The 57671-nt window shown below is 45.6% G+C and carries 54 protein-coding genes and 2 pseudogenes (1 of these 56 running past the window's edge); 35 read left to right on the top strand and 21 right to left on the bottom strand.

Annotation, left to right across the window (positions count from 1 at the left end; all coding sequences use genetic code 11):
- On the top strand, nucleotides 1-191 hold the 3' portion of the coding sequence (locus tag DK423_RS02270) for a threonine/serine exporter family protein (RefSeq protein WP_109043860.1). Its footprint begins 274 nt before the window's first position; the window shows 191 of its 465 coding nt (coding positions 275-465); its start codon lies beyond the left edge, outside the window; the stop codon is at nucleotides 189-191.
- 39 nt (nucleotides 192-230) lie between these two features.
- Nucleotides 231-716, top strand: a complete 486-nt coding sequence (gene folA, locus DK423_RS02265) for a type 3 dihydrofolate reductase (protein ID WP_005558437.1) — start codon at nucleotides 231-233, stop codon at nucleotides 714-716.
- A 120-nt stretch (nucleotides 717-836) separates the two neighbouring features.
- Here folA and paeA read toward each other — a convergent pair whose 3' ends face one another.
- The 8 genes from paeA to DK423_RS02225 all read right to left on the bottom strand — a co-directional run bounded on the left by paeA (nucleotide 837) and on the right by DK423_RS02225 (nucleotide 7549).
- Complete coding sequence (gene paeA, locus DK423_RS02260) at nucleotides 837-2147, bottom strand: polyamine export protein PaeA (RefSeq protein WP_109043859.1); 1311 nt, start codon at nucleotides 2145-2147, stop codon at nucleotides 837-839.
- 90 nt (nucleotides 2148-2237) lie between these two features.
- Nucleotides 2238-2762, bottom strand: a complete 525-nt coding sequence (locus tag DK423_RS02255; RefSeq protein ID WP_005558431.1) for a DUF1523 family protein — start codon at nucleotides 2760-2762, stop codon at nucleotides 2238-2240.
- Nucleotides 2763-2793: 31 nt separating this feature from the next.
- Entirely contained in the window at nucleotides 2794-3576 is a 783-nt protein-coding gene (locus DK423_RS02250; RefSeq protein WP_005558430.1) for a TatD family hydrolase, read from the bottom strand.
- 3 nt (nucleotides 3577-3579) lie between these two features.
- Nucleotides 3580-4563: a DNA polymerase III subunit delta' gene (locus DK423_RS02245; RefSeq protein ID WP_005558428.1), complete on the bottom strand. Its 984-nt coding sequence runs from the start codon at nucleotides 4561-4563 to the stop codon at nucleotides 3580-3582.
- A complete protein-coding gene (gene tmk, locus DK423_RS02240) occupies nucleotides 4560-5192 on the bottom strand; it encodes a dTMP kinase (RefSeq protein ID WP_005558425.1) in 633 nt (210 codons plus the stop codon). Before tmk ends, DK423_RS02245 begins: the two co-directional genes overlap by 4 nt.
- Before the next feature lies 1 nt (nucleotide 5193).
- A complete protein-coding gene (gene mltG / locus DK423_RS02235; protein ID WP_005558423.1) occupies nucleotides 5194-6237 on the bottom strand; it encodes an endolytic transglycosylase MltG in 1044 nt (347 codons plus the stop codon).
- A 138-nt stretch (nucleotides 6238-6375) separates the two neighbouring features.
- Entirely contained in the window at nucleotides 6376-6714 is a 339-nt protein-coding gene (gene glnB, locus DK423_RS02230) for a nitrogen regulatory protein P-II (protein WP_005558421.1), read from the bottom strand.
- Between the two features lie 76 nt (nucleotides 6715-6790).
- Nucleotides 6791-7549, bottom strand: coding sequence for a DeoR/GlpR family DNA-binding transcription regulator (locus DK423_RS02225; protein WP_061886831.1), 759 nt, complete (start codon nucleotides 7547-7549; stop codon nucleotides 6791-6793).
- Between the two features lie 191 nt (nucleotides 7550-7740).
- On the opposite strand from DK423_RS02225, the gene ltnD reads away from it, so the two are divergent.
- The 9 genes from ltnD to DK423_RS02180 all read left to right on the top strand — a co-directional run bounded on the left by ltnD (nucleotide 7741) and on the right by DK423_RS02180 (nucleotide 17677).
- Nucleotides 7741-8646, top strand: coding sequence for an L-threonate dehydrogenase (ltnD, locus tag DK423_RS02220; protein ID WP_032996807.1), 906 nt, complete (start codon nucleotides 7741-7743; stop codon nucleotides 8644-8646).
- A gap of 2 nt (nucleotides 8647-8648) precedes the next feature.
- Nucleotides 8649-9893, top strand: coding sequence for a 3-oxo-tetronate kinase (gene otnK / locus DK423_RS02215; RefSeq protein ID WP_032996806.1), 1245 nt, complete (start codon nucleotides 8649-8651; stop codon nucleotides 9891-9893).
- Nucleotides 9890-10522 carry a 3-oxo-tetronate 4-phosphate decarboxylase gene (gene otnC / locus DK423_RS02210; RefSeq protein ID WP_005558412.1) on the top strand — a complete coding sequence of 211 codons (633 nt, stop codon included), beginning with the start codon at nucleotides 9890-9892 and terminating at the stop codon, nucleotides 10520-10522. Before otnK ends, otnC begins: the two co-directional genes overlap by 4 nt.
- 2 nt (nucleotides 10523-10524) lie before the next feature.
- Entirely contained in the window at nucleotides 10525-11301 is a 777-nt protein-coding gene (gene otnI, locus DK423_RS02205; RefSeq protein ID WP_005558411.1) for a 2-oxo-tetronate isomerase, read from the top strand.
- An 88-nt stretch (nucleotides 11302-11389) separates the two neighbouring features.
- Complete coding sequence (locus tag DK423_RS02200) at nucleotides 11390-12742, top strand: GntT/GntP/DsdX family permease (protein ID WP_005558409.1); 1353 nt, start codon at nucleotides 11390-11392, stop codon at nucleotides 12740-12742.
- Nucleotides 12743-12766: 24 nt separating this feature from the next.
- Complete coding sequence (locus tag DK423_RS02195; protein ID WP_005558407.1) at nucleotides 12767-14107, top strand: phospholipase; 1341 nt, start codon at nucleotides 12767-12769, stop codon at nucleotides 14105-14107.
- Between the two features lie 17 nt (nucleotides 14108-14124).
- Nucleotides 14125-14817, top strand: a complete 693-nt coding sequence (locus tag DK423_RS02190; RefSeq protein WP_005558405.1) for a cyclase family protein — start codon at nucleotides 14125-14127, stop codon at nucleotides 14815-14817.
- 47 nt (nucleotides 14818-14864) lie between these two features.
- Nucleotides 14865-16661 (top strand): alpha/beta hydrolase, encoded by a 1797-nt coding sequence (locus tag DK423_RS02185; RefSeq protein WP_061886830.1) that lies wholly within the window; start codon nucleotides 14865-14867, stop codon nucleotides 16659-16661.
- 197 nt (nucleotides 16662-16858) lie between these two features.
- Nucleotides 16859-17677 (top strand): pyridoxal phosphatase, encoded by an 819-nt coding sequence (locus DK423_RS02180; RefSeq protein WP_005558399.1) that lies wholly within the window; start codon nucleotides 16859-16861, stop codon nucleotides 17675-17677.
- Nucleotides 17678-17881: 204 nt separating this feature from the next.
- Here DK423_RS02180 and mutS read toward each other — a convergent pair whose 3' ends face one another.
- The 8 genes from mutS to DK423_RS02145 form a co-directional block, all read right to left on the bottom strand.
- Entirely contained in the window at nucleotides 17882-20482 is a 2601-nt protein-coding gene (mutS, locus tag DK423_RS02175; protein ID WP_005558397.1) for a DNA mismatch repair protein MutS, read from the bottom strand.
- A gap of 228 nt (nucleotides 20483-20710) precedes the next feature.
- Entirely contained in the window at nucleotides 20711-21745 is a 1035-nt protein-coding gene (locus tag DK423_RS02170) for a DUF4123 domain-containing protein (RefSeq protein ID WP_233428318.1), read from the bottom strand.
- A gap of 42 nt (nucleotides 21746-21787) precedes the next feature.
- On the bottom strand, nucleotides 21788-22138 hold the full coding sequence (locus tag DK423_RS11245) for a hypothetical protein (protein ID WP_233428317.1): 351 nt from the start codon (nucleotides 22136-22138) through the stop codon (nucleotides 21788-21790).
- Nucleotides 22139-22229: 91 nt separating this feature from the next.
- Nucleotides 22230-22988 (bottom strand): class I SAM-dependent methyltransferase, encoded by a 759-nt coding sequence (locus DK423_RS02165; RefSeq protein ID WP_109043858.1) that lies wholly within the window; start codon nucleotides 22986-22988, stop codon nucleotides 22230-22232.
- A gap of 1 nt (nucleotide 22989) precedes the next feature.
- A complete protein-coding gene (trmA, locus tag DK423_RS02160) occupies nucleotides 22990-24087 on the bottom strand; it encodes a tRNA (uridine(54)-C5)-methyltransferase TrmA (RefSeq protein ID WP_005558391.1) in 1098 nt (365 codons plus the stop codon).
- Nucleotides 24088-24156: 69 nt separating this feature from the next.
- Complete coding sequence (locus DK423_RS02155) at nucleotides 24157-24486, bottom strand: MaoP family protein (protein ID WP_005538181.1); 330 nt, start codon at nucleotides 24484-24486, stop codon at nucleotides 24157-24159.
- Between the two features lie 59 nt (nucleotides 24487-24545).
- Nucleotides 24546-25163 (bottom strand): thiol:disulfide interchange protein DsbA, encoded by a 618-nt coding sequence (gene dsbA, locus DK423_RS02150; RefSeq protein WP_061886478.1) that lies wholly within the window; start codon nucleotides 25161-25163, stop codon nucleotides 24546-24548.
- Nucleotides 25164-25181: 18 nt separating this feature from the next.
- Entirely contained in the window at nucleotides 25182-25448 is a 267-nt protein-coding gene (locus DK423_RS02145; protein ID WP_005558387.1) for a YihD family protein, read from the bottom strand.
- 83 nt (nucleotides 25449-25531) lie between these two features.
- On the opposite strand from DK423_RS02145, the gene mobA reads away from it, so the two are divergent.
- The 6 genes from mobA (at nucleotide 25532) to DK423_RS02115 (ending at nucleotide 31307) form a co-directional block, all read left to right on the top strand.
- Nucleotides 25532-26116 (top strand): molybdenum cofactor guanylyltransferase MobA, encoded by a 585-nt coding sequence (gene mobA, locus DK423_RS02140; RefSeq protein WP_005558384.1) that lies wholly within the window; start codon nucleotides 25532-25534, stop codon nucleotides 26114-26116.
- A 98-nt stretch (nucleotides 26117-26214) separates the two neighbouring features.
- Nucleotides 26215-26754, top strand: a complete 540-nt coding sequence (locus DK423_RS02135; RefSeq protein ID WP_061885758.1) for a hypothetical protein — start codon at nucleotides 26215-26217, stop codon at nucleotides 26752-26754.
- Nucleotides 26755-26864: 110 nt separating this feature from the next.
- Complete coding sequence (gene fruB / locus DK423_RS02130) at nucleotides 26865-28394, top strand: fused PTS fructose transporter subunit IIA/HPr protein (protein ID WP_005558380.1); 1530 nt, start codon at nucleotides 26865-26867, stop codon at nucleotides 28392-28394.
- Nucleotides 28395-28396: 2 nt separating this feature from the next.
- Nucleotides 28397-29338, top strand: coding sequence for a 1-phosphofructokinase (gene fruK / locus DK423_RS02125; RefSeq protein ID WP_061885760.1), 942 nt, complete (start codon nucleotides 28397-28399; stop codon nucleotides 29336-29338).
- Between the two features lie 4 nt (nucleotides 29339-29342).
- Complete coding sequence (locus tag DK423_RS02120) at nucleotides 29343-31007, top strand: fructose-specific PTS transporter subunit EIIC (RefSeq protein ID WP_005558375.1); 1665 nt, start codon at nucleotides 29343-29345, stop codon at nucleotides 31005-31007.
- 63 nt (nucleotides 31008-31070) lie between these two features.
- Nucleotides 31071-31307 carry a hypothetical protein gene (locus DK423_RS02115; protein WP_005558373.1) on the top strand — a complete coding sequence of 79 codons (237 nt, stop codon included), beginning with the start codon at nucleotides 31071-31073 and terminating at the stop codon, nucleotides 31305-31307.
- A gap of 161 nt (nucleotides 31308-31468) precedes the next feature.
- Here the strand turns inward: DK423_RS02115 and DK423_RS02110 are convergent, their stop codons facing one another.
- Nucleotides 31469-32386 (bottom strand): LysR substrate-binding domain-containing protein, encoded by a 918-nt coding sequence (locus DK423_RS02110; protein WP_005558371.1) that lies wholly within the window; start codon nucleotides 32384-32386, stop codon nucleotides 31469-31471.
- Between the two features lie 109 nt (nucleotides 32387-32495).
- Between DK423_RS02110 and DK423_RS02105 the strand changes: the two genes are divergently transcribed.
- The 11 genes and pseudogenes from DK423_RS02105 to rpoC all read left to right on the top strand — a co-directional run bounded on the left by DK423_RS02105 (nucleotide 32496) and on the right by rpoC (nucleotide 47130).
- Nucleotides 32496-33053, top strand: a complete 558-nt coding sequence (locus DK423_RS02105) for an NAD(P)H-dependent oxidoreductase (RefSeq protein WP_005558369.1) — start codon at nucleotides 32496-32498, stop codon at nucleotides 33051-33053.
- A gap of 260 nt (nucleotides 33054-33313) precedes the next feature.
- Nucleotides 33314-33644: pseudogene (locus DK423_RS02100) on the top strand (YciI family protein).
- Nucleotides 33645-33790: 146 nt separating this feature from the next.
- Nucleotides 33791-34495, top strand: coding sequence for a putative quinol monooxygenase (locus DK423_RS02095; protein ID WP_005558362.1), 705 nt, complete (start codon nucleotides 33791-33793; stop codon nucleotides 34493-34495).
- Nucleotides 34496-34947: 452 nt separating this feature from the next.
- On the top strand, nucleotides 34948-35358 hold the full coding sequence (secE, locus tag DK423_RS02090) for a preprotein translocase subunit SecE (protein ID WP_005558360.1): 411 nt from the start codon (nucleotides 34948-34950) through the stop codon (nucleotides 35356-35358).
- 1 nt (nucleotide 35359) lies between these two features.
- Complete coding sequence (gene nusG / locus DK423_RS02085) at nucleotides 35360-35911, top strand: transcription termination/antitermination protein NusG (protein ID WP_005558359.1); 552 nt, start codon at nucleotides 35360-35362, stop codon at nucleotides 35909-35911.
- 156 nt (nucleotides 35912-36067) lie between these two features.
- On the top strand, nucleotides 36068-36496 hold the full coding sequence (rplK, locus tag DK423_RS02080) for a 50S ribosomal protein L11 (protein WP_005542594.1): 429 nt from the start codon (nucleotides 36068-36070) through the stop codon (nucleotides 36494-36496).
- A 4-nt stretch (nucleotides 36497-36500) separates the two neighbouring features.
- The gene (rplA, locus tag DK423_RS02075; protein ID WP_005558357.1) at nucleotides 36501-37190 is read left to right on the top strand and encodes a 50S ribosomal protein L1; all 690 of its coding nucleotides are present in this window, start codon (nucleotides 36501-36503) and stop codon (nucleotides 37188-37190) included.
- A gap of 355 nt (nucleotides 37191-37545) precedes the next feature.
- Nucleotides 37546-38037: a 50S ribosomal protein L10 gene (gene rplJ / locus DK423_RS02070; RefSeq protein WP_005558355.1), complete on the top strand. Its 492-nt coding sequence runs from the start codon at nucleotides 37546-37548 to the stop codon at nucleotides 38035-38037.
- Nucleotides 38038-38088: 51 nt separating this feature from the next.
- Nucleotides 38089-38460, top strand: a complete 372-nt coding sequence (gene rplL / locus DK423_RS02065) for a 50S ribosomal protein L7/L12 (protein ID WP_005558353.1) — start codon at nucleotides 38089-38091, stop codon at nucleotides 38458-38460.
- 270 nt (nucleotides 38461-38730) lie between these two features.
- Nucleotides 38731-42759, top strand: a complete 4029-nt coding sequence (gene rpoB, locus DK423_RS02060) for a DNA-directed RNA polymerase subunit beta (RefSeq protein WP_109043857.1) — start codon at nucleotides 38731-38733, stop codon at nucleotides 42757-42759.
- A 102-nt stretch (nucleotides 42760-42861) separates the two neighbouring features.
- Nucleotides 42862-47130: a DNA-directed RNA polymerase subunit beta' gene (rpoC, locus tag DK423_RS02055; protein WP_005558347.1), complete on the top strand. Its 4269-nt coding sequence runs from the start codon at nucleotides 42862-42864 to the stop codon at nucleotides 47128-47130.
- A gap of 100 nt (nucleotides 47131-47230) precedes the next feature.
- Here rpoC and pssA read toward each other — a convergent pair whose 3' ends face one another.
- On the bottom strand, nucleotides 47231-48598 hold the full coding sequence (pssA, locus tag DK423_RS02050) for a CDP-diacylglycerol--serine O-phosphatidyltransferase (RefSeq protein WP_005558345.1): 1368 nt from the start codon (nucleotides 48596-48598) through the stop codon (nucleotides 47231-47233).
- A gap of 185 nt (nucleotides 48599-48783) precedes the next feature.
- Between pssA and DK423_RS02045 the strand changes: the two genes are divergently transcribed.
- Nucleotides 48784-49863: a tRNA/rRNA methyltransferase gene (locus DK423_RS02045; RefSeq protein WP_005558343.1), complete on the top strand. Its 1080-nt coding sequence runs from the start codon at nucleotides 48784-48786 to the stop codon at nucleotides 49861-49863.
- A 62-nt stretch (nucleotides 49864-49925) separates the two neighbouring features.
- Here the strand turns inward: DK423_RS02045 and DK423_RS02040 are convergent, their stop codons facing one another.
- Nucleotides 49926-50186 (bottom strand): YfhL family 4Fe-4S dicluster ferredoxin, encoded by a 261-nt coding sequence (locus DK423_RS02040; protein ID WP_005577046.1) that lies wholly within the window; start codon nucleotides 50184-50186, stop codon nucleotides 49926-49928.
- Between the two features lie 67 nt (nucleotides 50187-50253).
- On the opposite strand from DK423_RS02040, the gene DK423_RS02035 reads away from it, so the two are divergent.
- The 5 genes from DK423_RS02035 (at nucleotide 50254) to DK423_RS02010 (ending at nucleotide 55643) form a co-directional block, all read left to right on the top strand.
- Nucleotides 50254-50949, top strand: a complete 696-nt coding sequence (locus DK423_RS02035) for a ribonuclease T2 family protein (protein WP_061886343.1) — start codon at nucleotides 50254-50256, stop codon at nucleotides 50947-50949.
- 116 nt (nucleotides 50950-51065) lie between these two features.
- Nucleotides 51066-52229, top strand: a complete 1164-nt coding sequence (gene pgk, locus DK423_RS02030; protein ID WP_005558339.1) for a phosphoglycerate kinase — start codon at nucleotides 51066-51068, stop codon at nucleotides 52227-52229.
- A gap of 65 nt (nucleotides 52230-52294) precedes the next feature.
- Nucleotides 52295-53374 carry a class II fructose-bisphosphate aldolase gene (fbaA, locus tag DK423_RS02025; RefSeq protein ID WP_005558337.1) on the top strand — a complete coding sequence of 360 codons (1080 nt, stop codon included), beginning with the start codon at nucleotides 52295-52297 and terminating at the stop codon, nucleotides 53372-53374.
- Nucleotides 53375-53581: 207 nt separating this feature from the next.
- Nucleotides 53582-54727: an O-antigen ligase family protein gene (locus DK423_RS02015; protein ID WP_061886036.1), complete on the top strand. Its 1146-nt coding sequence runs from the start codon at nucleotides 53582-53584 to the stop codon at nucleotides 54725-54727.
- Nucleotides 54720-55643: an alpha/beta fold hydrolase gene (locus tag DK423_RS02010; RefSeq protein ID WP_109043856.1), complete on the top strand. Its 924-nt coding sequence runs from the start codon at nucleotides 54720-54722 to the stop codon at nucleotides 55641-55643. Before DK423_RS02015 ends, DK423_RS02010 begins: the two co-directional genes overlap by 8 nt.
- Here the strand turns inward: DK423_RS02010 and crcB are convergent.
- Complete coding sequence (gene crcB, locus DK423_RS02005) at nucleotides 55621-56004, bottom strand: fluoride efflux transporter CrcB (RefSeq protein WP_032996802.1); 384 nt, start codon at nucleotides 56002-56004, stop codon at nucleotides 55621-55623. The genes DK423_RS02010 and crcB overlap by 23 nt on opposite strands.
- On the bottom strand, nucleotides 56004-56822 hold the full coding sequence (locus DK423_RS02000; protein WP_005558326.1) for a Cof-type HAD-IIB family hydrolase: 819 nt from the start codon (nucleotides 56820-56822) through the stop codon (nucleotides 56004-56006). The genes crcB and DK423_RS02000 overlap by 1 nt, the downstream gene beginning before the upstream one ends.
- A gap of 155 nt (nucleotides 56823-56977) precedes the next feature.
- Here DK423_RS02000 and DK423_RS01995 point away from each other — a divergent pair.
- Nucleotides 56978-57595, top strand: a pseudogene (locus tag DK423_RS01995) (thiamine pyrophosphate-binding protein); the annotation flags it as partial.
- Nucleotides 57596-57671 lie beyond the last annotated feature (76 nt).

The raw sequence follows: 57671 nt of genomic DNA, 5'->3' as shown, positions 1-57671 counted from the left end.
CGATGATTCCCGGCGTGCAGGCATATGAGGCGATGATCGCCATCGTACAAATTCACCATTATGGCTTCTCCGACGCCTTATTTGAGCAAATGATCGCCTCCTTCATCAGCACCACATTCATTCTCGGTGCCTTGGTTTTCGGCTTGGCATTACCGGGCTTACTATTCTATCGGGAAAAACCTGTGGTATAGTAACCGCACTTTAACCCGTTAAATACATTAGGAAACGCAATGCGTTTAAGTCTGATTGTCGCCATGACTCAAAACCATGTCATCGGCAAAGATAACCAAATGCCGTGGCACTTGCCCGCCGATCTCGCCTGGTTTCGCCAAAACACCACCGGCAAGCCCGTCATCATGGGACGAAAAACCTTTGAAAGCATCGGTCGCCCATTACCGAAACGCACCAATATCGTGCTTTCCCGCCAACCTTTCGTGCACGACGGTGTCATTTGGAAAGACAGTCTGGAAAGTGCGGTGAATTTTGTCAGCGATTCCGACGAAATCATGCTCATCGGTGGTGGGCAGCTGTTCAAGCAATATTTACCGCAGGCAACCCGCCTGTATCTCACCGAAATCCAAACGGAGCTAGACGGCGACACCTTCTTCCCGCCTATTGATTGGAACCGTTGGCACATCGAATTCGAACAATACCGCCCCGCCGACGAACAAAATCCTTACGATTGCCGTTTTTTGATTTTGGTACGGAAGGGATAATTTTGACGTAAAAGTGCGGTGGATTTTCGTGGCGTTTTTACAAAGGAATGCGGGGAGAATCCCCGGACTGTCATTTAAAATCCAAACAATTCGGGCGGGTACAACACCCGCCCGACAAACTCAATCCTTATGATTACTCTCTTCCAAATCCCTCCTAAAGGACACCATCAGTTGATCGATTTTAAAATTCTCGGTGTCGATGATTTCAAATTTGTAGCGGTCGTACAGTACAAAATCGGTTTTTTTCGGGATTTTGCGTAGCATATACATCATAAAACCGGCGATGGTTTCGTAATTTTCATCGTGCGGGAAGGCTTCGATATCCAAGGCGCGTTTCACATCTTCCAGCGGCGTGGCGCCATCCACCAGCCAGGAATCCTCATCGCGACGAATAATCTGTTCTTCTTCGCTGGATACCAACTCGCCCATGACGATACTCATCACATCGTTTAAGGTGACAATGCCCACTACCAGCGCATATTCGTTGACGATAACGGCAAAATCTTCGCCGGTGGATTTAAACAATTCGAGCACTTCATACAAAGATAACGTATCCGGCACGAACAGCGGTTTGCGCAATAAACGGTTGTCGGTGAGCTGCACCTGTTCCTCTTTCAGGAACAGCGTCAGCAAACTGTGCGATTCCACATAACCTAAAATATGATCCAAACCCTGATCGCAAATCAGCAGCTTGGAATGGGAATTCTTCGTGAGCGTATCCAGCACTTGCTGGCGGGTAAAAGTGCGGTCTAAAAAAATCACGTTTTCACGGGTGGTCATGGTAGAAGTGACCGTGCGTTGCTGCATATCAAAAATATTTTCGATGAGATAATGCTCCTGCGCTTTTAACACGCCCGCTTCTGCGCCGGCATCCACCACCGCCACGATGTCTTCGGAGGTCATGCTTTCTTCACGCACGGTAGATACTTTAAAAATACGAAAAATGAAATTGGCGACGGAATCGAACACCCACACAATAGGTTTCAATAGGAAAATGCAGATTTGCATAATCCGCACCGTGCGCAATGCCACCACTTCGGGATTGGTCATTGCCAGGCGTTTCGGCATGAGGTCAGCCAGCAAAATAAAGGAAGCCGTCACGATAAAAAACGCCATCCAGGAAGCGGCGCTTTCCACCCACACCGCATCGGTATATTGATGAATAAAGTGTTGCAAGTGCACCCGAATGGTCGCTTCGCCGATCACCCCGCCCAACACGGCAACCATGTTCAAGCCGATTTGCACCACGGTAATAAAGCGCCCCGGTTGCTCCTGCAACTTAAGCACCATGGCGGCTTTCGTGTTGCCTTCGTTGACCATGTTTTGCAATTTAATCCGACGCGCCCCCGCCAGGGAAATTTCGGCGGAAGACACAACGGCACTGATGATAATTAATAAAATTAAAACTAAAATCGCGGTAAATAAACTCATAAGATTTCAATTCATTGATGTAAATAAAGATAAAGTGCGGTCGATTTTTAAAACGTTTTTCAACCGCACCGAAGAAAGGAGAAAAGAACGTTAGTTTTCGCTGTCGAACCAACCGCGCACGAACTGCACGGAGAAGAATAAAGTGAACAGCAAAATCACATAGAAAATATAGGCGAAAATCGGATGGCTTGGCGATTCGCCTTCTTCCAGTGCTCTTACCGACAAGGCATTCGGGAATTCGTTAAATATCGTAATACGCCAGCCGTAGTATTTCATTTGTACGGTTTTCTGTTCGTTACCCAATGCCTGTGCCTCCGCCTGCAAATTCGCGGAACCGAATTTAAAATAGAACGGGAAACCCCAGCCGGTATCTTCGTTACGATACACCCGCACTTTGCCGTCCGAATGTTGGGTGTTGATAAAATACACGTCGCGGGTCGGGCCGTCCGCCGGGTTGGTTTTGGTGATTAACCCGTCTTTATCCATCCGTTTCACTTCCACGCCGGTGACCTGCGTCACATCATAGCGCGGGAACACGTAGTGCACGGTGGCGAACAAAAACAGATGAAAAACCAAAATCACCGTAATGAAAAAATATTTAAAAAATTTACGCATTATTCCGTCCTTTTTCCGACTCGTTTGAGCCTCATTGTATCTGAATTTTAAATAAACGCTCGAAGTTTTGCGTGGTGATTTGCGCCATTTCCTGCGCCGAAACGCCTTTCAGTGCCGCCACATATTCGCACACTTCACGGGTGTAAGCCGGCTGATTTTGTTTGCCGCGATAAGGCACCGGCGCCAAATACGGCGAATCGGTTTCCACCAACAAACGATCTAACGGCAGCTTACGCACCACATCGCGAATCTCCTCGGCATTTTTAAAGGTAATGATGCCGGAAATAGAAATATAAAAACCCAAATCCAAGGCTTGTTTTGCCATGTCGTAATTTTCCGTAAAACAATGCAAAACGCCACCGCACTTTTCCGCGTGATTGTCGCGCAACAGGCGCATGGTGTCCTCACGGGCTTCGCGGGTATGAATAATCACCGGTTTATTTAACTGATTGGCGACCTCAATCTGACTGGCGAACACCGCCTGTTGCTGCGCCTTGTTTTCTGCGCTGTAGTAATAATCCAAACCGATTTCACCGATGGCGACCACTTTCGGATCCTGCGCCAAACGTAGCAAACGGGCGGCGTCGTAAGGTTCTTCCTCAAAATCCAAGGGGTGCACGCCGCACGCCAAAGAAACATTATCAAACCGCGCCAGTTCGGGATAAGCTTTCTCGAAACGGCTCAACGTGACGCCGATTGCCAATAAATGTTTCACATCGCGCGCATTGGCTTTTGCCACCACATCGGCAATATTTTCATGTAATTTTTCGTAATCCAACGCATCCAAATGGCAATGGGAATCCACAATAAACATATTTTATCCTTCAAACACTTCGGTAATTAAACGGGTCAGCCCGTCCAATAAAATTAATTCCTGGTTTAACGCATTATTCGTCGCCAAATCCGACCGCACTTTACCGACGATTTGCGTCGCTTTTAACAGCGCCGGTGCGGACAATCCTTGGCTGAATTGAATCACGCCGCGCTCAATATCCCGGCAGATCCAATTTTCGCGAATGTTCAATTTATTTTTCAGACTGTCGGTCAAAAATGCCGACAGCCAATCCAGTTGTTGCAACAGAATCTCTTTATTAAAAAACGGCAACAATTCCAACGGCGAACGGCGACGATAAAACAACCAGAATTGGCGTAAAAATTCGCGCCGTTGTTCTGGCAGATGTTGCTCTAACATGGCGAGAGCCAACAGCGGGCGACCGTAATTCACGAAAAGTGCGGTCAAAATTTCCGGCGTTTCGACAGAGGTCTGTGCCTGTAACCAGTACACGGCGGTATTCGTCTCCGGCGGCAGAATATTCCACACCTGACAACGGCTGTAAATGGTCGGCAACAACGCCTTTTGCATATCGCTGTGCAAAATGAAATAGGTGTTCGGGCGGGGTTCTTCCAGTGTTTTCAAAATGGCGTTGGCAGCGGCTTCCGTGAGGCGGTGCGCCTGTTCGATATAAATCACTTTATTGCCGTTTTGTTGCGCGTGCTGATTCGCCTGTTCGTTCATGGCACGAATTTGATCCACACCGATGTCTTTATTTTCAATGGGCGCGATGGGCTGGAAATCCGGGTGACTGTTCGCCTGCATCAAATGACAGGCGTGGCATTCGCCGCAAGGTTCCGCCCCTTTGGGCGTTAAACACATCAAACGCCGCGCCAAAAGGGTGCAAAGCTGCTCAGCCCCCAAGCCTTCATCGGCACGAATCAGCAACGCATGGTGCCCCAGGGCTTCCTCAAAAGCCTGCGTGATTTTCTGATAAACGGGCGTAAGCCAAGGGTATAAGGCAATCATCTTGAAAGAGAAACCCACCAATTTTTGACCGCACTTTTAATGTCCGCCCGCACCTGCGCAACAGGCTGCGCCGCATCGATGATCACCGCCTTCGGATTGTCATTCACCAATTCCAAATAACGGGTGCGGGTGCGATGGAAAAAATCCAAATTTTGCTGTTCGATACGATCCAGTTCGCCCCGTCCGCGCGCGCGCGCCAAGCCGACCGCCGGGTCAATATCCAAATAAAGGGTTAAGTCCGGTTCAAAATCACCCAGTACGGTTTGTTTTAAGGTGTTTAAAAGATCCTTTCCCAACTGGCGACCGCCGCCCTGATAAGCCTGTGAGGACAGATCATGTCTGTCGCCCACCACCCACTTGCCTTGTGCCAAAGCGGGCTTGATCACATTTTCCACCAGCTGCACGCGTGCCGCATAAAGCATGAGTAGCTCCGCTTTATCGGTCACCGATTCTTCGGTTTCATATTTAATGAGGTGGCGTAACTTTTCCGCCAGCGGCGTACCGCCCGGTTCGCGGGTGAACATTACGTCCTGCACACCCAACTCATGTAACATATCCACAACACATTGGTGCGCGGTGCTTTTGCCCGCCCCTTCCAAGCCTTCAATGACAATAAATTTGCCTGTCATATTATTTTCCGTTTTGTTCGCGGTACCAGCGCAAATACTCCTGCACCGCTTTGTTATGTTCATTTAAATTCCGGCTGAATTTATGACCGCCCGTGCCGTCCGCCACGAAATAATAAAAATCCGTTTGTGCCGGATGTGCCACCGCCTGCAATGCCTCTTCACTCGGCATCGCAATCGGCGTCGGCGGCAAGCCGTCAATCACATAGGTATTATAAGGCGTTGGCGCTTCCAAATCTTTTTTGCGAATATTGCCGTTGTAATCGTCGCCCATGCCGTAAATGACGGTCGGATCGGTTTGCAGTTTCATTTTGGCTCTTAACCGATTAATGAACACCGACGCCACCTGCGGGCGTTCCGCCGCGATGCCGGTTTCTTTTTCTACGATGGACGCGAGGATCAGCATTTCGTAAGGATTCGCCAACGGCAGATCTTTATCACGTTCCCGCCATGCCTTATCCAAGGCTTTTTTCATGCGTTCGGCGGAACGTTGCAGAAGCTCTAAATCGGTGGAATTCGGCGTGTAATTATAGGTGTCGGGATACAACCAGCCTTCAATTTTCAGCCATTCGTACACCTCTTGCGCCACATCGGGAATCGCCAATAAGTGAAAAATTTCCTGCTCGGATTTATCCTTTAAGGTTTGCTTTAAGTGCGGTGCGTTTTCCAAACGTTTTCGCCAGGTTTTAAAGGTGTTGCCTTCAATAAATTGCACGTTAAATTGCGCTTCTTTACCGGAATTGAGAAGTTTCAGCAAATCTTCCACGGTTTTGACGTTATCCAAGGCGTAAGTGCCCGCTTTCACCTTGCTAAATTCCGGATGAATTTTCAATACCCAAGGCAGGAGGGCGGCATTTTCTAACAGATGTTCGTTTTGTAGCAAAGTCACCAGTTTGTTACCCGTGGTGCCGCGTTCCACCGTGAATAGCCGGTCTTTTTGCACATTCACCGGTTGCTGCACAAATTGTTGTAGCTGTCGATATCCCCAAAATCCTGCGCCGGCAAGAAGGATAAGTAAAAACAAAAGAAATAAACAAAATTTTTTCATAAGCGTTATCGTAAGATGATGAAATTCTCTATGGAAATTATGCCAAAAAGTGACCAGATTATAGCATAAGACCGTGCTTTAAAGAAAACGCGCCTTGTGGAAACAAGGCGCGGTGTTATCGGTATTATTTCCCATGGATTAAATGGCATCCTCATTTTCTTCGCCGGTGCGGATACGAATCACTCGTTGCACCTCATACACAAAAATCTTGCCGTCACCGATTTTGCCCGTTTGTGCCGTATCAATAATGGCGTCCAGGCATCGGTCTAACAAATCATTGGGCACCACAATTTCCATTTTCACTTTCGGTAGAAAATCCACCATATATTCGGCACCGCGATACAATTCCGTATGCCCTTTCTGCCGCCCGAAACCGCGCACTTCAGTCACCGTCATGCCGGTAATGCCAATATCCGACAAGGCTTCACGCACATCGTCCAATTTAAACGGTTTTATAATCGCTTCGATTTTTTTCATGATGATCGCTCCTTAAAAAAATACTCCAAAAAACAACCGCACTTGTAAGTTATACCAACTTAGCCCCGACATTTTGTTATACCGGCAACAATTCAATATCCATATCATGGATTGCTTCTTTTATATTAGGCAATAAATTTTTATCACAAATAATCGTATTGAAAACGCTTAATGCTGCAATTTTGAAGGTGGCAACTTTACCGTATTTTGAAGAATCTGAGACTAAAATCCGCTTATTGCTTGACTCAATTATCGTTTTTTTCACCGGTAGCTTCATTTCATCCGGCGTGGTTAAGCCCGTCAATGTCCAAGAAGAGGTAGAGATAAAAGCAATGTCAACCGACAGCTGACGCAAAAACTGCCCTGCCAGTTCCCCTACCGACGAGTGATTGAGTTTATTCACCGAACCGCCGATATGGATTAATTGGCATTTGCCGCTGGTCATTAAAAAATGTGTAATGGAGAAATCGTTGGTTATGACTAATAAATCATCGCGTTCAATAATGCGATAGGCAATTTCCAACGTCGTCGTACCGGCATCCAAATAAATCGTAGTATTAGATGGAATCAACTTTGCCGCCTGCTCGCCGATTTTTTCTTTCTGATCGTGAAATAATAACGATTTGTCCTGATGTGTAGGCTCAAAAGACAAATGTTCATGTATTTTCACACCACCGGATACTGAGACAACCTTCCCCATCTCTTCTAATTTTTGAATATCACGACGAATTGTCATGTGTGAAACATTGAGCGATTCCATTAATTTTGAAATGCTCACAATACCTTTTTGGTTAATTAAATTGAGTAATAACTTTTGTCGCTCCGCAGGAATCATAACCCCTCCAAAAATTTTCGTCATTATATCTCTTTTTGTCTATTTTGTTGTTATTTCATTCATTTTTCACATTAAATAACAAAAATAAATAATAATGTTAAATTTTGTGACATTGCTCACGTTTTTTTATTTTAAGATCCAGCAGAATGAATACCGTTAGATCAACAAACTTTATTATTTGGAGAAATACCATGACAAACAAATCATATTCTGTCGCTATCGTTGGACTGGGTGCAATGGGCATGGGGGCGGCTCAGTCTTGTATAAGAGCCGGATTGACGACCTATGGTGTAGATCTTAACCCAACAGCACTTGAAAAATTAAAAACTGATGGCGCACACGCAACCAGCCAAAGTGCGGTCGATTTTGCGGATAAATTAGATGCAGTTTTGTTGCTTGTAGTAAATGCTGTGCAAGTCAATTCGGTACTATTTGGTGAAAATGGTTTAGCGGCTAAGTTAAATAAAGGAGCCGCTGTCATGGTTTCTTCAACCATTTCTGCTCAAGATGCGAAAGCAATTTCACAAAAATTAACAGGCTTTGGGTTAATTATGCTGGATGCGCCGGTTTCCGGTGGTGCGGCAAAAGCAGCATTGGGTGAGATGACGGTAATGGCAGCAGGTTCTGCACAAGCTTTTGCAAAATTACAACCGGTGTTAGATGCCGTTGCGGGTAAAGTGTATAACATCGGTGAAGAAATCGGTTTAGGCGCAACCGTGAAAATCATCCACCAACTGCTTGCCGGTGTGCATATTGCCGCAGGTGCAGAAGCGATGGCGCTTGCAGCCAAAGCAGGGATTCCACTTAATCTGATGTACGACGTGGTGACTAACGCGGCAGGTAATTCATGGATGTTTGAAAATCGTATGAAACACGTGGTGGAAGGGGATTATTCTCCGCTCTCTATGGTGGATATTTTTGTGAAAGATTTAGGTCTCGTAAACGATACGGCGAAATCTTTGCACTTCCCACTTCACCTCGCGAGTACCGCCTATTCAATGTTTACTGAAGCGAGTAATGCAGGCTATGGCAAAGAAGATGACAGCGCTGTGATTAAAATTTTCAGTGGTATCGAATTACCGAAAAAAGGAGCGTAATGATGTTAGGTGTAATTGCTGATGATTTCACCGGCGCAAGCGATATTGCCAGTTTCTTAGTTGAAAATGGCTTGCATACAGTACAAATGAATGGCGTACCAAACACGCCATTAACAGAAAAAGTGGATGCCATTGTCATCAGTTTAAAATCTCGCTCCAACCCGGTAAATGAAGCTATTGAACAATCATTGCAGGCGCTGCATTGGCTACAAAAGAGCGGTTGTTCTCAGTTCTATTTTAAATATTGTTCCACCTTTGATAGCACAGAAAAAGGCAATATTGGCCCCGTAACGGATGCCTTGTTAGAAGCACTTGATGATGATTTTACCGTGATCACGCCGGCGTTGCCTGTTAACGGTAGAACGATCTTTAACGGTTATTTATTCGTCGGTAATGTGTTGCTGAATGAATCCGGCATGCGCGATCACCCGATTACGCCGATGAAAGATGCCAATCTTATGCGTTTAATGGATGCGCAAGCAAAAGGCAAAACCGGTTTAGTGAGTTATGCCGATGTGATTCAAGGTGCTGAGCACGTGAAAGCTTGTTTTACCCAGTTGAAGCAAGCCGGCTTCCGCTACGCTGTTGTGGATGCCGTGGATAATAGTCAACTTGCTGTTTTGGCAGAAGCCGTCAGTGCATTGAAATTAGTCACAGGTGGTTCCGGTTTAGGGGCTTATATGGCAGCAAGATTAAGTGGCGGCAAAAAAGCGACAGATGCTTTTGTACCGAAAAAAGGACGAAGCGTGATTCTTTCCGGTTCTTGTTCTGTGATGACGAATAAACAAGTGAATGCCTACAAAGAAAAAGCCACCGCAATTTATTTAGATGTGGAAAAAGCTATTACAGAATCTAATTATGCGGAAACGTTGTTTGATCAAGTGCAATCTCATCTTGCTGAACCGCTTGCACCAATGGTTTATGCCACCGTGCCACCGGATCAACTGAAACAAATTCAAAGCCGATTTGGTGGTGAACGGGCAAGCCATGCTATTGAGAAAACCTTTGCAAACTTAGCGCAGTTACTAAAAGAAAAAGCCAAGGTGGAAAACTTTATTACTGCGGGTGGAGAAACTTCAAGCATTGTGGTGCAACAACTTGGCTTCACCGGTTTTCAAATTGGCAAACAAATTGCGCCGGGCGTGCCTTGGTTAAAAGTATTGGGAGAATCGACCGCACTTGCACTGAAATCAGGCAACTTCGGCAAAGAAACCTTCTTCACTGATGCACAAGGAATGATGTTATGAGTGATCGTGAATTAAAAAAAATCATGGTGCGGCTTGGACATTCTTTTTATGAGCGTGGCTATACCGTCGGTGGCGCAGGAAATCTCTCTACCCGACTGGATGAGAATCGAATTTTAGTCACACCTACCGGTTCTTCACTTGGGCGTTTAGAGGAAGCGCGACTTTCCATATTAGATATGGAGGGCAACCTGTTAGAAGGTGATAAGCCATCAAAAGAATCCGTCTTTCATTTGGCCATGTATCACAAAAATCCGGAGTGCAAAGCCATTGTTCACCTTCATTCCACTTACTTAACTGCGCTTTCTTGTTTAGAAAACCTTGATCCACAAAATGCTATAAAAGCCTTTACGCCTTATTACGTAATGCGAGTCGGAAGCTTGCCGGTGATTCCCTATTACCGCCCAGGTTCACCGCGCATAGCGGAAGAATTAGAGGCACGCGCGTTGTCAGGTAAAGCCTTTTTATTGGCAAATCATGGCGTAGTGGTCACGGGTAAGGATTTACTTGATGCTGCCGACAACACGGAAGAATTGGAAGAAGCCGCGAAACTGTTCTTCTTATTGCAAGGGCAACCGATTCGTTATCTCAATGATGATGAAGTGAATGAATTAAAAAACAGGGGGAAATAATTATGCCAAAATTTGCTGCTAATTTAACCATGATGTTTAACGAAGCGCCATTTATTGATCGTTTTGAAGCGGCGGCGAAAGCCGGCTTTAAGTATGTTGAGTTTCTCTGGCCTTATGATTACAGCGTTGAAACCATCAGGCAAGAACTGGATAAACATGGTTTAAAGGTCGTTTTATTTAATACACCGGCAGGCGATGTTTCCAAAGGGGAATGGGGCGTTTCTGCTATTCCCGGGCGCGAGGAACAAAGCCATCAACACATTGATATGGCATTGGAATACGCGCGAGGTCTTGGTTGCACGAATGTCCATATTATGGCAGCTGTGGTACCGGAAGGAGCGGATAAGTCAGAATATCAACAAATCTTTATTCAGAATATTCGTTATGCATCAGAAAAATTTAAACCGCATGGTGTGAATATTTTACTTGAAGCATTAAGTCCGCAAGTGAAACCAAATTATTTGCTAAAAAGCCAATATGACACCTTAGACATTGTAGAGCGTGTTGGGCGTGATAACGTGTTTGTTCAATTAGATTACTTCCATGCTCAAAATGTAGACGGCAATTTATCCCGTTTGACCGACAAATTAAATGGCAAATTTGCCCATGTACAAATTGCTTCCGTACCGGATCGTCATGAACCGGATGAAGGCGAAATCAATTATGAATATCTCTTTAATAAATTAGATGAGATCGGTTATCAAGGTTTCGTGGGTTGTGAATACAAACCACGAGGTGAAACCTCAAGCGGTCTAGGTTGGTTTGAACAGTATAAATAAGTGATGAAGTGCGGTTGTTTTTTTGAGAGGTTTTAAAACGTTATGAAAAATGACCGCCCTTTTTATATCCATAGCTAAGGAGTTTTGTATGTCTAATGAAATACTTATTCTAATTGGCATAACGAGCGTTGCAGCACTGTTAACCATTATGATTAAAGGGAAAGTACATCCTTTTATGGCTCTTGGGCTTGTTAGTATTGCCGTTGCATTAAGTGCCGGTATTCCAATGAATAAAGTCATCCCAACCTTAGTAAGCGGCATGGGAGGAACATTGGGAAATGTTGCTTTAATCGTTGGGTTGGGAGCAATGCTTGGAAAGATTATTGAAAAATCGAATGGGGCCGATGTTCTCGCTGCCTGGCTATTGGATAAATTTGGTGAAAAACATGCCGCCTTTGCTTTAGGTGCAACAGGATTCATTTTCGGGATTCCGGTGTTTGTTGATGTTGGTTTTATCGTATTACTACCGATCATTTTCAGTGTGGCACGAAGACTTGGCGGAAATATGCTTGTTTATGCTTTACCTATTGGTCTTTCCATGTTGATGGTACATGTGATGTTACCACCGCATCCGGGGGTTGTCGCCGGTGCTCAAGTATTAAATGCCGATATAGGTTTTGTTCTTGGTATTGGTTTATGCGCTGCATTACCTGCTTATTTACTCGGGCAATTGTTTATTCCCTTTTTCACAAATCGCACATTTATTCATATACCAACTTCAGCAGATTTAATTCAATATCAAAAACAGCTATCTCATGATGCTTCCGGACTACCTAAATTCGGCACGGTTTTGAGCATGATTGTGTTTCCGCTCGTATTAATTATGTTAGGCACGATCACGGCAGTAACTTTACCAAAAGAACATATAATCCGTGAAGTTTTTAGTATGGTCGGAAGCTCGCCGTTCGCCTTATTACTGGCTGTTTGTGTTTCTTCTTATGTATTAGGCTTACGTCGTGGCTGGAATAAAGAAAAGTTAGAAGAAATTCTTAACTCATCTTTGTCACCCATTGCCGGGATTATCTTAATTACAGGTGCCGGCGGGATGTTTGGTAAAGTTTTAGATGCAAGTGGTGTAGGAAAGGCATTAGCTGAGGTACTATCCGGCACCGGATTACATGTTCTTACATTAGGTTTTGTGCTGGCAGCATTATTACGCGCAGCACAAGGTTCTGCGACAGTGTCAATTATTACTACTGCAACAATTCTATCGCCTATTATTACTACTGGCGGATATAGCGGAGTACGAATTGCATTAATTACAGCAGCTATGGGGGCCGGTTCTATGACATTGTCCCATGTGAACGACAGCCTATTCTGGGTATGGACAAAGTTCTTTGGGATCTCTGTCGCTGACGGATTAAAAACCTGGACTATTCTTACCACGATATACGGAAGTATTGTATTTTTAATTATCAGTTTGGTGTGGTTCTTTATTTAACATTTAAAAGTAAGGAAACATTTTATGTTAAGAAAAATAGTAATTGCATTTTTATTATTAATTACGGCTCTTGGTATTTTGGCGCAGGATGATACTCCTAAAGAAGGAAAACCAATCAATATAACATTACTTGCTGAAGTGACTTCTTCAGGGCAAAAAATTACCGGTTTGGCTTTAGAGTACGAGGATTATGTTTTATCAAGTAGTGATTTAAGAAATACATACCAAGTTTTTACGTTGTTAGAACAGCAAGAACAACCTCGTACCATAATTCGTGCATATGTCAATAATTTACCGGAGAAAACTCCGCAGGCTAAATCAGGGAAGTTTGTCATTATTGAATTCGATGATAGAGATACTAACGCTAATTTATACTCACTTATTATTGATAATAAGAACCCTATGAAGTTTAGAGCAAAAGATCAATCAGGTCATATCATTGAAATCGAAAAAGTTCAGCCAACAAAAATCCCACAATATTATGATGAAAAATTAGTTTATAAAATTAAACAAATAGGATATGTGAAACTTTCTAACGGAAAGACTATTGATCGAAATGAAGTTATTCAAAATGCAGAAAGAAAGAACGTTAGGACTTTATTTATTGATGATTTTTCTGAACAGGTTGTTGCGCTAAATGAAAATAACCTTTTGAAATATCGTTTCTATCGTCCTCATTTAACTGAGCATAAAAAATATCCTCTCACTATTTTCTTACATGGTTCAGGCCAGGTTGGCAGTGACAATATAGCCCATATCATTTCCAATAAAGGTGCTATATCAACGCTTCAATATGAACCCGGTTTTGTTCTTGCTCCACAATATAACACTATTTTTGATCCTTTTGATGATAAAAATCATGGGCAAAAAGGCGGTATTCATTGGCAAACTAAAAATCGCGCTAACTTAGTATTAAAAATGATAGATGAAACAGTACAACAAAATCCTGCTATTGATGAAAAACGTATCTATTTAATTGGTTTATCCCGTGGTTCAGAGGGAGTATTAAATCTTTTATTAATGCGACCAAATTTTTTCGCCGGTGCATTATTAGCCAGCGGAAGAGAAGCGCACACAATAGAATGGTTGGATGGAAATGCCAATAGCATAAATTTGGCACCCATTAAAAATGTGCCTATGTGGTTTTTCCATAGCAAGGAAGATCAAATTTCTCCGGTGAAAGGTTCGCGTATCAATTATCAGATTTTGGTTAATGAATTAAATGCTAAAAATGTTAGATATACGGAATTCAGTACAGAAAAAGCGGGAAATAACGGAATTTTAAATAATGCCCATAATACTTGGGAAGCCGTCTTCAATAGTCCGGAGGTAATAAGTTGGCTATTGCAGCAAAAACGTCACTAAATTAAGGAGAATCCATTATGTTTATATATCTATCACACCCTTTAGATCCTAACGATTTAGTGTGGCCGGGAGAACCGACGATAAAAGTGACTCGCTGTACCGATGTTGTGAGTGATAATGCACCGTTTAGCAGCTTCATAACGGAGTTGCCTAATCACTGCGGTACACATATGGATGCACCTCGCCATTTTGTCAAAGACGGATTGAGCATTAATGAATTACCGATTGAATATTTTTGCCATAAAAAGGCAGCGTTGTTAGAAATTCCAAAAAGTGATGCAGAAGGTATTACACAGGAAGATTTAGAACCTTATGCAGATACGTTAAAAAATGTATCCTTTGCTTTTTTGAGGACAGGATTTGAAAAGTACAGAACAGAGGATCCGGTTCGCTACCAAAATGAAGGTCCTTACATTGCAACAAGTGCGGGTAAATATTTATCTGAAAATTTTCCTAACCTAAAGGGCGTAGGAATTGATTTTCTGTCTTTAGGATCGCCTTCTGCCAAAGTCCCTGATGTGGAAAATCCTCGAAATTGCCATCGCGCTATTTTAGGCTATTACACAGGTAAATTCACTACGGTAATTGAAGATATGCATTTGTCCGAATTGCCTCGGAATGCTCGGATCAAACAATTCTTTAATGCCCCACTCAGAATTGTTGGGTTAGATTCAAGTCAAGTCACTTGTATTGCTGAACTTTCCGAATAAAAGTATCAAAAATCAATGTGATTTGAAAATATAAAAAGGTAAATAAGATGGTAAGAAAAAGTTTTGCTTGGGGTGGCTTATTTTTAATTTTCACGTTCATAAGCGCTTATGTAGCCGCTTTAGTTGAACGAGATTTTGGTCGGCTTGAGATCTCTACCATATCCTTTATGACAGAAGAACAACAGCTAATGGTGGCAAAATTATATCGTCCACAATCGGCAACAGATAAAACACCTAAACCCGGATTATTGGCATTGCATGGCTATCAAAGCGATAAAGAAGCAGCCAATACTTTCGGAGCATTAGAATTAGCAAAACGTGGTTTCGTTGTTCTTGCAATTGATCATTTTGGTCATGGCTATTCAACTAAGTTACCTGCGTCTAATAAAAATATGAGTGGTGCAAATAATGGTTATCAATATTTGAAATCTTTACCTTTTGTAGATAGTCGGCGGTTAGGTATTTTTGGCCATTCAACAGGCGCCTTAAATGCTATTCGTGTCGCTCAGTTAAACCCCGATCACAAAGCGATAAATGGTCAAAGTAGTAACGGTGGAGATCCCGGTCTCCATAATTATCTCCTTACTCAAGGATTGTATGAGGAAATAGCCGGTTATCGTGAAAAATCTTTTCCGGTTAAAGAGTTAACTAAAAATACCAACCGTCTAAAAGCATTTTCATTGGAAAAAAATGGTGATTTACAATGGGATCATACTTATGGAAACTTTACTGACGGTTCAGCAAGACGAGCGGCTTTAGTCGAGGGGACTCATTTAGGCGTGATGGTTTCATCACGTACCAATAAAGAGGCAATTTTATGGTTTAATCAAGCATTACAGCAAGGACAACAAGATGCCGATTGGATTGAACCTGAGCAACAGACATATTGGTATAAAGAGATTGCAGGATTATTTGCGCTATCTTTTGCTGTTATTTCTACCTTATGTTTAGCGGCAGGCTTACTGAAGAATCCTTATTTCTCTGCCGTGACACAAATGCCTTCAAGAAAAGTTGAATTGCCTTCAGGTAAATGGGCTTATTTCGCTATGTGCAATATGATTGCGACAATGATATTGTATCCATTGTTCACGCAATGGGGAGGCGCTAATGAACCTATTGCATCAATGATTTCTTTCATGCCATTGGAGATGGGAAATGGAATTATTTTATGGTTAGTCGTCAGTGCAATTGTTAATTATCTCTTATTCTTTATATGGTCCTATAAAAAGTCTATTTCTTGGCGGGAATTTGGTATTTTAGCTGACAAACCAAATATAACGACCTCTCAATTAATCGGGCGTCATTTGATTTTAGCTGTCATATTAGTTAGTTATTTGTATGCGATCACCTATGTCGTTCATTCTTACTGGCAAGTTGAATTGCGCTTTTTATGGCCGGCGTTTAAACCTCTTACACCAGAGCGTTTTGCTTTGTTTCCGATTTACTGGTTATTTATTTTATTCTTCTTTTACTCATTTAATGGGTTAATTGTCACTGCACAAATGCGTATGAAACAGGCAAAAAATTTCACAATAACCTTGATTGGCTGGACAATTAAAACGAGCTTTTTCGCGGTAAGCGGATTGGTGCTTTTATGGTTATTTCACTTTATACCGGATTTTATGCAATTGGGACCGGGCTTTGATTTAATTGGACTTTCACAATTCGGTGGTCGCTGGATGATGATGTTATCAGTGATTATTCCACAATTTATTGTGTTGATTTTAATTAGTCATTGGTGTTATTTAAAAACAGGTTATGTGTATTTAGGCGTTTTTTTAACTTCAATATTAATGACATGGATTATTGTTGGCGGGCAGGTTATAGGGCGTTTCCTTGCCTAAAAATAAAGACAAATTAAGCAGGCTATGCCGGGGCCTCTGTATCCCGATACTTGGTTCCGGCTCCTATCGTTTTTTTCATTGTGACGGAATAATTGAGATAAATATTCCTCCTTGCCCGCCTTGCGTTTCTTTCATGCTTCGCTCTATACTACGGCGATCACTCAGTTTTACATTACTTACTGCACACAGGACATCTTATGACATACCAGGTTATCGCGTTTGACCTTGACGGCACTTTGCTAAACTGTCAAGGCAGCATTCTTCCCGCCAGCAAACACGCCATTCAACTGGCACGGAAACAAGGCATGAAAGTAGTTTTTGTCACCGGGCGTCATCACACCGCCGTCAAACCTTATTATCATGAAGTGAACTTGGACACGCCGATTATTTGCTGCAACGGAACTTACCTTTACTACCCACGAACCGATGAAGTGAAATTCGCCAACCCGCTTTCCGCCGTACAATGCCATAAAGTGCTCGACATTGCAGAACAATTCGACACCCACTTACTGATGTATAGCCGCGATGCTATGAACTATACCTGCTTAAATCCGCACATGGAAAAATTCACCCAATGGGCAATGAGCTGCCCGCCCGCCGTGCGTCCCGACGTACGTCTGGTAACAGATTTCAAGGTAATTATTAATAACCCGAAAGAAAATATCTGGAAATTCGTGATTAGCTCGCCTAATCGTCAGGCGATGGAAAGTGCGGTCAAATCCTTGCCTGAATCACAGTTCAGCTGTGAATGGTCATGGACTGATCGCGTGGATGTCGCCAACAACGGCAACAGTAAAGGCGCACGCCTGCTTGATTTATTAAAACTATGGAATATCGATCCGCAAAACGTTATCGCTTTCGGCGACAATCATAACGACATCAGTATGCTCACCGCCGTAGGACTCGGCGTTGCCATGGGAAACGCAGAAGACGCCGTAAAAGCACAGGCAAAACGGGTTATCGGTTCAAATGATAGTGACGGCATTGCCCGGTTTATTGAAGAAATACTTGGCTAAAAACCACCGAGAAAATTATGTGGCCAATACCGCTATGCAGCTTGGTATTGCGTAGATATGTTAGATTTTTTGTCTACTCGCCGAGTGATACCGGAAAAATAGCGGTAAAATAAAGCCGCACTTGTGCTGCGTACCTTAATTGGTTAGTTGTGCTTTCCAACTTTTAGGTCGCAGACGACAAGTGCGGTTTATTTTTTGCATGTTTTAATTTTTCACCATTTTCTTCAGCTGGTATAAATAAGCCAATGCCTGTTTTGGACTTAATTCGTCAGGATCCAATTCTTGCAGCATATGTAACAACATATCCATGTTTTCATCCTCCGCACTTTCAAAGGCCAATTCGCCCTGGCGTTGGTTTAATAAACGCAGGTCCTGAATTTGCTGGTTGGTATTTTGATTTGACAATTTTTCCAGTTGCGCGAGTTTTTGCTTCGCCAGCTTGATTACTTGCTGCGGAACGCCGGCTAAAGCAGCCACTGCTAAGCCATAACTTTTGCTTGCGGCACCCTGTTGCACGGCGTGCATAAATGCAATGGTATCGTTGTGTTCCATGGCATCCAAGTGAATGTTACCGATACCGCTGACGTGTTCCGGCAGAATAGTCAATTCAAAATAGTGCGTGGCGAACAGGGTCAGCGAACGGATTTTTTTCGCCAGCCACTCGGCACATGCCCAAGCCAGAGACAACCCGTCATAAGTGGAGGTTCCGCGCCCGATTTCATCGATTAACACCAGACTTTTCTCCGTTGCCTGATGCAAAATATTCGCCATTTCCGTCATTTCCACCATGAAGGTTGAGCGTCCGGAAGCCAAATCATCGGAGGCACCGATGCGGGTAAAAATACGATCAATCGGTCCGATAACGGCACTGTCCGCCGGTACAAAACTGCCCATGTACGCCATCAGCGTAATCAATGCGGTTTGGCGCATGTAGGTGCTTTTACCGCCCATGTTCGGCCCGGTAATAATGAGGAAATGTTGCTGTTCGGTAAGTTCCGTCGGGTTGGCGATAAACGGTTCTTTCAGCACTTGTTCCACCACCGGATGACGTCCGTTTTGAATATGAATGCCAGTTTGTTCTGAGAACGTCGGCGCCACATAATTAAAACTTTCCGCCCGCTCCGCCAAGTTAGTAAGTACATCCAATTCGGCTAATGCCAAGCCGGCGAGTTGCAGACGGTTTAAGTGCGGTAACAATTGATCAAAGATTTCATCATATAACTGTTTTTCCAACGCCAAGGACGCACCTTTTGCCTTCAACACTTTATCTTCATAGGTTTTAAGTTCGGGGATAATATAGCGTTCGGCATTTTTCAGGGTTTGGCGACGCACATAATGAATCGGCGCTTTGTGTGCTTGTCCTTGACTGATTTGAATGTAATAGCCGTGTACTGCGTTGAAACCGATTTTTAGCGTATCGATCCCCGTGTTTTCCCGCTCCCGCTGTTCCAATTCTTCTAAGTAACGGGTGGCGCCATCGGCTAATTCACGCCATTCATCTAACTCCGCATGATAGCCCGGCGCGATAACGCCCCCATCACGAATTAAGACTGGTGGGCTTTCAATAATCGCCTGTTGTAAGAGATCGAATTGTGCGGAAAAATCACCCAGTTGCTGGTAAAGTGCGGTCATTTTTTCAGACGTTTTTCCCGTCAACAGATTTTTAATATCAGGAATTTGCTCCAAAGCGGTGCGTAAACGGATTAAATCACGCGGGCGGGCGGTGCGCAACGCCACACGTGCCAAAATACGTTCCATGTCGCCCACCTGTTGCAAATAGGGTTGCAAATCCGCCGCTAAATCCTGTTCCAAAATCGCACTGATAGCTTGTTGGCGTTGCGTGAGTTTTGTCACATCGCAAATCGGCTGATGAATCCAACGTTTGAGCAAGCGGCTGCCCATGGGGGTAACGCATTTATCCAACACCGCTGCCAGCGTATTTTCTGTGCCTCCCGCCAGATTTTGAGTGAGTTCCAAATTACGACGGGTTGCGGCGTCCAGTTGAATGTTTTCGCTGTGTTGAATCAGATGAATGCTCTGAATATGCGGCAACGCGGTGCGCTGGGTTTCGCGCGCGTATTGCAACAAACAGCCGGCGGCGCATAAACCCAAAATCGCTTTTTCTACGCCGAAGCCGCGTAAATCCTTAGTATTAAATTGGTGGCAAAGTTGTTGAACAGCAGTTTTCAATTCAAATTCCCAGATGGGGCGACGACGCAAACCTTTGGCGTGCTCAATCAGTTGGAAATCGGCGAAATCTTCACAATAAAGCAATTCCACCGGCGCAATGCGTTGTAATTCCGTTTGTAAATCTGCTGGGGATTGCGGTTCACAGACCTGAAAGCGACCGGAGGTCATATCCAGCGTTGCCAAGCCGAAATGATCTTTTTCCTGATACACAGCGGCAATGAGATTATCCTGCCGTTCCGGCAAGAGGGCTTCATCGCTTACGGTGCCAGGTGTGACAATACGCACGATTTGGCGTTCTACAGGGCCTTTGGCGGTATTCGGATCGCCGATCTGCTCGCAAATCGCCACCGACTCACCCATCTGCACCAATTTCGCCAAATAGCCTTCCACCGCGTGATAAGGTACGCCCGCCATAGGAATCGGCTGTCCGGCAGATTGCCCGCGTTTGGTCAGGGAAATATCCAACAAGGTGGAGGCGCGTTTCGCATCGTCGTAAAACAGCTCGTAAAAATCGCCCATGCGATAAAATAACAAAATATCCGGATTCTCCGCTTTGAGTTGCAGATATTGTTTCATCATCGGCGTATGTTGGGTTAAATTATCTTCTAAAATCATACACTTTAAAATTAACTAATTGGTTTAATAGTTTTATAAATCGTATCTATGTCAACAGGGTCAACAGGTTTCTGTAAGTCCTACTAAATCTCTATATCTTAGTATAGATTTTTTGTAGACGCTGAAGATACATTGTATAACATATCCACAGCTTTAATAAAAAATGACTATTAAGGGAAAGAGCTATTGTATGGGGAGTAAGATAAAAAAACCATCCTATTCTGGGAGTTAGGGAACTAATAAGATGAAAATTATATAATGATGTGTAAAACCTTTTGGAGATCGCCTAGTGTCACACATAATGGCGGCGACTTTATTAAATACCGAGGTAATATGCTCCATTCGATGGTCTGCCGGTTGACGTTCATCATCAAGATACCGATTGATGAAATGATAGAGCGGGTCTGCACACCAATATGCGCCTAAATAGGGCATAACATGCCAGAAATAAGCGATTTCAGCCGGGCGAGTGAGTTGACAAGAAAGCGCTGCGTTATAAACATGCTCAACAAACGCCGATTTGTGTATGTCTTTTAGGGGGCGGAATCTTTGTGGATGATTTGTGGCATAGAGCGTCATTAACTGATGTTTAAATCTAGTGGTGATTAACGTTCGGATAGCATGATGTTCAACTTTGCCGAATTCAATTTTTGCCGGGCGTGTATTTTCCGGTAACGGATTTAATGTGAAGGCAATAAATTCATCTTCAAGACGAAGACCGAAGGCATCAATAATACCATCGCCGTTTTTGAAGCCGAACAAAGCCGCCAGGTTTGCGGGATAACGAGAGAGTGGTGGCAAGTAGGCGCTTAACACCTTTGGGTCGTAAAAACGGAAGAAATACCATATTTCTTCTTCAGGGTCATACAGGTGTGTAAATTTTCTGAGGTGGTGATAAACCGTATCAAAGTCTTTGTCACTACGGATAAAAATGACAGGATTGGTTTTCCAGTGGCTTAAAACCTGACTCTCCATTTTCCTGAATAACTTTTGCAGGAACATGATGCTCCCGCTATTGCCGGGATCGAATTCAAATAAATAGGGTGCTGCATCTTCTAATGCCTCACCTGTTTTTCCCTTATAGAGGTTAGCCATTTGTCCCGAACTTTTTAACGCGGAGGGGTAAGCAACAACTTTTGAGGTGTCAATTACTGCATAATAATGTTTACCTGTTTGTTGTAAATCTGACGGCGTTTCCTCTTTATCCGTTGAAAGATATTGTTCATCTAAACCGATTAATTCGGCGAAAAAGCCTTTTTTCAAAATATCAGGTAATGCATTCTTACTAAAAATATCAAGGAAAGGCTAAAATGTAACCGAGTCCTGCACAAGATATTCGGTATCTTCGGCGATGGCTTCAACCGATAACGCATTTTCCCGGAATAAAATTATCGGGTTTTCCGGTGATATTTGCTGTGCTAATCGCCATAAAGGGGCAGAAAAGCCATGTCGGGTAAACCAAGTTTGAATAGGTAGCGCGGCAAGTTGAGAATGCCCGGATAAATTTTGTGTCGATAGAAACGCTTCAACATGTTGTTGATAACTTTCTCTGTCTGACATTAAACCAAGCACATAACCGGTAAATTGTTCGTTTGGCGAGTTGATTGGGGCAAAACGGTATTGTGTAACCCAAATTGTTTCAGAAGCTTTATTCATCAGAAAATCAATCTCCGATTTTGTTAAGTCGGCTTATCTTAACATAGCAATGGAATAGTTGGGAAACACCTATATATCAATAAAAATCCACCTACCTATGTTTCACATACACATCAAAGCAATGGTTTTTGGTTTCGCGGGAAAAGTGCGGTGATTTTTGGGCGAGAAAATCGGCGTAGTCGGGGCGTTTGACGACGACCCGTTGGCGGGCAAGTTGTAACGCGGGGGCGAGCAGTTCATCGGCATCTGAATCCGCGCCCACGAGGTGTTGGAAGACGCGCATTTCTTTTTTGACTAACGCGCTTTTGGTTTTGTGCGGATACATGGGGTCGAGATACACCACATCGGCGTAATCCGTTTCGGGGTTGAGTTCATTGATGTGCCGATAAAGCAACAGCTGCATATTGCGTTGCATCCAGGCGCCGATTTCTTCATCGGCATAAGCGCGTTGCAAGCCGTCCTGCAACAACAGGCGTACCACCGGGTGGCGTTCAACCAATTTTACTTGGCAACCGAGTGCCGCCAGCACAAAGGCATCGCGTCCTAATCCTGCGGTGGCGTCAATGACGGTAGGGCGTTTATCCTGTTTTACGCCGACCGCTTTTGCCACCGCTTCACCGCGTCCGCCGCCGAATTTGCGCCGATGCGCCATCGCGCCGCCAACGAAATCCACAAACACCGCACCGAGTTTCGGTTCGTCCAATTTGCGCAATTCCAACCGTTCCACGCCGTCCGCTTCCGTCCACACCAACGCCAAGGGGCTATGCGGATCGTGCGTTAAGCCCGCGTCGGCAAAAAGTACGGTGGTTTTTTGCGGTGTTTTTGTTTCACAGAGGAGTTGGATGTTCATGTTATGGCTTTCTCACCAACCACACGCCCGCTTCCATGTGTTCCGTATAAGGAAACTGATCGAACAGCGCGGCTTTTTCAATGCGGTGGGTTTGACAGAGGGTTTGCAGGTTGTCGCACAGGGTGTGCGGGTTGCAGGAAATGTACAAAATGCGCTCGTACTGCTGCACTAATTTAAGAGTTTCCTCGTCCAAGCCGGCACGTGGCGGATCGACGAAAATCGTGTTGCATCGATAGGCGCTCAAATCAATGCCTTTGAGGCGGTTAAACGCGCGCACGCCTTGCATGGCTTGGGTAAATTCTTCGGCGGACATGCGGATAATCTGTAAATTTTCCACCTTGTTGGCGGCGATATTAAATTGTGCCGCCACCACCGACGGTTTGGCGATTTCCGTAGCGAGGACCCTGCGGAAATTTTGCGCCAAGGCGATGGAAAAATTGCCGTTGCCGCAGTACAGTTCCAATAAATCCCCGTGGCTGTTGCGGGTACAATCCACCGCCCATTCCAGCATTTTACCGTTTACCGCCGCGTTCGGCTGGGTGAAGCTGTTTTCCACTTGGCGATAAATGTACTGCTTGCCGTGTACGCTGAGGATTTCGTCCGCATAATCCTGTTTGAGACAGATTTTTTGCTTACTGGCGCGCCCGATAAGTTGCAGGTTGAAGCCTTGTTGTTGCAGTCGGGCGCGTAGGGTTTGTGCGGCGGTTTGCCAGGCGTCGTCTAAGGTTTTGTGATACAACAGACTGACGATAATCTGCCCGCTTTGGGTGCTGAGATAATCGATTTGGAACAGCTTGTGGTGCAACACCGTTTGTTGTTTCAGCAACGGCAATAACGCCTTCATCATGCGGTTAATCAGTTCATTGGCAATGGGAAAGCGATCCACCCGATAACGTTGCTTGCTTTGCTGATCGAACATGATGTGATAGAAATCGTCCTGTTCATGCCAAATACGAAATTCCGCACGCATACGGAAATGCTGTGTCGGTGAGGCAAAAACCTGTAATTCGGGGGCATTAAATGGGGCGAAAAGTGCGGTCAGTTTTTTCTGCTTTTCTGCAAGTAGCACGGAGTAACGTTCAACGGGTAAATTAAGCATAGGAACTCATTGGGTTGGCGGTAAAACAAAAGGCTCGGAACCCCAAGCCTTCTGATTGTTATTGCGTGATTAGTCTGCCGAGTAGTCGTCCAGATTATCTACACCGACCACGCCGGATAAGGTGTAGAGGCGTTTGCTGGCAGAAATATGGCTGCGATATTTATTCCAGGTTTTCTCAAAGAAGGTTTCCGCTTCACGTTTACCGCGACAGAACGCCACGAAGGCTTTTTCTTCTGCCGTTGCAGGTTTACGCTCGCCTGAATCCAAAGCACGGAATGCTTGTCCGTATTGCTCTAAAGCCTGTGCTTCTTTGATGGTGTAGTCGCCGTGGCGGGCGAAGCCGCGCGGGTAATTTTTGTCATCGAAAAAACGACGTGTGACGCTAAAACTCTCAGCCATATAATCCTCTAAAAATACTGTTCGAAAATAAAATCGGCAGGCATTAAACCAATTTTTGCTTATCTTTGCAATAAACCTTTCACGGTTTCAACATATTCGGTAACGAAACCCTTTTCATCGCGCGCCAAACCTTCCGTATTTACGCGATATTTGCCATTCACGTAGAAATCCGGCACACCGCGCAGTTGGTATTTTTCCACCAAATTTTGCTGTTTGGCGACTAAACCGCTCACCGCAAAACTATTGATGCCGCCGTCAAATTGCTCGGCAGAAATGCCGTTATCAATAAAGATTTGGCGAATGTCATCCATAGATTTTAACGTGTTGGTTTGTGCCGCTTTAAACAAGGGTATTCTGACTTTATCTTCCGCTTTGATCGCCATCGCCAACGCCCAGGCGCGCGTTAGGTTTTCCGACTGAAGTCCTAAGAAATCCACATGGTATTGTTTAAAAGAGGTGCCTTCCGGCAAGGCTTCGGCAACTTTTTGCGGGATGTGATATTGCGCTTCAAAGGAATAACAATGCGGGCAATAGAAAGAGAAAAATTCAATCACTTCAGGCTGGGCGGTACGTTGTTGACCTTCCACTACAGTGTATTGTTTGCCTTCCGTTAAATCCTGTGCTTGCACGGAGACGGAAAACGCGGCGGTAAGGGCTAAAAATAACCATTTTTTCATTGACAATCCTTAATATAACTACTTAATAATTCCACGTGCTTTTAATAAAGCAGCTTTAAAATCTTCTTCATAATCTTTTTTGATACCGGGAATCGGTTCAAATTTGTCTTTTCCTGCCATTTTTAAGTGATAAATAATCACTTCGTCCGGTAATTCGGTTAACGGCTTATCAAAACCCGCTTCGTCAGCGATTTTTTGTAAAATCTGCATTAAATGCAAATCGGAGTCTTTAGACCAGTATGGTTGCAAAAGTTCCAACACTTCATTCAGGCGATGACATTCCATACGCTTTTCCTTATTATTGAGAAACAAACGGCGGGATCATACTTGAATTAACCTCGGAAGAAAATATAACGACGGAAGAAAACATGACAATTTCAATCAGCGCGGTGATTTTAGCCGGCGGACGGGCGACGCGGATGGGCGGAGCGGACAAAGGCTTACAGTTATTGCACGGCAAACCGCTGTTTCAGTGGATTTATGAACGGCTGCGTTCGCAGGTGGCGCAGGTGTCGGTGAATGCCAATCGTCACCGTGAATGTTATGCCGCTACGGGGTTGCCGGTGTTTGCCGATAATCTGGAGGGGTTTCAAGGCCCGTTAAGCGGGATTTTGACGGCGTTGGAACGATCCGACACGGATTTTGTCTTATTTGTACCCTGTGACAGCCCGTTTTTCCCGGAAAATCTGCTGGAAAAGCTCAAAAGTGCGGTCATTTTTTACGGCGTTTCTGTTGCCTATGTCCATGATGGCGAGCGGGAACATCCGACCTTCTGTTTAATGGCGCGCAGTCTGAAAGACAAACTTGCCGCCTATTTAGCCTCGGGCGAACGCCGCATGCTGCATTTTATGCGCCAAAACGGCGCGGTGAGCGTGGATTTTTCGGAAAATCAACAGGCATTTGCCAATATCAATACATTCGATGAGCTGCAGCAACTTAACGGACAGGCGTAACTATTCTGCGCTATTTATTGCGAAACCGGGCATAAGCAGTATAATGGCTGCCACGTTTGCGTTAACTTATCCGATTTTACCGACATCCAAGGATTTTTATGTTAAAAAAACTTTCCATTCTTGTGTTTACCTCCCTACTGGGTGCGTGTTCCCTTTCTTCCATTTCTTCTATTTCCTCTTATGTGCCGTTTATGGGCGACAAAAAAACCGTCATTAACTTAGACGAAGATAAAATCGATCAAAAATCCTATGCCACTGCTTATGAAGCCACGGTGGAAACCTATCGTGATCGCGTAAACGATAACTATAACGTCAACTCGTTCGCCAGCGGCGCGAAAGACTGGTATTTGGGCATAATCCTCATTCCGGTTGAACAAATCAAAGAAAAATTGTATAGCCCGCAAGGTCAGGATTCCGATGTGTACGCTTATTACAGCGGCGTGCTTCATGCTGAGGCGTTGCAAAGCAATTTCGCCAAATTGAATCCGAATTGCTGGAGCCACATTGATACGCCGAGCACTACACAAGGTATTTATGATGCCATGTTAGATTTACAAAAAGGCAAAGTGCGGTCAGAACATGACGAATATATCGCGCAAGGTTCCGAGCAGTTGCTCAAACTTTGCGCCGGAAAATAATAAAAAAACTGTCGGTTTTTGTCGGCAGTTTTTTGTATTTTTAATCCAAAGCTGAAAGGTTTTTGCCTTATTCAGCACCTTATTATATCTCGCAGATACAAGGAGACAGAATGTTTAATTTACCTGAAAGTAACATTCATTTGGCGGTGCAAGCCGACAATAAGCAGCAAGCCATTGAAATGGCGGCAAATGCGCTTGAACAGGCGGGTCATGTGGAAAGCGGCTACCTGCAAGGAATGTTAGGACGCGAACAACAAACCTCGACGTTTTTAGGTAACGGTATTGCTATTCCGCATGGTACGTTAGAAACCCGCGGCATGGTGAAAAATACCGGCGTGCAGATTTTCCAATTTCCGCAAGGCATTGAATGGGGTGAAGGCAATATCGCTTATGTGGTGATCGGCATTGCCGCGCGCTCCGACGAACATTTGGCGTTGCTGCGCCAGCTGACGCACGTGCTGGGCGACGAAGACACTGCCGCCAAACTTGCCACGCTGACCGATGTAAAAAAATTCCGCGCCATTTTAATGGGCGAAGCGGACGAGTTTAACGTGGCTGCCGAAAATATCAGTTTGGATGTGGACACCGCCAGCCTGTTGACTTTAATCGCCATCAACGCGGGCAAGCTGGAGCAACAAAGTGCGGTCAATAATCAATACGTTTCCGAAGTCATCGCCAATCCGGCGCTGCCGTTGGCACAAGGGTTATGGGTGACCGACGCGGTGGCAGGCAATCAAAAGAACGCCATGGCGTTCAGCCGCGCCAAACAAGCCTTCAACCTGAATAACAAAACCGTGCATGGCGTGGTGACGGTCGCTTATGCCAACGATCAAATTAACGAGGCGTTAACCCGTTTATTGGACGCCAAGGTGCAACAGATCCTGTTAAACGGCGATAGCGCACAAATCGTCGCCGCTCTAAACAGCGCTGCAATTCCTGAAGCCGCAGCCGCACCAACCGCCTCAAGTGAACCTGCGGTGGCGGGCGGCAGCGTAGTCGGTACTTTCACCATTCGTAACGAACACGGTTTACACGCCCGTCCGAGCGCCATTTTAGTCAACGAGGTGAAGAAATTTACCTCAAAAATCAATGTGGAAAACCTCACACGCGCCAGTACGCCGGTAAGCGCCAAGAGCCTGATGAAAATCGTGGCGTTGGGCGTGACCCAAGGACATCGCCTACGTTTTGTGGCGGAAGGTGAAGATGCGCAAGCCGCCATGGAAGCCATCGGCAAAGTGATTGCCGCCGGTCTTGGCGAAGGCGTTTCCGCCGTGCCGCCGAGCGAACCGGACACCATCGAAGTCGTGGGTGCAACTCCGGCAGCTTCCGCGCCAAGCAATGAAAGTGCGGTGCAAAACCCGGGTGAATCGGTGGAAGGCATTTTTGAAGTGAAGAACGAACACGGCTTACATGCCCGTCCGGCGGCGGTGTTAGTGAGCGAAGTGAAAAAATACAACGCCAACGTCGCGGTGCAAAATCTGTCACGCGATTCACAACTGGTCAGCGCAAAAAGCCTGATGAAAGTGGTGGCGCTGGGTGTCGTGAAAGGGCATCGTCTGCGTTTCGTGGCGACCGGCGAGCAGGCACAACAAGCCATCGACGGTATCGGTGCGGCGATCAACGCAGGATTGGGAGAATAATTATGGCAAAAGTCGCAACCATCACCTTAAACGCCGCTTATGATTTGGTCGGGCGTTTAAAACGCATTGAATTAGGCGAAGTGAACACCGTGGAAACCCTCGGTTTGTTCCCGGCGGGCAAAGGCATTAACGTGGCGAAAGTGTTACAAGATTTAGACGTGGACGTCACCGTGGGCGGCTTCCTTGGGGAAGATAACCAAGGGGATTTCGTCACCCTGTTCGATAAATTAGGGTTACAAGATAAGTTCCAGCGTGTGCCGGGTAAAACCCGCATTAACGTGAAAATCACCGAAACGGAAGCGGACGTTACGGACTTGAATTTCTTAGGTTATGAAATCAGTGCCGACGCCTGGCAACAGTTTGTGGCGGATTCTCTCGCCTATTGCAAAGCTTTCGACATCGTCGCCGTGTGCGGCAGCTTGCCGCGCGGCGTGACGTCGGAGCGGTTCGCCGACTGGTTAAAACAGTTACATCAGGCGGGCGTAAAAGTGGTGTTGGACAGCAGCAACGCCGCATTGACCGCCGGCTTAACGGCGCAACCTTGGTTGGTTAAACCGAATCATCGTGAATTGGAAGCCTGGATTGGCCATGCGCTGCCGATGTTGGACGACATTATCGCGGCGGCGAAAAAACTGAAAGCGCAGGGCATTGCCAATGTGATTATTTCCATGGGCGCCAACGGTTCTTTGTGGTTGAGCGATAGCGCCGTCGTGCAGGCACAGCCGCCGAAATGCGAAAACGTGGTCAGCACCGTGGGTGCCGGCGATTCTATGGTGGCGGGCTTGATTTACGGCGTAATTAACGGCTTGCCGCAGCAGGAAACGCTCGCCTTCGCCAGCGCGGTATCCGCCTTTGCCGTGTCGCAAAGTAACGTGGGCATTGCCGACCGCACTTTACTCGAACCGATTTTAAACAATGTCAAAATCACTGTCATTGAGGGATAATTTTATGCATATTTATTTCACTCCATCCGCCGGTTTCGGCAATGCAAAAGCCTTTTTATTGCGCCAAATGCTCAGCGCGGTGGCGACCCAACATCAAATCGTGGATAACGCCGATGCGGCGGAGTTGATTATCGTATTGGGCGACCAATTACCGAATAACCCGCAATTTAACGGTAAAAAAGTGTTTTTGGCGAAAATTGACGAGCATTTTAACGCGCCGGAACAGTTACTGGAAACCGCCGTTCAACAAGCGCAGGATTATGTTCAGCCTGCCGAAAGTGCGGTCATTTCTGGCGGTAAAATTAAAAACATCGTGGCAGTGACTGCCTGTCCGACGGGTGTGGCGCACACCTTTATGTCCGCTGAAGCCATCGAAACCTACGCCAAACAACAGGGCTGGCAGGTGAAAGTGGAAACCCGCGGTCAAGTGGGTGCCGGCAATGAAATTACGCCGGAAGAAGTAGCAGCGGCGGATTTGGTGTTTATTGCGGCGGATATTGACGTGCCGTTAGACAAATTCAAAGGCAAGCTGATGTATCGCACCTCTACCGGTCTTGCGCTGAAGAAAACCGCACAGGAATTTGACAAGGCCTTCAAAGAAGCCAAAGTATTTGACGGCGGCGCGGCGCAAGTGGGCGCGAAAGCGGAGGAAAGCGGCGAGAAGAAAGGCGTGTACAAACACCTGATGACCGGTGTATCGCATATGTTGCCGTTGGTGGTGGCGGGCGGTTTGCTGATCGCCATTTCCTTCATGTTCGGGATTGAAGCGTTCAAAGACGAAACCATCGCAGGCGGCTTGCCGAAAGCCTTAATGGACATCGGCGGTGGCGCAGCGTTCCACTTAATGATTGCCGTCTTTGCCGGCTATGTGGCGTTTTCTATTGCCGATCGTCCGGGGCTGGCGGTCGGTTTAATCGGCGGCATGCTTGCCACCACCGCGGGCGCGGGGATTTTGGGCGGGATTATCGCCGGTTTCCTGGCGGGTTATGTGGTGAAAGGCTTGAACAACACCATTAAATTGCCACCAAGTTTAACCTCTTTAAAACCGATTCTGATTTTACCGTTACTCGGCGCGCTCATTGTGGGCTTGGCTATGATTTACATCATCAACCCGCCGGTTGCCAAAATTATGGCGGCGTTAAGTGATTGGCTGAAATCTATAGGTGATGTTAATGCCATAGTGCTCGGCGTAATTATCGGCAGCATGATGTGTATTGATATGGGCGGTCCGGTAAACAAAGCGGCTTATACCTTCTCAGTAGGCCTATTGGCGTCGCAAATTCACACTCCGATGGCCGCTGCCATGGCAGCCGGTATGGTGCCGCCAATTGGCATGGCAGTCGCTACTTGGTTAGCACGTAATAAATTCACCGCCAATCAATGTGATGCAGGGAAAGCCTCTTTCGTGCTGGGGTTATCTTTTATCTCTGAAGGGGCGTTGCCGTTCGTGGCGGCAGATCCGCTCCGCGTGATTATCAGTTCCGTGTTAGGCGGCGCTACCGCAGGGGTGATTTCCATGAGCTGCGGCATTGCGCTACAAGCGCCGCACGGTGGTTTATTCGTGATTCCGTTCGTTTCCAAACCGCTGATGTACCTCAGCGCTATCGTCATCGGTTCGGTGGTAACCGGTGTAGTATATGCGGTGATTAAACCGAAAGCGGAAGCATAATATCAATGTGGATAAAGTGCGGTGGGTTTTCACCGCACTTTTTTATCTTGTAAGGATAACAATATGCCATTTAGCGAATCTGAAAAACGCGCTCTTTTATCACAAAAAGGCATCGGTGCAACCGTCTTGAAACGCTTAGAAGAAATGGGCTTGGATGATGTCAAAATACTCGCTGCCACCAGCCCGGATTTTATTCTCCAACGTGGTGCCGAAATAACCGGTTCCACCTGTTGGCGTAACAGCCCGCAAGCTAGAAAAGCTATTGAAACAGCGGTGAATTGGGCGAAAAGTGTGATTTAAAAACAGGCTACAGCTCCGTTAACGTTTGGGGTAAATGAACATAAGTCTACCTCTTGTATGTTCATACACTATTGGTTATTGCGCTGGATCAGCTGTAGTAAAAGTGCGGTGGATTTTGACCGCACTTTTTGAACCGATAATACCGTGCTGTGCAAAAACGGTTAAATATAGCCCCTTTCTCTCCCCTTCTCTAACAAAAATTCAATGAGCACCTGCACTTTTTTCGCCTTTTGACTGTGTTGTAAATAATACAAATAAAGCGCGGGGTATTGGCGCCAGTATTTTTGCAGCACGGGGATAAATTGGGCTTTGTCGGGGAACAATTGCAGACTGGTTTCAAAAATGCGCCCGATGCCCAGGCCCTCACGGGTGGCGTCGGCGATGATTTCCGGGTCGTTACAAATCAACGGCATATCCATATCCAACGCGGTGTCCTGCCCGTCAATATCCAACACCAGCGGTTCAATGCGGTTGGAGGAAATGAAGCGATAGCCGATGAGTTTATGCCCCGTCAGCGCTTTCGGCGTTCTCGGTATGCCATACTGCGCCACGTAGGATTCACTGACATAAAGCCCTTCTTTAAACGGATTCATCAATTTCCGTGCCACCATGCCTTCATCCAGCCGATTACCGAAACGAATACCCAAATCAAAGCCGTCTTCAATCAGGTTGGTTAACGCGTCATTGAGAGAAATTTCCAGTTGAATTTGTGGATAACGCTGATGAAATTCCGCCAAAATCGGTTTCAGCAGTAGTTGATATGCAAAGCGGGCAAGGGTCAGGCGCACCGTGCCGCTCGGCGCCGAACCGTAGTTTTGCACTTCTTCCAGCGCTTGATGCAACGTACTCATGGCGTCTTCCGTGCGTTCCAGCAGTTGTTTGCCGGCATCGGTCAGTTGAATATTGCGCGTGGTGCGGTGAAACAAAGGCACACCGATTTTTTGTTCCAACAGCTTTAAGGATTGGCTGGCGGAAGGCACTGCAATCTGCAATTTACGCGCCGCCGCCGAAATACTGCCTTCTTGGGCGATGGTTTGGAACACGTTGAGTTGTCCGTAATAAGAATTATCCTGTTGCATTGTTAGTTTATCCCTAAAAGTATTTTAGTTTTTGTCTATCTAGTCATCATAATTATTTTACGTATAATGTGCAACATCAGATGACGAATCAACAAACAAGGAAAACAACATGAAAAATGTACTTATCGTTTCAGGTCACCCGGATTTAAATCATTCCGTGGCAAACGTAGAAATTCTACAAGCGGTCGAAAACGCGTTACCCGATGTAAAAATCCGTCGCTTAGACAGCCTTTACCCGACCTATCAATTTGATATTGAAGCGGAGCAATCGGCGATTTTGGAAGCGGACGTGATTGTGTTCCAATTCCCGTTCTCTTGGTATTCCGTACCGGGGTTGATGAAATTATGGATCGACAAAGTGTTTGTGCACGGCTTCGCTCACGGTTCAACGGCAAAAATCGGCGGTAAAAAATTAATTATTTCCACCACCACCGGCGCACCGAATGAAGTGTATCAAAAAGACGGTTTCTTCAAACACACCGTGGAAGATTACTTGTCGCAATTTGAAACCTTCGCCACCTTATGTGCTTTGGACTATCAAACGCCGGTCATCACCTGCGGCGTAAGCTATGTGGGACGCGACGAAGCGAAAGTCGCCGAACAAAAAGCCATGGCACTGGATCACGCTGCACGTTTAGTGGCAGCAATTGAGAGGGCGACAGCGTAATCATTTCATTCCCCTCGCCCGTTTACGAGACAAATGCTTGCATTTGAGCGTTGGCTATGCCAACGACCCCGAAGGGGCGAGCAAAGCGAGTATTGGGTGGAGAAAATTCGTAGAATAGAGGGAGAGGGATATTTGTAAATCCTCTGAAAAATTGACCGCTTTCCCCTCTCTCTGAGGAAAATTGCCGAACACAATTTCCATCTGTCTCTCTCCCGCAAGCGGGTGAGAGGAAAGTAACAAATATCAACAAGGACATCAAAATGTACATCATCAACATCACCGTAAACCCAAACGTTTCTGAAGAAAAACAAAACGAGTTATTCCCAATCCATGTGGAATGGTTCAAAAAATACTTCCAAGCAGGCAAATTTTTAATGCTCGGCCCTTACATCGACACCGATGCCCATTCAGGCGTCATTTTCGCGGAAACCGAAAGCCGTGAAGCATTACAAAAAATCTTGGAAGAAGACTGCTACTACCCGGATTTCGCCGAATATGAAATCCGCGAATTCGCTCCGAAAATGATCGCGGAGGATATTGGTAAAGCAAAGTTCATTTGGTGATTGCTTTGGAAATGGTGAAACATTATGATGACACATTGATGCTTAAAGGCAGCAAAAATTCGAAACAGAGCTGTTGGTGGGGATTTGGCTGCCGCGTGGATAGTATAAATAACGCCCTATCTTTTTTTCTGGAGTAATTTATTACCACAGATTATCGTATTATAAGGAAAAACAATGAAAAAACTGACCGCACTTTTAGGAGTCATGAGCATGGCAATGACCGCACAAGCCGCACCGATTATTAACCTGTTTGAACTGGGTATTCAGCCGGGCAAAAACGTGCAATATGATGCGGTGGGCGAACAGAATATCAAAACCTCGATGCAAACGGAAAAAGGCACGCTGGCAATGCACTCGGTGAAACAAAAAGCCGATGCGAATATGGCGTATATGGTGGAAATTTATGCCGATCAAAACGCCTACGAAATCCACCGCACTTCACCGCAATACCAGGTATTTTTAACCACCTCTCCCGAGATTTTAACGGATCACAAAAAGCGTACCTTGTTGACTCCGCAATTTTTAGGCGACAAGAAGGTCGAACAAACTGCCAACACCCGAACGAACTTAATCATGGTGGAAGTGAAACCGTCGGAAAATGACAAATTTAAAGCCATTGTGTTACCTGAAATGGCGCAATCGTTAAAAGTAGAAGATGGCGTCATTGCAATGTATGCGGCCACAGCACAGGAAAATCCGAATAAATGGATGTTCTTTGAAATCTATGCAAACGACGATGCCTATGCGGCACACCGCGAAACACCGCATTTTAAAGGTTATTTGAAACAAACCGCCGAGATGTTGGTGGATAAGCAAATTATCGAGATTCAACCGACATATCTGGGGAACAAAGGCGGTTTGCAGTTTGAAAAACCATAACATGCAAAATTGTCTGAAAACTGATCCCTGAAAAAAACTACTATCCACAATCGCCATGATTTTATTAAAGCGGACCTGTCGCTTGCTACCGTCATGAACTTGTCTTCATAATTTGCTCTACCGACAGAGAAATGCTAGTGGTCAGCACGGTGGCAGACCAATGCTCCGGTTGCGGTAGAAATACTCACTGATTTGACTGCAATTAACTAATTTCTTTTTCATTTTCTCATTAACACTTGGTGTTTTGCACAAAGGCAAACCCGCATTTTATTGCATTAAATAGAATGCGACTAAATTCGCATGATACTTTTATTCAAAATCACAAGGCTTGAAATACTTGAGCAAATCCGTAATTTTAATTATGAAACTGGAAAATTAGCTGCTATAATCCTGCGTTCGAAAAAGGATCCCCGTTTTTAAGTTACATTAAGTTACATAATGGATAAATTTTTATGGCATTAGAGATTGAGAAAAAGAAAAATGCACCTGAGGCTCCCATTGAAAAAGCTAAGGGATTAAACATTTTTTTATGGTTGCTGACAGTATTGATCATCGCAGCGACCGCATTTGGTAATATTTATTTCCAAGACCAATATGCTACGCCGATTCGCGTAGTTGCAATTGTTGTCTTGCTGTTGATTTCTTTAGGTGTCGCAGCGAGCACCAACCAAGGCAGAAAAGCCCTTGGCTTCTTTAAAGATGCCCGTACCGAATTGCGCAAAATCGTCTGGCCGACCCGCCCGGAAACGACGCAAACTACATTGATGGTTGTTGGTATCACCGTGTTTGTGTCTTTAATCCTTTGGGGGTTAGATTCAATTATCGTCAGCATTATTACCTTTTTAACCGACTGGAGATTCTAAAATGACCGAAACCGCAAACAAAAAACGTTGGTATGTGTTGCAGGCATTCTCCGGTTTTGAAGCACGAGCAGCAACCACATTGCGTGAATACATTAAACTTCACAATATGGAAGATCAGTTCGGCGAAGTGTTGGTGCCGACGGAAGAGGTTGTTGAAAATGTAGCCGGTAAACGCCGTAAAAGTGAGCGTAAATATTTTCCGGGTTATGTGCTGGTGCAAATGGAAATGAATGATGACACCTGGCACTTGGTGCGCAGCGTGCCGCGGGTGATGGGTTTTATCGGCGGCACACCGGATAAGCCGGCACCAATCAGCAGTCGTGAAGCGGATATTATTTTAAATCGCTTAGAGCAAAGCAACGACAAACCGAAACCAAGAACGACATTCCAGCCGGGCGAAGAAGTGCGTGTAACTGAAGGGCCGTTTATAGATTTCAACGGTACAGTGGAAGAGGTCGATTACGAAAAAGGTCGTTTGAAAGTCTCCGTGTCTATTTTCGGTCGTGCTACACCGGTTGAACTTGAGTTCGGTCAGGTAGAAAAAAATAACTAGTAAAAACACATGGATTTTCTACCGCACTTTTGGGAAAGTGCGGTCGGTTTTTTCGGCGTTTTACTTGAAAAGCCGGTTGTATTTGATTAGAATGCAGCCCTTTTTAACAACAGGGGAGCTAGCAATAGCGTTATCACCCATTCAGAGGAAACTAAAATGGCAAAAAAAGTTCAAGCCTACGTTAAGCTGCAAGTTGCAGCCGGTATGGCAAACCCGTCTCCACCGGTTGGTCCTGCATTAGGTCAACAGGGTGTGAACATCATGGAATTCTGTAAAGCATTTAACGCTCGTACCGAGAGCTTAGAAAAAGGTTTACCGATTCCGGTTGTTATCACTGTTTATGCAGACCGTTCATTCACTTTCGTAACGAAAACTCCACCGGCAGCCGTGTTATTGAAAAAAGCGGCAGGCATTAAATCCGGTTCCGGTAAACCGAACAAGGATAAAGTGGGTAAAGTGACTTTGGATCAAATCCGTCAAATCGCTGAAACCAAAGCAGCCGATATGACCGGTGCGACTATCGAAACTAAAATGAAATCAATCGCCGGTACTGCTCGTTCAATGGGCTTAGTGGTAGAGGAGTAATACGATGGCTAAATTGACTAAAAGAATGAAAGCAATCAAAGCTGGCGTAGATTCTACTAAAGCGTACGAAATCAACGAAGCTATCGCATTGTTAAAACAATTCTCAACCGCTAAATTCGTTGAAAGCGTTGACGTTGCCGTAAACTTGGGTATCGACCCGCGTAAATCCGATCAAAACGTGCGTGGCGCAACCGTATTACCACACGGTACCGGTCGTGAAGTTCGCGTTGCTGTGTTCACTCAAGGTGCAAACGCAGAAGCGGCTAAAGCAGCCGGTGCGGATTTAGTGGGCATGGAAGATTTGGCAGAGCAAATCAAGAAAGGCGAAATGAACTTTGATGTTGTTATCGCTTCTCCTGATGCAATGCGTGTTGTCGGTCAATTAGGCCAAGTATTAGGTCCGCGCGGCTTAATGCCAAACCCGAAAGTCGGTACGGTAACACCAAACGTTGCCGAAGCGGTTAAAAACGCAAAATCCGGTCAGATTCGTTATCGCAACGACAAAAACGGTATCATCCACACCACTATCGGTAAAGCAAACTTCTCCGAAGATCAATTAAAAGAAAACCTTCAAGCGTTGTTAGCCGCGTTAACCAAAGCGAAACCTACCACGTCTAAAGGTATCTTCATCAAGAAAGTCAGCCTTTCTACCACGATGGGTGCCGGTGTAGCGATTGATCAAGCTTCACTTTAATCCGTAGAAATACGATGAAATATGACCGCACTTTTAAAAGTGCGGTTATTTTTTGCGACGTTTATTACGGGCGAATTGATGATTTTTTATCATAAGGCTTTACAAATGCCGTTTCGGTCGTTATAATTTGCGTCCTTTTTAGACCGCACTTTGCTTGCGGTTTAACATTTCTGGTTGGTGCTTGACCTCATTCAAGCCCCGTCCAAGACCGTAGGGGAGCAATCTTAATCATCCTACGTAGATGGTGAACAGAATAAGAATTTTCTTGCTTCTGTGCACCGAATTCGTCCTAATAGCTTTGTTATTAGGTATCTAAATTCCGAGCAATCGGAGTGTATTCAGGAGCTAACAGCCAATGGCATTAAATCTTCAAGACAAACAAGCAATTGTTGCCGAAGTAAATGAAGCAGCCAAAGGTGCCCTTTCTGCCGTGATCGCGGATTCCCGTGGTGTCACCGTAGATAAAATGACCGAATTGCGTAAATCTGCACGCGAAGCCGGTGTTTCTATGCGCGTTGTTCGTAATACTTTATTACGTCGTGCGGTAGAAGGCACTGAATTCGAGTGTTTAAAAGACGCTTTCACCGGTCCGACACTTATTGCATTCTCTAACGAACATCCGGGTGCTGCGGCACGTTTGTTCAAAGAATTTGCTAAAGCAAACGATAAGTTTGAACTTAAAGGTGCGGCCTTTGAAGGTAAGATCCAAGATGTTGAATTCTTAGCAACATTACCGATTTACGACGAAGCAATTGCACGTTTAATGGGCACAATGAAAGAAGCTGCGGCAGGCAAACTTGTTCGCACTTTTGCGGCATTACGCGACAAATTACAAGAAGCGGCTTAATCAAGCGTTTCTTCATCCAATTAACTTTATTTACTTTAGGAATTGATTGTTATGTCATTAACTAACGAACAAATCATTGAAGCGATTGCTTCTAAATCTGTAACTGAAATCGTTGAATTAATCGCAGCGATGGAAGAAAAATTCGGCGTTTCCGCAGCGGCAGCAGTAGCAGCAGCTCCGGCAGGTGGTGCAGCAGCAGCGGCAGAAGAAAAAACTGAATTCGACGTAGTTCTCGCTGAAGCAGGCGCTAACAAAGTAGCGGTAATCAAAGCAGTACGCGGTGCAACTGGTTTAGGCTTGAAAGAAGCTAAAGACTTAGTTGAATCTGCGCCGGCCGTATTGAAAGAAGGTATCGCTAAAGCAGAAGCAGAAGCACTTAAGAAAGAATTAGAAGAAGCCGGCGCGAAAGTAGAAATCAAATAATTTTGATTCGATTTCGTCCTGTTTTTCAGGCTAAATGGCTGGTGGGTAACCATCAGCCATTTTGTGCTATCAAAAACAGAAGTAAATTTGCCGTTTGATTACTTTTGTTTCCTCAAATTAAATCAAGCACGTTAATTTGAGTCATGCCCACTCAAGAAGTAAGGTTCATAGTGCGGTCATCTAAAACGGTATCTAATACATTATCACCAATATTTGCCCAAATTATTGTGTGTTGATTGTGGGTCACTGAACAGCAAGCAGAGGAACCCTATGGTTTACTCCTATACCGAGAAAAAACGAATTCGTAAAGACTTCGGCAAACGTCCGCAAGTTTTAAATATTCCCTATTTATTAACAATCCAGATCGATTCTTTTGAGAAATTTATTAAAAGAGATCCGGATAGTCAACAAGGCTTAGAAGCCGCTTTCCGCTCTGTCTTCCCAATTGTCAGTACGAACGGAAATACCGAATTACAATATGTCAGCTATCAATTAGGCGAGCCGGTATTTGATGTGCGTGAATGTCAAATTCGCGGCACGACTTATGCAGCACCGTTGCGTGTGAAATTGCGTTTAGTCAGCTATGACAAAGACGCAGCACCGGGTACTATCAAAGATATTAAAGAACAAGAAGTTTACATGGGTGAAATCCCACTGATGACCGATAACGGTACTTTTGTGATTAACGGTACCGAGCGTGTTATCGTGTCTCAATTACACCGTAGTCCGGGTGTGTTTTTTGATAGCGACAAAGGCAAAACCCACTCTTCAGGTAAAGTGCTTTATAATGCACGCATTATTCCTTACCGTGGTTCATGGTTGGATTTTGAGTTTGATCCAAAAGATAACTTATACGCACGTATTGACCGCCGTCGTAAATTACCGGCAACCATAATTTTGCGTGCTTTAGGCTACACCACTGAACAAATTTTAGATCTTTTCTTTTATAAAATTACTTTTGAAATCAAAGATAACAAATTGTTGATGACGTTAGTGCCGGAGCGCTTACGCGGTGAAACCGCCGCCTTTGATATTGAAGCCAAAGGCAAGGTGTATGTAGAACGCGGTCGTCGTATTACCGCCCGTCACATTAAAGCGTTGGAAAAAGATAAAATCACTCAGGTGGAAGTGCCAACCGAATATATTATCGGCAAAGTTGCCGCAAAAGATTATGTGGATTTAGAAACCGGCGAATTAATTTGCCCGGCGAATATGGAACTTTCCCTTGAATTATTGGCGAAATTGGCACAAGCCGGTTATACCACGCTGGAAACCTTATTTACTAATGACTTGGATTACGGGCCGTACATTTCCGAAACCCTGCGTGTCGATCCGTCGAACGACCGTTTAAGCGCTTTGGTGGAAATTTATCGTATGATGCGTCCGGGCGAACCACCGACAAAAGAAGCGGCGGAAGCGTTATTCGATAATTTATTCTTCTCTTCCGACCGCTATGATTTATCTGCGGTAGGTCGCATGAAATTCAACCGTTCTTTAGGCATTGAAGAAACCACCGGCAGCGGTACCTTAAGCAACGAAGATATTGTCAGTGTGATGAAGAAATTGATTGATATCCGTAATGGCCGTGGTGAAGTGGATGATATTGACCACTTAGGTAACCGTCGTATTCGTTCCGTGGGTGAAATGGCGGAAAATCAATTCCGTATCGGTTTGGTTCGTGTTGAACGCGCGGTAAAAGAACGCTTATCTTTAGGTGATTTGGAAGCCGTTACCCCGCAAGATTTAATCAACGCAAAACCGATTTCCGCTGCGGTGAAAGAATTCTTCGGTTCATCCCAATTATCTCAATTTATGGACCAGAACAACCCGTTATCGGAAGTGACCCACAAACGCCGTATTTCTGCGCTAGGTCCGGGCGGTTTAACCCGTGAGCGTGCCGGTTTTGAAGTACGTGACGTACACGCCACCCACTACGGTCGTGTGTGTCCGATTGAAACCCCTGAAGGTCCGAACATCGGTTTGATTAACTCGCTTTCCGTTTATGCGCGTACCAACGACTACGGTTTCTTGGAAACCCCGTATCGTAAAGTGGTGAACGGTCAAGTTACCGAAGAAATCGAATATTTGTCCGCCATTGAAGAAGGGAAATACGTTATTGCACAGGCGAACTCCAATCTTGATGATGATTTCCGCTTTACCGATGCCTTCGTAACCTGTCGTGGTGAACATGGTGAGTCCGGCTTGTATAAACCGGAAGAAATTCACTACATGGACGTTTCTACCCAACAAGTGGTTTCCGTGGCGGCGGCATTGATTCCGTTCCTGGAGCATGACGATGCGAACCGTGCCTTGATGGGGGCGAACATGCAACGTCAAGCCGTGCCGACCTTGCGCGCGGACAAACCGTTAGTCGGTACCGGTATCGAAAAAGCGGTAGCCCTTGACTCCGGTGTGGCGGTCGTGGCAAAACGCGGCGGTACTATTCAATATGTAGATGCGTCCCGTATCGTGGTGAAAGTCAACGAAGACGAAACCGTTGCGGGCGAAGCCGGTATTGATATTTATAACCTGATTAAATATACCCGTTCTAACCAAAATACCTGTATCAACCAAATTCCTTGTGTGGAATTGGGCGATCCGGTGGAACGCGGTGAAATCCTGGCAGACGGTCCTTCCACCGATTTAGGTGAATTGGCGTTGGGGCAAAACATTCGCGTAGCGTTCATGCCGTGGAACGGTTATAACTTCGAAGACTCCATGTTAGTCTCCGAGCGCGTGGTTCAACAAGATCGCTTCACCACGATTCACATCCAAGAGCTTTCTTGTGTGGCGCGTGATACCAAATTAGGCGCGGAAGAAATTACCGCGGATATTCCTAACGTCGGTGAAGCCGCACTAAGTAAGTTGGACGAATCCGGTATCGTGTATATCGGTGCGGAAGTGAAAGGCGGCGATATTCTGGTGGGTAAAGTGACACCAAAAGGTGAAACCCAATTAACCCCTGAAGAAAAATTATTGCGCGCGATCTTCGGTGAAAAAGCCTCCGATGTGAAAGACTCTTCTCTACGCGTACCAAACAGCGTTTCTGGTACGGTTATCGATGTGCAAGTGTTTACCCGCGATGGTGTGGAAAAAGACAAACGTGCGTTAGAAATTGAAGAAATGCAATTAAAACAAGCGAAAAAAGACTTGAGCGAAGAGTTTGAGATCTTGGAAGCCGGCTTGTTTATGCGCGTACGCAATCTGCTGTTATCCGGCGGTTTCGATGCGAAATCCTTGGATAAATTAGACCGCACTAAATGGTTAGAACAAACTTTAGATAACGAAGAAAAACAACACCAATTAGAACAGTTGGCAGAACAGCACGAAGAATTACGCAAAGAATTTGAACGTAAATTGGAAGTTCAACGCAACAAGATCATCCAAGGCGACGATTTGGCACCGGGCGTGTTGAAAGTGGTTAAAGTGTATCTTGCGGTGAAACGTCAAATTCAACCGGGTGATAAAATGGCGGGTCGTCACGGTAACAAAGGGGTTATCTCAAAAATTAATCCGGTGGAAGACATGCCATACGATGAAAACGGTCAACCTGTTGAAATCGTATTGAACCCGCTGGGCGTTCCGTCCCGTATGAATATCGGTCAGATCTTGGAAACTCACTTAGGTTTTGCAGCGAAAGGTATCGGCGATCAAATTAACGCGATGATTAAACAGCAACAATCTATCGCGAAATTACGTGAATACATACAAAAAGCCTATGACCTTGGCGGCGGTTCACAAAAAGTGGATCTCAGCACTTTTACCGACGAAGAAGTGATGCGTTTGGCGCAAAACCTGCGTAAAGGTTTGCCGGTTGCTACACCGGTATTTGACGGTGCACATGAAAAAGAAATCAAAGGTTTATTAGAGCTTGGTGGTTTACCGACTTCCGGTCAAATTACCCTTTATGATGGTCGCACAGGTGAAAAATTCGAGCGTCCGGTAACCGTAGGTTACATGTATATGCTCAAATTGAACCACTTAGTTGATGACAAAATGCACGCACGTTCAACCGGTTCTTACAGTCTTGTTACCCAACAACCGTTGGGCGGTAAGGCGCAATTCGGTGGTCAACGTTTCGGTGAGATGGAGGTGTGGGCACTTGAAGCTTATGGTGCAGCTTATACCTTACAAGAAATGTTAACAGTGAAATCCGATGACGTGAACGGTCGTACGAAGATGTATAAAAACATCGTCAGCGGCAACCAACAAATGGATCCGGGCACACCGGAATCTTTCAACGTAATTATGAAAGAAATCCGTTCACTTGGTATCAACATCGACTTGGACGAAGAATAAGTCAGGGTATTGACCCCTATTGAGCCCAAGTGCGGTCGATTTTAAAAACGTTTTGAAAAACGACCGCACTTGAATAAGTTTAACTCCGACAGGAGCAAATCTGTGAAAGACTTAGTTAAATTTTTAAAAGCACAATCAAAAACCGCTGAAGATTTTGATGTGATTAAAATCGGTTTAGCCTCACCTGACATGATCCGTTCTTGGTCATACGGTGAAGTTAAAAAACCTGAAACAATCAACTATCGTACCTTTAAACCGGAACGTGACGGTCTTTTCTGCGCCCGTATTTTCGGACCGGTAAAAGATTACGAATGTTTGTGCGGTAAGTACAAGCGCTTAAAACACCGTGGTGTGATTTGTGAAAAATGTGGCGTTGAAGTCACCCAAACCAAAGTACGCCGTGAGCGTATGGGGCACATCGAATTGGCTTCCCCGGTGGCGCACATTTGGTTCTTAAAATCCCTGCCGTCCCGTATCGGTTTGTTGTTAGATATGCCGTTGCGTGATATTGAACGCGTGCTTTATTTTGAATCTTATATCGTGATCGAGCCGGGCATGACCGATTTGGAACGCAGTCAGTTATTAACCGAAGAACAATATCTTGACGCGGAAGACCGCTGGCAGGATGAGTTCGACGCAAAAATGGGGGCGGAAGCCATTCAAGCCTTATTGCGCGGTATCGATTTGGAAGCGGAATGCGAAAATTTACGCGAAGAATTACAAGAAACCAATTCCGAAACCAAACGTAAGAAAATCACGAAACGCTTAAAATTATTGGAAGCTTTCTTGCAATCCGGCAACAAACCGGAATGGATGGTGATGACCGTATTGCCGGTACTTCCGCCGGATTTACGTCCGTTAGTGCCGTTAGACGGCGGTCGTTTCGCGACTTCCGATTTGAACGATTTATATCGTCGTGTGATTAACCGTAACAACCGTTTAAAACGTTTATTGGATCTTATCGCACCGGATATTATCGTGCGCAATGAAAAACGTATGTTGCAAGAATCCGTAGATGCCTTATTGGATAACGGTCGTCGCGGTCGTGCCATCACCGGTTCTAACCGTCGTCCGTTAAAATCATTGGCGGATATGATTAAAGGTAAACAAGGTCGTTTCCGTCAAAACTTGTTGGGTAAACGTGTTGACTATTCCGGTCGTTCCGTTATCACCGTAGGTCCATACTTACACCTACACCAATGCGGTTTGCCGAAGAAAATGGCGTTGGAATTATTCCGTCCGTTTATCTATGCAAAATTAGAAAGCCGTGGTTATACCACCACCATTAAAGCGGCGAAGAAAATGGTGGAGCGTGAAGACGCCATCGTTTGGGATATTCTGGCGGAAGTGATTCGCGAACATCCAATTCTGTTGAACCGTGCGCCGACACTTCACCGTTTGGGTATCCAGGCTTTTGAACCGATCTTAATCGAAGGTAAAGCGATCCAATTACACCCGCTTGTTTGTGCGGCGTTTAACGCGGACTTCGACGGTGACCAAATGGCGGTGCACGTTCCGTTGACGCTTGAAGCGCAATTAGAAGCGCGTGCGTTAATGATGTCCACCAATAACATTCTTTCTCCGGCGAACGGCGATCCGATTATCGTTCCGTCACAAGACGTGGTATTAGGGCTTTACTACATGACCCGCGAAAAAGTGAACGGTAAAGGTGAAGGCATGCTATTGCAAGATCCGCGCGAAGCGGAAAAAGCCTATCGTACCGGTCAGGCGGAATTGCATTCCCGCGTGAAAGTGCGTATTACCGAATATGTGAAAAACGACGCCGGTGAGTTTGAACCGAAAACAACCCTAACCGACACCACCATCGGTCGCGCCATCTTATGGATGATCGCGCCGAAAGGCATGCCGTTTAGCTTGTTTAACCAAACTCTTGGCAAAAAAGCCATTTCTAAGTTAATCAATGAAAGCTATCGTCGTTTAGGCTTAAAAGCCAGCGTCATGTTCGCCGACCAAATCATGTACACTGGTTTTGCTTATGCGGCACGTTCCGGTTCCTCCGTGGGTATCGACGACATGGTGATTCCGGCGAAGAAATACGAAATTATTTCTGCGGCGGAAGAAGAAGTTGCCGAAATTCAGGAACAATTCCAATCCGGTCTTGTGACAGCGGGCGAACGTTATAACAAAGTGATCGATATTTGGGCGGCAGCCAATGAACGCGTTGCCAAAGCCATGATGGAAAACCTGTCTTCGGAAGAAGTGATCAACCGCGAAGGTAAGCCGGAAAAACAAGCCTCTTTCAACAGTATCTTTATGATGGCGGATTCCGGTGCCCGTGGTTCTGCGGCGCAGATTCGTCAGTTAGCGGGTATGCGTGGTTTGATGGCACGTCCGGACGGTTCCATTATCGAAACCCCAATCACCGCGAACTTCCGTGAAGGGTTAAACGTTTTACAATACTTTATTTCTACCCACGGTGCGCGTAAAGGTTTGGCGGATACCGCGTTGAAAACCGCGAACTCCGGTTACTTAACCCGTCGTTTGGTTGACGTGGCACAAGACTTAGTGATCATCGAAGATGACTGTGGTACGCACGAAGGTATAGTGATGACTCCGTTAATCGAAGGTGGCGATGAAAAAGTGCCTCTACGCGAGTTGGTATTAGGTCGTGTGGCGGCGGAAGACATCTCCAAACCAGGTACGGAAGAAGTCTTAATTCCGCGCAATACCTTGCTTGATGAAAAATTGTGTGATGTGTTGGATGAAAATTCCGTGGACAGCGTAAAAGTGCGCTCCGTCGTAACCTGTAACACCGATTTCGGCGTTTGTGCGAAATGTTACGGTCGTGACCTGGCGCGCGGTCACCTGATTAACCAAGGTGAAGCGGTAGGTGTTATCGCGGCACAATCTATCGGTGAACCGGGTACACAGTTAACCATGCGTACGTTCCACATTGGTGGTGCGGCATCTGCGGCAGCCAAAGAATCCAGTGTACAAGTGAAAAACAACGGTACATTGCGTTTAGCCAATGCGAAATTCGTGACTAACAACGAAGGCAAATTGGTATTGACTTCCCGTAATACGGAGTTGACCGTTGTGGATAATTTCGGCCGTACTAAAGAGCATTATAAAGTGCCTTACGGTGCGATTTTAAGCAAAGGCGATCACCAGGAAGTAAATGCCGGCGAAACCATCGCCAACTGGGATCCGCATACTATGCCGGTGATCTCCGAAGTAGGCGGTTTTGTGAAATTCGTGGACATCGTGGACGGTTTAACCGTGACCCGTCAAACCGACGAACTCACCGGTCTTTCTTCCATCGTGGTGCAAGACGTGGGTGAACGTGCCACCGCCGGTAAAGATTTGCGCCCTGCAATCAAACTGGTTGATGAGAAAGGTAACGATGTCTTGGTACCGGGTACCGACGTCGCGGCGCAATACTTCTTGCCAAGTAAGGCAATCGTGACCTTAGATGACGGCGCAGAAGTGCATGTGGGTGATCCGTTGGCGCGTATTCCGCAAGAATCCGTGGGTACCAAAGATATTACCGGTGGTCTTCCGCGAGTGGCAGACTTATTTGAAGCGCGTAAACCGAAAGAGCCTGCCATCTTGGCGGAAATTTCCGGTATCGTGTCTTTCGGTAAAGAAACCAAAGGTAAACGTCGTTTATTGATTACCCCGGCGGAAGGCGAAGTGTACGAAGAAATGATTCCGAAATGGCGTCAATTGAACGTGTTCGAAGGTGAAATGGTACAACGCGGTGATTTAATCTCCGACGGTGCGGAAACGCCACATGACATCTTGCGTTTACGCGGTGTACACGCCGTGACCGAATACATCGTTAACGAAGTGCAGGAAGTTTACCGCTTACAGGGGGTAAAAATTAACGATAAACACATCGAAGTGATCGTACGCCAAATGTTGCGTAAAGCTATCGTTACCAAAGCCTACGATTCCGAATTCCTTGAAGGGGAACAAGTGGAAGTGGCGCGTGTGAAAATCGTTAACCGCAAACGCGAAGTGGAAGGCAAACAGCCGGTTGAATATGAACGCGAATTATTGGGTATCACCAAAGCGTCCTTGGCAACCGAGTCCTTCATCTCTGCGGCCTCCTTCCAGGAAACCACCCGTGTGTTAACGGAAGCGGCGGTTGCCGGTAAACGTGATGAATTACGTGGCTTGAAAGAAAACGTCATCGTGGGTCGTTTGATCCCTGCGGGTACCGGTTTTGCGTATCACCGAAATCGCCATAAAAACCCGACAGCCATCGTGGATGACGAGGTGTCGGTAAGATTATCGGCGGCGGATGAAGAAGAAATTGCTTCCGAATTCGTGATGACCTCCGAAGATGCGTCAGCAAGTTTAACCGAAATGTTAAACATGGTGGAAGAAGACAATCACGCGGAATAAGATTCCCGTAAATAAAAACCCGAGCCAGTCTCGGGTTTTTTGTCTACTATGCCTACTACCAATCTTAAAAAACACTTAAAATTTTGACCGCACTTTTCCGCTACAAAATCATTTTCACCAGTTTATCTGCTTTAATATGGGCGAATTTTTTCAGGAGTTTTTGTACCGGTGCCGGGTATTGATTTAATTCTTCCAGCTCGGTGTAGTGTTTCAGCACGGTGGTGTGGCGGCGGATGTATTCCAGTTCATTTAACACTTGGGGACGCAGTTGCTGTTTCGGATCGTGGATGAACAAACCGTTTTCCGCATCCAGACGCCACGCACGCGGGTTTAGGTTATTACCGGTGAGCAGAATATAATTTTCGTCCACCCAAACGCCTTTCAGATGATAGGTGTTATCGCCGTCTTTCCAGGTGCGTACGGTAAGTTGCCCCTCGGTGATTTCCCGTTCAAATTTTTTACTGAAACGACGCAAATTGCTTTCGTACAAATACGGCAGCGCACCCGCCATTTTAAACGGTTGATCCGGCGGAATATAAAAATCGTTCGCCACTTTGTTGCCGACGATAATCTCAATTTGCTTGCCTTTACCGAGCAAATAACGGATTTTTTGCTGCAACGTGTTCGGGAAATTGAAATATGGCGTACAAATAGTCAGTTTTTCTTCTACCAGTTGGAACAAGTCTTCAATGGTCGAATTGAGAATATTGCCTGCGCCGCCTAAACCGAATAACGGTGTAATCGTTAATTCATCGCCAAAAGACACCGCACTTGGCAGTTGATATTGCCCATACGCTGCAAGATTTTTACGGAACGCGCGAATATTGCCGCGAATTTCTTTGGTTTTCGGCGGGTTGGCGGCATCCAACGGCAGCACTACATCGGTATCCAGCAGATTCTGACGCACGAAATTCACCATGATGTCGGCTAATACGGGGTGAGTGATTTTTTGATAGCGATCGTAACGGTATTTCTCATTTTGCTGTAAATACACGTTATTAATGCTGGCGCCGCTGTATAGCACCGTGTCATCGAACACAAAACCTTTAATGTGCAGCACGCCGAACACTTCGCGGGTGTTAATCGGTACACCGAAGAACATATGCGGATCTTCTGCGAGTTGATATTTTTGGCGGGTTTCATAATACCAATCGGCATTGGTGGCGCTTTTCTCCGCGCCTAACAAATTACGTTGCGCCCGATGCCAATCAATTAAAATTTTTACTTCCAGTTCCGGTTTATCCTGCTTCGCACGATAAATTTCATCCAGAATTTCTTGTCCCGCTTCGTCATTTTGCCAATAAAGTGCGGTCACAATAATCCGCGTTTTTGCTTGTCGAATAAGTTGAATAATTTCGCTTTTAAAGGCAGCCGGGCTATAAATAAATTCCACTTGCTCCGGCTGTAACGGCAAACATGGCAGGCTTTCAAGACGTTTGCGGGCACGTTCGATTTTATCTGTAAACATAAATTAGTTCTCTGTAAAAACGCTGTGAGTAAGAATGTAAATGAATTTTAATTAGTGCCGTAGTTTACAATATTTATCGCCCGCCTTGGTAGAAAAAAGGTTTTTTTTCGTTATAATGTTCACACTTTTACACTAAAAATGAGCAAAATCCGTTCATTTTACCGCTATCCATATCGGCACCCACTATGAACCAACATTCAAACAAACCAACCTTCAAATCCGCAACGAAATCTTTCCAAGAAAAAGCCTTTAACGAACGCCATGTCGGCGCAGAACACAAAAAACGCGGGAAAAACCGACCGCACTTTAACGCACCGAATGCCGATTCACGCTCGGAGTTCAATAAAAAACAAGGCAAAAAGCCGCCCTTCAAGCGCGCCGACAGCCAAGAAAAAACCTTACATATTGCCGAAAGCACCATGAAAAAAGCCGGCGGGGCGGAAGGTGGCGTGAAAGTGATGGTGAAAAGCAGTCAATTTGGCGATAAACCGCGAGAGAAAAAAACCGGTCCGTTATCGCCGCGCGCACCGGAAAAAATCAAGAAAAATCGTGCCGAAGAAATGAAGGTGTATGGTGAAAACGCCTGTTTAGCCCTTTTTGAACAGCGCCCCGGCAATATCGTGCGCTTATGGGCGACCGTGCAAATGGCGCACAAAATCGGCGATCTTTGCAGCTATTTAGCCGCTAACAAAAAGGCTTATCACATTGTGGAGAACGACGAGCTCACCAAAGTCAGCGGCACCGAACATCACGGCGGCATTTGTATGCTGGTGAAAAAATCCCATCCGTTCACCTTGCAAGGTTATTTGGATGTGCCTCATCAAGAAGACTGTCTGGTGCTGTTAGACGGCGTGAATAACGCACAGAACCTCGGCGGCATTTTGCGCACCTGTGCGTTTTTCGGCGTTAAAAATATTGTGGTGGAAGACGCGGAAAGTCTCAATTCCGCCGCTACTCTACGCGTGGCGGAAGGCGGTGCGGAATACGTCCGCGTGCTGGAAACCGACGACACCCGCAACGCCCTTGAACAATTACGCCATGCCGGTTATCAAATTATTCATGTAAGCAGTGACAAAAACGCTCTATTGCTGGATAAAGTGCGGTTAAAAAATAAAACGGTTTTTGTGCTAAGCGAAGGCTCAACGGACACCTTGGCGGATAAATCCGACGAACAGGTACGCCTGTCTTTCGGCAACCCGCTGAAAAACGGCTTAAATGTCTCGGTAAATGCGGGGATTTTATTGGCGAAATGGTATTTTAGATAGCACATCGGGCGCTAAAAACACCCTGATTTTTCACCGCACTTTTAGCAAGACGGCACAAGAACTTACAACTTATCCGCGTGATGAATCAGCACAAAGCGTTCCCAAAGCTGGTCTTCGCTTTCGACATGGTCGGGGTCGGTGATGATACATTTGCTGATGGGGCAAACTTTTTGGCAGGTTGGGGTGTCGTAATGACCGACACATTCGGTGCATAAATTAGGATCGATGACATAGATCTCATCGCCGATTGAAATGGCTTCATTCGGGCATTCCGGCAGGCACATATCGCAGTTTGTGCATTTGTCAGTGATGAATAGTGCCACGGCGTCCTCGGGGAAAATTGAAAGGGTCGGATTATAATCAATACATTAATAAAATTAAAGGTATTTTATGAACGAAAAACGTATGTTGCTGCTGTCATTTTTTGTGGTGGCGTTTTTAATGTTTTTACTTGCCGGCTGGTATTATTTTTCCAAGCAGAAACAAGCGGTTGGCGTGGTAATCGATCGGGATTACGATTACATCATGAAAGACGATCCCATCGGACAGAATAAAAAAGCCCGTACCGATTATTACACGCTGGTGTTGTCCTGGTCGCCGGCGTTTTGTGAGCGCCAACGTAAGCAATATGGCGATAACCTGCCGAATTCCTTGCAATATCAATGTGGTTTGACCCGGCAGTTCGGTTGGATTGTGCATGGGTTATGGTCTCAAAACGAACAGGCGCGACGGGTTTCCGATCATCCGCGTTTCTGCCGGGGCGATTTGCCGAAATTGCCGCAGGAACTCATCGAACAATACCTGCCGGAAATGCCCGGCGCCAATTTAATCCAGGGCGAATGGGAAAAACACGGTTCGTGTATGTTCAACAACGCGCAGGATTATTTGGAAAAGATCAAAAATTTATACCGCACTTTAAAGCTGCCGAACTATGAATTAAGCCGTAACGAGTTGTTTAGCTGGGTAAAGAAAAATAACCCGCAACTCAAAGATCGCTATCTTGGCGCGGCGCGTAACGAATTATTCATTTGTTACGGCTTAGACTGGCAACCGATTGATTGCCCGCGCAATCGCACCGGTTATTAATTAATTTTGATAATCGTTTGCGTAGGATCAAAGGAATTGAGGTTACAAGCTACTTAGATCAGGGTATAATGCGGACAGTTTTTATTTTTAATTTTTCACAAGCAAAGAGGTAAATTATGTCAGTAATTAAAATGACCGATTTAGATTTGAACGGTAAACGCGTATTTATCCGTGCCGACCTGAATGTGCCGGTAAAAGACGGTAAAGTCACTTCCGATGCGCGTATTCGTGCCACCATCCCAACCTTAAAATTAGCCTTGGAAAAAGGCGCCAAAGTGATGGTCACCTCCCACTTAGGTCGTCCGACCGAAGGTGAATTCAAACCTGAAGATTCCCTCCAACCCGTTGTTGATTATTTAAACGAACATCTTGATGTGCCGGTACGTTTAGTGCGTGATTACCTCGACGGCGTAGATGTTAACGCCGGCGAAATCGTTGTATTGGAAAACGTTCGCGTAAACAAAGGCGAAAAGAAAAACGATCCTGAATTAGGCAAAAAATACGCCGCACTTTGTGATGTGTTCGTAATGGACGCTTTCGGTACCGCACACCGCGCCCAAGCCTCTACTTACGGCGTCGCCGAATTCGCCCCGGTTGCCTGCGCAGGCCCGTTACTTGCGGCGGAACTGGATGCCCTCGGCAAAGCGTTAAAAGAACCTGCACGCCCGATGGTGGCGATTGTGGGCGGTTCTAAAGTGTCCACCAAATTGGAAGTATTGAACTCCCTGTCTAAAATTGCCGACCAGATTATCGTGGGCGGCGGTATTGCCAACACCTTCATCGCTGCAGCCGGTCACAATGTGGGTAAATCCTTATATGAAGCGGATTTAATCCCGGTTGCCAAGGCATTAGCGGCAAGCACCGATATTCCTGTGCCGGTTGATGTTCGCGTTGGTACCGAATTCTCTGAAACCGCACCGGCAACCGAAAAATCCGTGACCGAAGTAAAAGATGACGAATCCATTTTCGACATCGGTGACAAATCCGCAGAGCAACTTGCGGACATCATCAAAAACGCCAAAACTGTACTATGGAACGGCCCGGTGGGCGTGTTTGAATTCCCGAACTTCCGCAAAGGAACTGAAATCATTTCTCGCGCTATTGCCAACAGCGACGCATTCTCTATTGCGGGCGGTGGTGATACTTTGGCGGCTATCGATCTTTTCGGTATTGCAGATAAAATCTCTTACATCTCAACCGGCGGTGGTGCGTTCTTAGAATTCGTCGAAGGTAAGGTCTTACCGGCTGTGGAAATTCTTGAAAAACGCGCGAAAAACTAACCGCACTTTTAATTAAACGTATGGGGCGACAGGTGGTTGCCATACATAAAAAAGGAAACATAACTATGGCTAAATTATTAGATATCGTAAAACCGGGCGTACTTACCGGTGAAGATGTACAAAAAGTATTCGCATACGCAAAGGAACACGGTTTTGCCATTCCGGCCGTGAACTGCGTCGGTTCCGATTCTGTGAATGCCGTATTGGAAACCGCCGCCCGTGTAAAAGCGCCGGTCATCATTCAGTTCTCTAACGGCGGTGCGGCATTCTATGCGGGTAAAGGCATTAAACCTGCCGGCGGCGCCCGCCCAGACGTATTAGGTGCCATTGCCGGTGCGAAACACGTTCATGCTTTAGCTAAAGAATACGGCGTGCCGGTAATTTTACACACCGACCACGCAGCGAAAAAATTACTGCCTTGGATCGATGGCTTACTTGATGCCGGTGAAAAACACTTCGCCGAAACCGGACGCCCGCTGTTCTCCTCCCACATGATCGACCTTTCCGAAGAACCGATGGAAGAAAACATGGCAATCTGCCGTGAATACCTTGCCCGCATGAGCAAAATGGGCATGACCCTTGAAATCGAAATAGGTATCACCGGCGGTGAAGAAGACGGCGTGGATAACTCCGATGTGGATGAATCCCGTCTTTATACCCAACCGTCCGACGTGCTTTACGTTTACGACCAATTACATCCGGTAAGCCCGAACTTCACCGTAGCGGCGGCATTCGGTAACGTACACGGCGTGTACAAACCGGGTAATGTGAAATTAAAACCGTCTATTTTAGGGGCAAGCCAAGAATTCGTGGCGAAACAACGTAACCTTCCGGCAAAACCGATCAACTTCGTCTTCCACGGCGGTTCCGGTTCCAGCCGCGAAGAAATCCGTGAAGCCATTGGTTACGGCGCGATTAAAATGAATATCGATACCGACACTCAATGGGCATCCTGGAATGGCATTTTAAACTTCTACAAAGCCAACGAAGCATATTTGCAAGGTCAATTAGGCAACCCGTCAGGTCCTGACGCACCGAACAAAAAATACTACGATCCGCGCGTTTGGTTACGCAAAATGGAAGAATCCATGTCTAAACGTTTAGAGCAATCTTTCGAAGACTTAAACTGTGTAGATGTTTTATAGTTTAAAAATACATTAAAAACCGACCGCACTTTTGACATATCGATGATAAAGTGCGGTCATTTTTTTAAGCGTTTTCTTGCCGATAATGAGATGACAACATACAAACTTCCCCTGACAGGGGTTATTAACGCAACACTGGTGTTCTTTTTTACCTGCCTGCTTGTGTTGAAACACGGTTATAACTATACCCCGGCAATCTTGTCTCTGATGGGCGTAATTTTTTTCATTTACCGACAATTATATAAACCGAAGGGCAATCTCACCCATGATGGCAATGAGAAATGGTTTGTTGCCACCCTGCTGTTTTATGTGCTGCTTTTTGCTCTTTCGATTCTGTACCACCAAGGCAAAATTCGGGAATTTGACAACCCGAGCCGCATTCTCCTTTTTCTGACTTTGCTGCCGTTACTGGCGCATTATCCGATACGCTTTCATTGGCTTTTACACGCCATTCCATGGGGCAGCCTGATTGCGGGCGTTACCGCTATTATTCATCGCTTTATCTTGAATTACTACATGGCATTTGAGTATCAAATGCACATTCAATCCGGTGATATTGCCATGTCGCTGGGCATGTTTTCCCTGGCGATTACCTTTTACTTTTTTATAAAAAGACAATATCGCTTCGGTGCCTTGTATTTCGTTTTCAGCCTGATGGGTGTGTTCGCCAGCTTATTATCCACCGCACGCGGTGGCTGGATTGGTATCCCTTTTGTTCTCCTGTTAATCCTCTTTGCTTATCGTCGTTATTTATCGAAAAAATTCTTCGCCGGCTTTTTTATTGCGCTTGCCCTGATTGTGACGACCGTTGCAATGTTGCCGAATACCAAAATTAAAGAACGCATCGTCGCCGCAGAATACGACATCACCGCCTATTTCCAACAAAATAACGGTTCTACCTCTGTCGGCGCCCGTTTTGATATGTGGAAAAGCGTGATGTTAATGGCGCAGGAAAAACCGATTTTCGGTTGGGGGGTGCAAGGCGTCAGCGAAAAACGCAAATTACAGCACGAGCAGGGCTTAATCAGCCAATATGCCGCTTCCTTTAACCATGCCCACAACCAATATTTTGACGATTTATCCAAACGCGGCACCTTAGGTTTACTCGCCTTACTCGGCGTATTTTTCGTGCCGTTACGTTTCTTTATGCGACATCTCAAAAGCGCCGATTTAGAACTGAAACTCGCTTCGTTGTTAGGTGCCGTCCATATTGTTTCCGTGATGTTCTACTGTTTCAGCCAAGGCTTTTTCAGCCATAACTCGGGCAATATTTTCTATTTTTTCCTGGTGATTGTGTTTTACGCCTTGGTTAAGCAACTTAGCGCCGCCACAGAGAATCCGCGCCATGAATAACACCGAACTGTTGCAATTTGCCGCGCAATTTCCGCTGCAATATCTGCCGGGCGAACGTCAATGCCGCTTGGCTTATCGGCATTTTATACATCATCCCGTCGCCCGCAAGTTAGTGATTCTGGTGAACGGCAGGGCGGAAAACATCCTGAAATGGACGGAAATCGCGCAGGATTTTTATCATCAGGGCTACGATGTATTGCTGTTTGATCATCGCGGGCAGGGTTATTCGCAACGCCTATTGAAAGACGGCGAAAAAGGGCATTTAGACGAATTTCGGTTTTACGCGCAGGACATGGCAAAAATCATTGAAAATCTGACCGCACTTTATCCTTATCCGACGCAATACCTGCTCGCCCATTCTCTCGGTGCGTTGATTTCTGCCTACTATCTGGCGAATTTTGATCATCGTATTAAACAGGCGGCCTTTTCCGCACCTTTTTTCGGCGTGCCACTCAAAAAGCCGATGCGTGACGAATTATTGCTGAATTTGATGATGTTATGGGGGCAAGGCGAACGTTATGTGTTCGGCAAAAGCGCCTACAAACCGGTGGATACGGCACAGAACGAGTTAAGTCATAGTGTGGCGCGAATGCAATGGATGAATGAGGTGAATCGGGACAACCCGTCAATTCGGCTGGGTGGACCGACGTTCCGTTGGGTGCATTTGTGTCTCACCGCCATTAAGCATCTGTCGAAAATTCTGCCTCGTATCGAAACGCCGGTGTTGGTGTTGGAGGCAGAACAGGAAAAGATCGTGAACAATAAAACGCTGAAAAAACTGACCGCACTTTTGCCCCATGGCGAACGGCAAAAAATTCATGGCGCCAAACATGAAATTCTATTTGAAATCGATGAAATTCGCACGCTGGCGCTACAACGCATTTATGCGTTTTTTAATCCAGACAAGCCCGCATAAACAGCACGTCGAACCAGGTAAACAGCAAACTCCCAAATAAATGGGCGGCGATCACGCCAAGCCCCATCATCCATTTGCCATTCAACAGATTTTCCATGACTTCCGCCGAAAAAGAAGAAAATGTCGTCAAACTACCGAGAAAACCGGTCACCAGGAAAAGTTTCCATTCGTTAGAAATCTGTGGAAAATGCCAAAATAGCGCCAGCAACAAACCGATAATAAAACAGCCGAAATAATTGGCGATAAGCGTACCGAAAGAAAACATGGCGAACAGCGGATTCAGCCATAAACCCAAGCCCCAACGCAAGCCGGCGCCTAATGCTGCGCCGCTGCTAATCAGCAAAAGCGTGGATAACATCATCAGTAAATGCCATAAATAGCACGTAAATACGACGCCACTGCTTCATGTCCGTGGCGACCGATAACTTCCAGTTGTGGCGCCGCTTGTTTCAGACGCGGATCGGCGTTCCCCATCACGCAGCCTTTGCCCACTTCCGTCAACATTTCCACGTCATTCATGCCGTCGCCGAAAGCGATGCAATCCTGCAAATCGTAATCTTTTTGTTGTACGACTTGAGCCAGCGTGGAGGCTTTCGATATGCCTTTCCCCATCACTTCCAGGCAAATAGGCGTGGAATAAGTAATGTTGGCAAGCGTGCCGAAACGCGTGCGTAATTGTTCTTCCAGTGCCACCAAATCCGCCGGTGTGCGTCCGATAAAAAAGACTTTTTCCGTATCTCTGCCGTGATGTTGTTTAAAATCAACCACATCGTAAACGAAACCGGAATCTTTATGATATTTATAAAGCTCGGGAATATCTTTATTGATAAACCAGCGTTCTGCCTGATAACTGTTCACGCAAACCCGCGTATCATCAAAGGAAAGGTTCATGATTTCATAGGCAATGTTTTCAGGCAGGGAATTATTGAGTAGCAACTCGCCTTGCAAATTATGCGCCTGCGCGCCGTTTGAAGTAATCAGCACCGCCTCTTTCACCTTGGTCTTCTTCAAAATACTCGATACGTCAAAATAGTTACGCCCCGTGGCAAGAATAATATCCACCTTGTTGTCATATAAGCGTTCCAAGGTTTGTGCGGTAAAATCGCCCACCACATGATGCCCGTTGAGCAACGTGCCGTCCATGTCGGAAACGACGGCACGATAAGGAAATTTTTGCATGATTTGTTGCCTCAAATAAAATAAATGGCTAATGGTAACAAATTTTGCACAAAAATATCCGTTGTTTCCTTGAATTTTTTGAAGAAATGTAATAAAAGATTAAATCCTTCACGTAGTAAAAAAATTCCTCCCGCAAAATAGAAGTTATCGTAAGTATGAACGGTGCAAATTTAATAATCGAGTGCTTAAAAGCACACAATGTGGACACCATTTTCGGCTATCCCGGCGGTGCCATCATGCCAACCTACGATGCCATCTATGATTCCGGTTTAGATCATCTGCTTTGCCGTAACGAACAGGGTGCCGCCATGGCGGCTATCGGCTATGCCCACACTTCGGGAAAAGTCGGCGTGTGTATCGCTACCTCCGGACCGGGAGCCACCAATCTCATCACTGGGCTTGGCGATGCCTTATTGGATTCGATTCCCATCGTCGCTATTACCGGGCAGGTCGCCTCCCCTCTCATCGGCACCGATGCATTCCAGGAAGCGGACGTATTAGGTTTGTCCCTTGCCTGCACCAAACACAGTTTCATCGTGCAAAACATTGAAGAATTGCCTGAAATTCTCGCCAACGCTTTTGAGATCGCACAAAGCGGCAGACCGGGCCCAGTGCTGGTGGATGTACCGAAGGACGTACAAATTACACCGACTACGGCGAAGCCAAAGGTAAATCCGTCGCCAAAAACCACCGCACTTCATGAGGAACATTTAACCCAAGCCTTAACGTTATTACGCGAAGCGCAACGCCCGGTCGCCTATATCGGCGGCGGTTGATCTGCTCCCCAAAACTTGGACAGATAACTAAACCTAAGTTAAATATTGAGCTCTGTACTGCACAGGGCTCAAA

The organism is Aggregatibacter actinomycetemcomitans (genome assembly GCF_003130205.1).
GTDB classification, from domain to species: domain Bacteria; phylum Pseudomonadota; class Gammaproteobacteria; order Enterobacterales; family Pasteurellaceae; genus Aggregatibacter; species Aggregatibacter actinomycetemcomitans_A.
This window is presented reverse-complemented; position numbering and strand designations above follow the sequence as displayed.

What these genes read in the sequence shown, in the direction of transcription:
- DK423_RS02135 (WP_061885758.1), top strand. Translation starts at nt 26,215, where the DNA reads ATGTTAAAAAAACTTTCCATTCTTGTGTTTACCTCCCTACTGGGTGCG.
- DK423_RS02105 (WP_005558369.1), top strand. Translation starts at nt 32,496, where the DNA reads ATGAAAAATGTACTTATCGTTTCAGGTCACCCGGATTTAAATCATTCC.
- DK423_RS02015 (WP_061886036.1), top strand. Translation starts at nt 53,582, where the DNA reads ATGGGCGTAATTTTTTTCATTTACCGACAATTATATAAACCGAAGGGC.
- DK423_RS02200 (WP_005558409.1), top strand. Translation starts at nt 11,390, where the DNA reads ATGTCTAATGAAATACTTATTCTAATTGGCATAACGAGCGTTGCAGCA.
- crcB (WP_032996802.1), bottom strand. Translation starts at nt 56,004, where the DNA reads ATGATGTTATCCACGCTTTTGCTGATTAGCAGCGGCGCAGCATTAGGC.
- DK423_RS02095 (WP_005558362.1), top strand. Translation starts at nt 33,791, where the DNA reads ATGAAAAAACTGACCGCACTTTTAGGAGTCATGAGCATGGCAATGACC.
- fruB (WP_005558380.1), top strand. Translation starts at nt 26,865, where the DNA reads ATGTTTAATTTACCTGAAAGTAACATTCATTTGGCGGTGCAAGCCGAC.
- otnK (WP_032996806.1), top strand. Translation starts at nt 8,649, where the DNA reads ATGTTAGGTGTAATTGCTGATGATTTCACCGGCGCAAGCGATATTGCC.
- DK423_RS02115 (WP_005558373.1), top strand. Translation starts at nt 31,071, where the DNA reads ATGCCATTTAGCGAATCTGAAAAACGCGCTCTTTTATCACAAAAAGGC.
- DK423_RS02165 (WP_109043858.1), bottom strand. Translation starts at nt 22,988, where the DNA reads ATGAACATCCAACTCCTCTGTGAAACAAAAACACCGCAAAAAACCACC.
- DK423_RS02155 (WP_005538181.1), bottom strand. Translation starts at nt 24,486, where the DNA reads ATGGCTGAGAGTTTTAGCGTCACACGTCGTTTTTTCGATGACAAAAAT.
- DK423_RS02010 (WP_109043856.1), top strand. Translation starts at nt 54,720, where the DNA reads ATGAATAACACCGAACTGTTGCAATTTGCCGCGCAATTTCCGCTGCAA.
- DK423_RS02045 (WP_005558343.1), top strand. Translation starts at nt 48,784, where the DNA reads ATGAACCAACATTCAAACAAACCAACCTTCAAATCCGCAACGAAATCT.
- fbaA (WP_005558337.1), top strand. Translation starts at nt 52,295, where the DNA reads ATGGCTAAATTATTAGATATCGTAAAACCGGGCGTACTTACCGGTGAA.
- pgk (WP_005558339.1), top strand. Translation starts at nt 51,066, where the DNA reads ATGTCAGTAATTAAAATGACCGATTTAGATTTGAACGGTAAACGCGTA.
- DK423_RS02000 (WP_005558326.1), bottom strand. Translation starts at nt 56,822, where the DNA reads ATGCAAAAATTTCCTTATCGTGCCGTCGTTTCCGACATGGACGGCACG.
- otnI (WP_005558411.1), top strand. Translation starts at nt 10,525, where the DNA reads ATGCCAAAATTTGCTGCTAATTTAACCATGATGTTTAACGAAGCGCCA.
- rpoB (WP_109043857.1), top strand. Translation starts at nt 38,731, where the DNA reads ATGGTTTACTCCTATACCGAGAAAAAACGAATTCGTAAAGACTTCGGC.
- otnC (WP_005558412.1), top strand. Translation starts at nt 9,890, where the DNA reads ATGAGTGATCGTGAATTAAAAAAAATCATGGTGCGGCTTGGACATTCT.
- DK423_RS02225 (WP_061886831.1), bottom strand. Translation starts at nt 7,549, where the DNA reads ATGATTCCTGCGGAGCGACAAAAGTTATTACTCAATTTAATTAACCAA.
- rplK (WP_005542594.1), top strand. Translation starts at nt 36,068, where the DNA reads ATGGCAAAAAAAGTTCAAGCCTACGTTAAGCTGCAAGTTGCAGCCGGT.
- paeA (WP_109043859.1), bottom strand. Translation starts at nt 2,147, where the DNA reads ATGAGTTTATTTACCGCGATTTTAGTTTTAATTTTATTAATTATCATC.
- rplJ (WP_005558355.1), top strand. Translation starts at nt 37,546, where the DNA reads ATGGCATTAAATCTTCAAGACAAACAAGCAATTGTTGCCGAAGTAAAT.
- folA (WP_005558437.1), top strand. Translation starts at nt 231, where the DNA reads ATGCGTTTAAGTCTGATTGTCGCCATGACTCAAAACCATGTCATCGGC.
- mobA (WP_005558384.1), top strand. Translation starts at nt 25,532, where the DNA reads ATGACAATTTCAATCAGCGCGGTGATTTTAGCCGGCGGACGGGCGACG.
- DK423_RS02255 (WP_005558431.1), bottom strand. Translation starts at nt 2,762, where the DNA reads ATGCGTAAATTTTTTAAATATTTTTTCATTACGGTGATTTTGGTTTTT.
- DK423_RS02035 (WP_061886343.1), top strand. Translation starts at nt 50,254, where the DNA reads ATGAACGAAAAACGTATGTTGCTGCTGTCATTTTTTGTGGTGGCGTTT.
- DK423_RS02180 (WP_005558399.1), top strand. Translation starts at nt 16,859, where the DNA reads ATGACATACCAGGTTATCGCGTTTGACCTTGACGGCACTTTGCTAAAC.
- ltnD (WP_032996807.1), top strand. Translation starts at nt 7,741, where the DNA reads ATGACAAACAAATCATATTCTGTCGCTATCGTTGGACTGGGTGCAATG.
- DK423_RS02110 (WP_005558371.1), bottom strand. Translation starts at nt 32,386, where the DNA reads ATGCAACAGGATAATTCTTATTACGGACAACTCAACGTGTTCCAAACC.
- DK423_RS02190 (WP_005558405.1), top strand. Translation starts at nt 14,125, where the DNA reads ATGTTTATATATCTATCACACCCTTTAGATCCTAACGATTTAGTGTGG.
- DK423_RS02245 (WP_005558428.1), bottom strand. Translation starts at nt 4,563, where the DNA reads ATGATTGCCTTATACCCTTGGCTTACGCCCGTTTATCAGAAAATCACG.
- nusG (WP_005558359.1), top strand. Translation starts at nt 35,360, where the DNA reads ATGACCGAAACCGCAAACAAAAAACGTTGGTATGTGTTGCAGGCATTC.
- mutS (WP_005558397.1), bottom strand. Translation starts at nt 20,482, where the DNA reads ATGATTTTAGAAGATAATTTAACCCAACATACGCCGATGATGAAACAA.
- dsbA (WP_061886478.1), bottom strand. Translation starts at nt 25,163, where the DNA reads ATGAAAAAATGGTTATTTTTAGCCCTTACCGCCGCGTTTTCCGTCTCC.
- fruK (WP_061885760.1), top strand. Translation starts at nt 28,397, where the DNA reads ATGGCAAAAGTCGCAACCATCACCTTAAACGCCGCTTATGATTTGGTC.
- glnB (WP_005558421.1), bottom strand. Translation starts at nt 6,714, where the DNA reads ATGAAAAAAATCGAAGCGATTATAAAACCGTTTAAATTGGACGATGTG.
- DK423_RS02145 (WP_005558387.1), bottom strand. Translation starts at nt 25,448, where the DNA reads ATGGAATGTCATCGCCTGAATGAAGTGTTGGAACTTTTGCAACCATAC.
- mltG (WP_005558423.1), bottom strand. Translation starts at nt 6,237, where the DNA reads ATGAAAAAATTTTGTTTATTTCTTTTGTTTTTACTTATCCTTCTTGCC.
- DK423_RS02250 (WP_005558430.1), bottom strand. Translation starts at nt 3,576, where the DNA reads ATGTTTATTGTGGATTCCCATTGCCATTTGGATGCGTTGGATTACGAA.
- rplA (WP_005558357.1), top strand. Translation starts at nt 36,501, where the DNA reads ATGGCTAAATTGACTAAAAGAATGAAAGCAATCAAAGCTGGCGTAGAT.
- tmk (WP_005558425.1), bottom strand. Translation starts at nt 5,192, where the DNA reads ATGACAGGCAAATTTATTGTCATTGAAGGCTTGGAAGGGGCGGGCAAA.
- DK423_RS02120 (WP_005558375.1), top strand. Translation starts at nt 29,343, where the DNA reads ATGCATATTTATTTCACTCCATCCGCCGGTTTCGGCAATGCAAAAGCC.
- pssA (WP_005558345.1), bottom strand. Translation starts at nt 48,598, where the DNA reads ATGTTTACAGATAAAATCGAACGTGCCCGCAAACGTCTTGAAAGCCTG.
- rplL (WP_005558353.1), top strand. Translation starts at nt 38,089, where the DNA reads ATGTCATTAACTAACGAACAAATCATTGAAGCGATTGCTTCTAAATCT.
- trmA (WP_005558391.1), bottom strand. Translation starts at nt 24,087, where the DNA reads ATGCTTAATTTACCCGTTGAACGTTACTCCGTGCTACTTGCAGAAAAG.
- DK423_RS11245 (WP_233428317.1), bottom strand. Translation starts at nt 22,138, where the DNA reads ATGAATAAAGCTTCTGAAACAATTTGGGTTACACAATACCGTTTTGCC.
- secE (WP_005558360.1), top strand. Translation starts at nt 34,948, where the DNA reads ATGGCATTAGAGATTGAGAAAAAGAAAAATGCACCTGAGGCTCCCATT.
- DK423_RS02195 (WP_005558407.1), top strand. Translation starts at nt 12,767, where the DNA reads ATGTTAAGAAAAATAGTAATTGCATTTTTATTATTAATTACGGCTCTT.
- DK423_RS02185 (WP_061886830.1), top strand. Translation starts at nt 14,865, where the DNA reads ATGGTAAGAAAAAGTTTTGCTTGGGGTGGCTTATTTTTAATTTTCACG.